54 protein-coding genes and 1 pseudogene are annotated in these 52,326 nt (G+C 66.1%); 17 read left to right on the forward strand and 38 right to left on the reverse strand.

Annotated elements, in window-relative coordinates:
• On the forward strand, positions 1 to 358 hold a 358-nt coding region (locus VJV41_RS26245; RefSeq protein WP_325338739.1), incomplete at its 5' end, for an adenylate/guanylate cyclase domain-containing protein.
• Here the strand turns inward: VJV41_RS26245 and VJV41_RS26250 are convergent.
• From VJV41_RS26250 to VJV41_RS26260, 3 genes are read right to left on the reverse strand one after another with little or no spacing between them, the layout of a single operon-like run.
• Entirely contained in the window at positions 355 to 750 is a 396-nt protein-coding gene (locus tag VJV41_RS26250; RefSeq protein WP_325338822.1) for an SRPBCC family protein, read from the reverse strand. The genes VJV41_RS26245 and VJV41_RS26250 overlap by 4 nt on opposite strands.
• Positions 751 to 797: 47 nt before the next feature.
• Positions 798 to 995: an alpha/beta hydrolase gene (locus VJV41_RS26255; protein WP_325338741.1), complete on the reverse strand. Its 198-nt coding sequence runs from the start codon at positions 993 to 995 to the stop codon at positions 798 to 800.
• A gap of 51 nt (positions 996 to 1,046) precedes the next feature.
• Positions 1,047 to 1,403 (reverse strand): alpha/beta fold hydrolase, encoded by a 357-nt coding sequence (locus VJV41_RS26260; protein ID WP_325338824.1) that lies wholly within the window; start codon positions 1,401 to 1,403, stop codon positions 1,047 to 1,049.
• On the opposite strand from VJV41_RS26260, the gene VJV41_RS26265 reads away from it, so the two are divergent.
• Both VJV41_RS26265 and VJV41_RS26270 read left to right on the forward strand, forming a co-directional pair.
• A complete protein-coding gene (locus VJV41_RS26265) occupies positions 1,293 to 1,535 on the forward strand; it encodes a hypothetical protein (RefSeq protein ID WP_325338839.1) in 243 nt (80 codons plus the stop codon). The genes VJV41_RS26260 and VJV41_RS26265 overlap by 111 nt on opposite strands.
• Positions 1,532 to 2,137, forward strand: coding sequence for a TetR/AcrR family transcriptional regulator (locus VJV41_RS26270; RefSeq protein WP_325338743.1), 606 nt, complete (start codon positions 1,532 to 1,534; stop codon positions 2,135 to 2,137). The genes VJV41_RS26265 and VJV41_RS26270 overlap by 4 nt, the downstream gene beginning before the upstream one ends.
• On the opposite strand, the gene VJV41_RS26275 is transcribed toward VJV41_RS26270, so the two are convergent.
• The 8 genes from VJV41_RS26275 to VJV41_RS26310 form a co-directional block, all read right to left on the reverse strand.
• Positions 2,134 to 2,625 carry a DNA starvation/stationary phase protection protein gene (locus VJV41_RS26275; protein WP_325338745.1) on the reverse strand — a complete coding sequence of 164 codons (492 nt, stop codon included), beginning with the start codon at positions 2,623 to 2,625 and terminating at the stop codon, positions 2,134 to 2,136. The genes VJV41_RS26270 and VJV41_RS26275 overlap by 4 nt on opposite strands.
• Positions 2,626 to 2,654: 29 nt before the next feature.
• Positions 2,655 to 4,448: a DUF2339 domain-containing protein gene (locus tag VJV41_RS26280; protein ID WP_325338747.1), complete on the reverse strand. Its 1,794-nt coding sequence runs from the start codon at positions 4,446 to 4,448 to the stop codon at positions 2,655 to 2,657.
• A 45-nt stretch (positions 4,449 to 4,493) separates the two neighbouring features.
• Positions 4,494 to 5,150 carry a response regulator transcription factor gene (locus VJV41_RS26285; RefSeq protein WP_325338749.1) on the reverse strand — a complete coding sequence of 219 codons (657 nt, stop codon included), beginning with the start codon at positions 5,148 to 5,150 and terminating at the stop codon, positions 4,494 to 4,496.
• A complete protein-coding gene (gene macS, locus VJV41_RS26290) occupies positions 5,123 to 6,244 on the reverse strand; it encodes a MacS family sensor histidine kinase (protein WP_414685061.1) in 1,122 nt (373 codons plus the stop codon). Before macS ends, VJV41_RS26285 begins: the two co-directional genes overlap by 28 nt.
• A gap of 65 nt (positions 6,245 to 6,309) precedes the next feature.
• Complete coding sequence (locus VJV41_RS26295) at positions 6,310 to 7,062, reverse strand: amino acid ABC transporter ATP-binding protein (protein WP_325338828.1); 753 nt, start codon at positions 7,060 to 7,062, stop codon at positions 6,310 to 6,312.
• A 5-nt stretch (positions 7,063 to 7,067) separates the two neighbouring features.
• On the reverse strand, positions 7,068 to 7,994 hold the full coding sequence (locus VJV41_RS26300; RefSeq protein ID WP_325338751.1) for an amino acid ABC transporter permease: 927 nt from the start codon (positions 7,992 to 7,994) through the stop codon (positions 7,068 to 7,070).
• Positions 7,995 to 8,011: 17 nt separating this feature from the next.
• Positions 8,012 to 8,857 (reverse strand): ABC transporter substrate-binding protein, encoded by an 846-nt coding sequence (locus VJV41_RS26305; protein ID WP_414685062.1) that lies wholly within the window; start codon positions 8,855 to 8,857, stop codon positions 8,012 to 8,014.
• Between the two features lie 171 nt (positions 8,858 to 9,028).
• A complete protein-coding gene (locus VJV41_RS26310; protein ID WP_325338756.1) occupies positions 9,029 to 9,364 on the reverse strand; it encodes a DUF732 domain-containing protein in 336 nt (111 codons plus the stop codon).
• Positions 9,365 to 9,578: 214 nt separating this feature from the next.
• On the opposite strand from VJV41_RS26310, the gene VJV41_RS26315 reads away from it, so the two are divergent.
• From VJV41_RS26315 to VJV41_RS26340, 6 genes are all read left to right on the forward strand, one after another.
• Entirely contained in the window at positions 9,579 to 10,184 is a 606-nt protein-coding gene (locus VJV41_RS26315) for an HdeD family acid-resistance protein (RefSeq protein WP_325338758.1), read from the forward strand.
• A 100-nt stretch (positions 10,185 to 10,284) separates the two neighbouring features.
• Positions 10,285 to 11,754 carry a cytochrome ubiquinol oxidase subunit I gene (locus VJV41_RS26320; protein WP_325338760.1) on the forward strand — a complete coding sequence of 490 codons (1,470 nt, stop codon included), beginning with the start codon at positions 10,285 to 10,287 and terminating at the stop codon, positions 11,752 to 11,754.
• A gap of 13 nt (positions 11,755 to 11,767) precedes the next feature.
• The gene (gene cydB / locus VJV41_RS26325) at positions 11,768 to 12,808 is read left to right on the forward strand and encodes a cytochrome d ubiquinol oxidase subunit II (RefSeq protein WP_325338829.1); all 1,041 of its coding nucleotides are present in this window, start codon (positions 11,768 to 11,770) and stop codon (positions 12,806 to 12,808) included.
• Between the two features lie 23 nt (positions 12,809 to 12,831).
• The gene (gene cydD / locus VJV41_RS26330; protein ID WP_325338762.1) at positions 12,832 to 14,385 is read left to right on the forward strand and encodes a thiol reductant ABC exporter subunit CydD; all 1,554 of its coding nucleotides are present in this window, start codon (positions 12,832 to 12,834) and stop codon (positions 14,383 to 14,385) included.
• The gene (locus tag VJV41_RS26335; RefSeq protein WP_325338764.1) at positions 14,378 to 15,850 is read left to right on the forward strand and encodes an ATP-binding cassette domain-containing protein; all 1,473 of its coding nucleotides are present in this window, start codon (positions 14,378 to 14,380) and stop codon (positions 15,848 to 15,850) included. The genes cydD and VJV41_RS26335 overlap by 8 nt, the downstream gene beginning before the upstream one ends.
• A 10-nt stretch (positions 15,851 to 15,860) precedes the next feature.
• The gene (locus VJV41_RS26340; RefSeq protein WP_325338765.1) at positions 15,861 to 16,385 is read left to right on the forward strand and encodes a DUF4190 domain-containing protein; all 525 of its coding nucleotides are present in this window, start codon (positions 15,861 to 15,863) and stop codon (positions 16,383 to 16,385) included.
• On the opposite strand, the gene VJV41_RS26345 is transcribed toward VJV41_RS26340, so the two are convergent.
• From VJV41_RS26345 to VJV41_RS26410, 14 genes are all read right to left on the reverse strand, one after another.
• A complete protein-coding gene (locus VJV41_RS26345; protein WP_325338767.1) occupies positions 16,382 to 17,779 on the reverse strand; it encodes a bifunctional lysylphosphatidylglycerol flippase/synthetase MprF in 1,398 nt (465 codons plus the stop codon). The two genes, VJV41_RS26340 and VJV41_RS26345, sit on opposite strands and share 4 nt — an antisense overlap.
• A 19-nt stretch (positions 17,780 to 17,798) precedes the next feature.
• Positions 17,799 to 18,668, reverse strand: a complete 870-nt coding sequence (locus VJV41_RS26350) for an acyl-CoA thioesterase II (protein ID WP_325338769.1) — start codon at positions 18,666 to 18,668, stop codon at positions 17,799 to 17,801.
• Between the two features lie 27 nt (positions 18,669 to 18,695).
• A complete protein-coding gene (gene pyk / locus VJV41_RS26355) occupies positions 18,696 to 20,114 on the reverse strand; it encodes a pyruvate kinase (protein WP_325338771.1) in 1,419 nt (472 codons plus the stop codon).
• A gap of 27 nt (positions 20,115 to 20,141) precedes the next feature.
• Positions 20,142 to 21,650, reverse strand: a complete 1,509-nt coding sequence (locus tag VJV41_RS26360; RefSeq protein ID WP_325338772.1) for a glutamate synthase subunit beta — start codon at positions 21,648 to 21,650, stop codon at positions 20,142 to 20,144.
• The gene (gene gltB, locus VJV41_RS26365; RefSeq protein ID WP_325338774.1) at positions 21,643 to 26,169 is read right to left on the reverse strand and encodes a glutamate synthase large subunit; all 4,527 of its coding nucleotides are present in this window, start codon (positions 26,167 to 26,169) and stop codon (positions 21,643 to 21,645) included. Before gltB ends, VJV41_RS26360 begins: the two co-directional genes overlap by 8 nt.
• Positions 26,170 to 26,252: 83 nt before the next feature.
• Positions 26,253 to 26,663, reverse strand: coding sequence for a DUF2752 domain-containing protein (locus VJV41_RS26370; protein WP_325338776.1), 411 nt, complete (start codon positions 26,661 to 26,663; stop codon positions 26,253 to 26,255).
• Positions 26,653 to 27,081: an NINE protein gene (locus VJV41_RS26375; protein WP_325338778.1), complete on the reverse strand. Its 429-nt coding sequence runs from the start codon at positions 27,079 to 27,081 to the stop codon at positions 26,653 to 26,655. Before VJV41_RS26375 ends, VJV41_RS26370 begins: the two co-directional genes overlap by 11 nt.
• An 81-nt stretch (positions 27,082 to 27,162) precedes the next feature.
• Positions 27,163 to 28,626, reverse strand: a complete 1,464-nt coding sequence (locus tag VJV41_RS26380) for an HNH endonuclease signature motif containing protein (protein ID WP_325338780.1) — start codon at positions 28,624 to 28,626, stop codon at positions 27,163 to 27,165.
• 65 nt (positions 28,627 to 28,691) lie between these two features.
• Positions 28,692 to 30,698 carry a prolipoprotein diacylglyceryl transferase gene (lgt, locus tag VJV41_RS26385; protein WP_325338782.1) on the reverse strand — a complete coding sequence of 669 codons (2,007 nt, stop codon included), beginning with the start codon at positions 30,696 to 30,698 and terminating at the stop codon, positions 28,692 to 28,694.
• Positions 30,695 to 31,483, reverse strand: coding sequence for a tryptophan synthase subunit alpha (trpA, locus tag VJV41_RS26390; protein WP_325338783.1), 789 nt, complete (start codon positions 31,481 to 31,483; stop codon positions 30,695 to 30,697). The genes lgt and trpA overlap by 4 nt, the downstream gene beginning before the upstream one ends.
• Positions 31,480 to 32,739, reverse strand: coding sequence for a tryptophan synthase subunit beta (gene trpB, locus VJV41_RS26395; protein WP_325338785.1), 1,260 nt, complete (start codon positions 32,737 to 32,739; stop codon positions 31,480 to 31,482). The genes trpA and trpB overlap by 4 nt, the downstream gene beginning before the upstream one ends.
• Positions 32,740 to 32,774: 35 nt before the next feature.
• Complete coding sequence (trpC, locus tag VJV41_RS26400; RefSeq protein WP_325338787.1) at positions 32,775 to 33,590, reverse strand: indole-3-glycerol phosphate synthase TrpC; 816 nt, start codon at positions 33,588 to 33,590, stop codon at positions 32,775 to 32,777.
• A 71-nt stretch (positions 33,591 to 33,661) separates the two neighbouring features.
• On the reverse strand, positions 33,662 to 34,249 hold the full coding sequence (locus VJV41_RS26405; RefSeq protein WP_325338789.1) for a TIGR02234 family membrane protein: 588 nt from the start codon (positions 34,247 to 34,249) through the stop codon (positions 33,662 to 33,664).
• On the reverse strand, positions 34,246 to 35,778 hold the full coding sequence (locus tag VJV41_RS26410; RefSeq protein ID WP_325338831.1) for an anthranilate synthase component I: 1,533 nt from the start codon (positions 35,776 to 35,778) through the stop codon (positions 34,246 to 34,248). The genes VJV41_RS26405 and VJV41_RS26410 overlap by 4 nt, the downstream gene beginning before the upstream one ends.
• 95 nt (positions 35,779 to 35,873) lie before the next feature.
• Between VJV41_RS26410 and VJV41_RS29020 the strand changes: the two genes are divergently transcribed.
• The 3 genes from VJV41_RS29020 (at position 35,874) to VJV41_RS26425 (ending at position 37,633) form a co-directional block, all read left to right on the forward strand.
• Positions 35,874 to 36,077 (forward strand): hypothetical protein, encoded by a 204-nt coding sequence (locus tag VJV41_RS29020; protein ID WP_414685060.1) that lies wholly within the window; start codon positions 35,874 to 35,876, stop codon positions 36,075 to 36,077.
• A 294-nt stretch (positions 36,078 to 36,371) separates the two neighbouring features.
• The gene (locus VJV41_RS26420; RefSeq protein WP_325338791.1) at positions 36,372 to 36,836 is read left to right on the forward strand and encodes a peroxiredoxin; all 465 of its coding nucleotides are present in this window, start codon (positions 36,372 to 36,374) and stop codon (positions 36,834 to 36,836) included.
• Entirely contained in the window at positions 36,833 to 37,633 is an 801-nt protein-coding gene (locus tag VJV41_RS26425; protein WP_325338793.1) for an ABC transporter ATP-binding protein, read from the forward strand. Before VJV41_RS26420 ends, VJV41_RS26425 begins: the two co-directional genes overlap by 4 nt.
• Here VJV41_RS26425 and VJV41_RS26430 read toward each other — a convergent pair.
• The 9 genes from VJV41_RS26430 to hisD all read right to left on the reverse strand — a co-directional run bounded on the left by VJV41_RS26430 (position 37,630) and on the right by hisD (position 44,928).
• Entirely contained in the window at positions 37,630 to 38,418 is a 789-nt protein-coding gene (locus VJV41_RS26430; protein WP_325338795.1) for an SDR family NAD(P)-dependent oxidoreductase, read from the reverse strand. The genes VJV41_RS26425 and VJV41_RS26430 overlap by 4 nt on opposite strands.
• A 105-nt stretch (positions 38,419 to 38,523) precedes the next feature.
• Entirely contained in the window at positions 38,524 to 38,871 is a 348-nt protein-coding gene (hisI, locus tag VJV41_RS26435) for a phosphoribosyl-AMP cyclohydrolase (RefSeq protein WP_325338797.1), read from the reverse strand.
• On the reverse strand, positions 38,871 to 39,644 hold the full coding sequence (gene hisF / locus VJV41_RS26440) for an imidazole glycerol phosphate synthase subunit HisF (RefSeq protein ID WP_325338799.1): 774 nt from the start codon (positions 39,642 to 39,644) through the stop codon (positions 38,871 to 38,873). Before hisF ends, hisI begins: the two co-directional genes overlap by 1 nt.
• Positions 39,644 to 40,459, reverse strand: coding sequence for an inositol monophosphatase (locus VJV41_RS26445; RefSeq protein ID WP_325338801.1), 816 nt, complete (start codon positions 40,457 to 40,459; stop codon positions 39,644 to 39,646). Before VJV41_RS26445 ends, hisF begins: the two co-directional genes overlap by 1 nt.
• A complete protein-coding gene (gene priA / locus VJV41_RS26450; RefSeq protein ID WP_325338803.1) occupies positions 40,459 to 41,193 on the reverse strand; it encodes a bifunctional 1-(5-phosphoribosyl)-5-((5-phosphoribosylamino)methylideneamino)imidazole-4-carboxamide isomerase/phosphoribosylanthranilate isomerase PriA in 735 nt (244 codons plus the stop codon). The genes VJV41_RS26445 and priA overlap by 1 nt, the downstream gene beginning before the upstream one ends.
• 9 nt (positions 41,194 to 41,202) lie before the next feature.
• Entirely contained in the window at positions 41,203 to 41,832 is a 630-nt protein-coding gene (gene hisH, locus VJV41_RS26455) for an imidazole glycerol phosphate synthase subunit HisH (RefSeq protein WP_325338833.1), read from the reverse strand.
• A gap of 8 nt (positions 41,833 to 41,840) precedes the next feature.
• Positions 41,841 to 42,449, reverse strand: coding sequence for an imidazoleglycerol-phosphate dehydratase HisB (gene hisB / locus VJV41_RS26460; protein ID WP_325338805.1), 609 nt, complete (start codon positions 42,447 to 42,449; stop codon positions 41,841 to 41,843).
• Entirely contained in the window at positions 42,446 to 43,588 is a 1,143-nt protein-coding gene (locus VJV41_RS26465; protein ID WP_325338835.1) for a histidinol-phosphate transaminase, read from the reverse strand. The genes hisB and VJV41_RS26465 overlap by 4 nt, the downstream gene beginning before the upstream one ends.
• Positions 43,589 to 43,614: 26 nt before the next feature.
• The gene (hisD, locus tag VJV41_RS26470; protein ID WP_325338837.1) at positions 43,615 to 44,928 is read right to left on the reverse strand and encodes a histidinol dehydrogenase; all 1,314 of its coding nucleotides are present in this window, start codon (positions 44,926 to 44,928) and stop codon (positions 43,615 to 43,617) included.
• 116 nt (positions 44,929 to 45,044) lie between these two features.
• Between hisD and VJV41_RS26475 the strand changes: the two genes are divergently transcribed.
• Positions 45,045 to 45,455, forward strand: coding sequence for a nitroreductase family deazaflavin-dependent oxidoreductase (locus VJV41_RS26475; RefSeq protein WP_325338807.1), 411 nt, complete (start codon positions 45,045 to 45,047; stop codon positions 45,453 to 45,455).
• A 21-nt stretch (positions 45,456 to 45,476) separates the two neighbouring features.
• Positions 45,477 to 46,115 carry a LysE family transporter gene (locus VJV41_RS26480; protein WP_325338809.1) on the forward strand — a complete coding sequence of 213 codons (639 nt, stop codon included), beginning with the start codon at positions 45,477 to 45,479 and terminating at the stop codon, positions 46,113 to 46,115.
• On the opposite strand, the gene VJV41_RS26485 is transcribed toward VJV41_RS26480, so the two are convergent.
• Positions 46,105 to 47,709 (reverse strand): CocE/NonD family hydrolase, encoded by a 1,605-nt coding sequence (locus VJV41_RS26485; protein ID WP_325338810.1) that lies wholly within the window; start codon positions 47,707 to 47,709, stop codon positions 46,105 to 46,107. The genes VJV41_RS26480 and VJV41_RS26485 overlap by 11 nt on opposite strands.
• A gap of 71 nt (positions 47,710 to 47,780) precedes the next feature.
• Positions 47,781 to 48,413, reverse strand: a complete 633-nt coding sequence (locus VJV41_RS26490; RefSeq protein WP_325338811.1) for a maleylpyruvate isomerase family mycothiol-dependent enzyme — start codon at positions 48,411 to 48,413, stop codon at positions 47,781 to 47,783.
• Between the two features lie 31 nt (positions 48,414 to 48,444).
• Between VJV41_RS26490 and VJV41_RS26495 the strand changes: the two genes are divergently transcribed.
• Positions 48,445 to 48,894 (forward strand): MarR family winged helix-turn-helix transcriptional regulator, encoded by a 450-nt coding sequence (locus VJV41_RS26495; RefSeq protein ID WP_325338814.1) that lies wholly within the window; start codon positions 48,445 to 48,447, stop codon positions 48,892 to 48,894.
• On the opposite strand, the gene VJV41_RS26500 is transcribed toward VJV41_RS26495, so the two are convergent.
• Positions 48,881 to 49,909 (reverse strand): zinc-dependent alcohol dehydrogenase, encoded by a 1,029-nt coding sequence (locus VJV41_RS26500; protein WP_325338816.1) that lies wholly within the window; start codon positions 49,907 to 49,909, stop codon positions 48,881 to 48,883. The genes VJV41_RS26495 and VJV41_RS26500 overlap by 14 nt on opposite strands.
• Before the next feature lie 64 nt (positions 49,910 to 49,973).
• On the opposite strand from VJV41_RS26500, the gene VJV41_RS26505 reads away from it, so the two are divergent.
• Positions 49,974 to 50,564: a TetR/AcrR family transcriptional regulator gene (locus tag VJV41_RS26505; protein WP_325338818.1), complete on the forward strand. Its 591-nt coding sequence runs from the start codon at positions 49,974 to 49,976 to the stop codon at positions 50,562 to 50,564.
• Between the two features lie 111 nt (positions 50,565 to 50,675).
• On the opposite strand, the gene VJV41_RS26510 is transcribed toward VJV41_RS26505, so the two are convergent.
• Entirely contained in the window at positions 50,676 to 51,125 is a 450-nt protein-coding gene (locus VJV41_RS26510; protein WP_325338820.1) for a hypothetical protein, read from the reverse strand.
• Positions 51,126 to 51,413: 288 nt separating this feature from the next.
• Here VJV41_RS26510 and VJV41_RS26515 point away from each other — a divergent pair.
• Positions 51,414 to 52,326 (forward strand): annotated as a pseudogene (locus VJV41_RS26515) (hypothetical protein); the annotation flags it as partial.

A 52,326-nucleotide genomic window follows, 5' to 3' on the forward strand; every position in this document is an offset into this window, starting at 1 on the left:
CATGGCGGAAACTGTTGCGGATCTCAAGGATCCGCAGGGGCGAGAGGTGCCGCTGCGGATCGGGCTTGCCGCCGGGCCGGTAGTCGCCGGGGTCGTCGGCGCGCGCAAGTTCTTCTACGACGTCTGGGGTGACGCCGTCAACGTCGCGTCCCGGATGGAAACCACGGACATCGAGGGCCGGATCCAGGTGCCGCAGAACGTTTATGAACGGATCAACCACGCGTTCCTGCTCGAGGAGCGCGGCACGGTCTACGTCAAGGGCAAGGGAGCGATGCACACCTGGTACCTGGTCGGGCGCCGCGACGACGATGCGGTGCGACGTGCCGTCGAGCAGAGCGCCCCGGCCGCCACTTCTTAGTCCAGATCGCTGGGCTTGAGCCGTGCGGCCAGCGCGCCAAGGCGCCAGAGTGCTTCGCGGTTGCGCGGCCACAGACCGAGCGCCTGCACCGGGTATGGCACCAAGCTCATCGGCGGGCGTACCGCGACCTCGTCCATCTCGACACGACAGCCGTTAGGAATATCGCTGAGCCGCAACGTCACTCGGGCTGCACCGAGCGGGCCAATCTTGGCCAGTAGCACCAGCTTCTCGAGCGGCATACAAACTTCCGCGACCGTTTCGTCATTGATCACCGCCGGCCAGACACCGATCGAATGCCGGATCGTCGAGCCAGGTGCGGGCCAGTTGGGGTCGACCGCGCGCATCCGAGTGTTGCCGACCACCCACTGCGAATATGTCCATCCGTCGGCCATCACGTCCCACACCTGTCGGCGGGACGCGGCTATATCTCGTTGCACGCTCACGCCAGAGGATTACCCACCCCGCCGGAAATAACGCAGGGCCGCGATAACAGTTCCAGCAGCGCGCCGGTCACCTCGGCGGGTCGCTCCTCCATGATGTAGTGGTCGCCGCCGGTCAGCTGGGTCAACGTCGCGCCAGGGATCCGCTCGGCCAACTCGCGTGGCGGTCGCGAACGGGATATAGCGGTCGCGGTCACCCCAGATGATTGCGGTCGGACAGCCGATGCCGGCCCAGCCCTGCCGAGAGTTCAGGCAGGGCGGGCAGGTGATAGTGCGTGAAGAACTCGGCGAACGTGTTGCGACCGCGTGGGGTGTCCATCCAGCCGAGGCATTCGTCTTCGAGCGCATGGATCGCGGCCCACCGCTGGCCCCACGAGAAGCGGTAGAACCACGGCCGAAAGATGCTGTGTGCACGCGTATTCAGCAGGGCCAGGCGCATCACCCGGTCGGGGCCGGCGTAGCGCATAGCCCAGGCCGAGGAAGCCGCCGTAGTCGTGCGCGACCAGATTGAAGCGGTCCAGGCCAAGCGCATCGGCAAGCCGGTCGATTCGATCGACTTCGGCGTCGTAGGTGGCCGGCGCGATGACGCGGTATCGCTGTGCCAACGCAGGTATCTGATGGCGCCAGCACGACGCGCTCTGCGGATACCCGTGCAGAAGAAGCACCGGCTCCCCTTGGCCGGCCCCTACGTGGAACACAATTATTTTGTACAGATTAGTATAAAATTGCATCTGTGACCAGACGCCGTGGGCGGCCACGTGCATACGAACCGGAAGTCGCCCTCCGCCGCGCCAGAGACACGTTTTGGCGGGCCGGTTATTCGGGCACCTCGCTGGAGGACCTGGCCGCGGGCATGGGCATGAATCGGCCCAGCATCTACGCGGCGTTCGGCGACAAGCGCGCGCTGTATTTGCGAGCGGCCACTGACTATGGGCAGATTAGCCGTACGTGGCTGACGACCGCACTGGCCAGGCCACGGCCATTGCGCGACGCGCTGAGCGCGGTCTACCGCTATGCCCGCGACTACTACCTCACGGGCGGTGACGCCCCGCGCGGCTGCTTCCTGCTCGGCACCGCCGTCACCGAAGCGCACGGCGACCCTGCGGTACAGGCCATGGTGGAGTCGACGTTGAAAGCGTTCACCGCAACGTTCGCAGAACGGTTCGAACGCGCCAGAGGCCACGGGGAACTGGCCCCGCATGCGCCCGAAGCGCTCGCCCAGATCGCAACGGCGGCGCTCAACACCATCTCGGTGCGCGCCAGGACCGGCGCGGATCCCACCACGCTCGACGCGATCATCGACGCCACGGTCGGCGTGATCTGCGCCCCGCCGGACTAGACCTTGCGGTTCTCCGACTTGATCAGCCAGGCCAGCTTCTCCAGACCGTCGATCAACTGATGCAGGATGTCGGCGGTGCTGGGATCCCCGGCGTCGACGGCGTCGTGAACTGTGCGAATGGTCTCGACCGCGGCATAGACGCGACCGGTGATCAGTTCGACGACCTCGCCAGTGTTGTGCTCGTAGCCGGGAAACTGCGGCAGCGTCGTCGTGCCCGCGACCGTGTCGGACCGGCCGTCCGGAACCGCGTCCAGCGCCCGCATCCGTTCGGCAATCGTGTCGCTGGCCTCGCGGGCGAAATCAACGAGCTCGTCGAGCTGAAGATGGAGGTCACGGAAATTGGTCCCGACTACGTTCCAGTGCGCCTGCTTGCCCTGCAAGTGGAGTTCGATCAGATCGACCAACACTCGCTGCAGATTGGTGCTGAGCTCCGGTGACGCGTGGAAACCCTGTATGTCTTCTTCGCTACGGCGTGTTGTGGTACCCATATGCCTTCCAACGTCCAGCTACTTTGGAATCATTCCAGATTAGCAAGATCTTGTTTCTCCAGCAGCCGGGCATAACCGGCTCCCATGCCCAGCAGGACAAGCCCTACCACGATGAACACGACGACGCGGAAGATGCCGTCGAGCGTGCCGAGGTCGAACAGGAACAACTTGGCCATCGCCGCGGCGACCAGCGCCAAACCACCGCTGATCGGCAGCGAACGCTCGGCGCGCGGCCGTCGCGCCGCGTAGATGAACAGCCCGGCCGCCATGGCGATCCAGCAGATGGTCGCGGCCATGTGACCTGCGAAGAAGCCGCCGCCCGGGCCGCCGATCTGCACCCCGGCCGTCACCGTGAACGTGGTGGCCGCATAGACGATCACCACTGCCGAACCGGCCCACATCACGCGGACGGCTTCGTCGTCGACGTCCTCGCCGGCCCACGACCATACGAGTGTGACCGCGCACGCCATCAGGAGCAGACTGGCCGCCAACGTGGAAACCGCTGCCGCGGTGCTGAGCTCGGTCGCCCGAACCAGTGCCCTCGGCGGCGCGTAGCTCAGATACAGCCCACCGCCGACGACCGCGAACCCGAATGCCGCCCACCGCGCGACATCGTCGCGTCGGCCGGCAACTGCGACCACGACGGCCATCGCCAACAGGATCGGGCCGGCGACGTGCCCGTCGAACGCCACAGTGACCGCGATCAGTGCCGCGATCGCCGACAGCGCCGACCAGATCTGCCGAACGACGCCGTCGACCCCGGGCAGCCGGTCGCCGACGAGGACGATCGCCAGCAGCGCCGCCGCCAGGGCGGCCGCCATCAGGGCCGCGACCACGCGGTCGACGGCGAGCGACACGCACAGCACCGGCAGCACACCTGCGGCCGTCAACAACGCCATCGCGACCCGATTACCCGTGTGGCGCAATAGGATCAGCGCGGCGGCGACGGCCAGCGGCGCGGCAATCCCGCACGCGCCAGCCAGCCACAGATCATGTCGAGAGTCGAAGTATGAGACGGCCAGCGCCACCAGCAGTGGATAGGCGCTGGCGCCGATGCGGGCCGCGTGCAACCAGATCCAGTCCTTGCCGAGCTGCACCGGCAGCGATGCCGCAGATAGCGCCAGCATGAAGCCGACCAGCAACAGCGTGATGCCGTCGGTGATCACCGGTGCGAGCCCGATGAGCGGCACCAGTACCAGCAGGCCCAGATGCTGGGAGTCCCAGCGCCTTGCCAACGTCAGGCCGCCACCTCCGATGAGCGCGGCGATCGCAAGTCCGATGGGTGCGGACACCCAGTCGTAGATGGTCGTGACGGCGATGACGTCCATGTATGCCGCCGCGATGCCCGTCGCGGCCAACGCAATCGCTCCCACCCGGCCGCCGGGCCGCGGGTAGAGGCATCCGGCCGCACCCACCAGCGCGGCGGCCAGGACCGCGCCGGCGCCGACGCGGATCTCGGGACGCAGAATCCCGGCCTGCGCCGCAAGCACCAGCAGCAGCACCACCCCGATGAGCGTGACCGCGACGCCTGCGACCGCCAGGACCTTGCCGATCCAGCCTTCATCCCGGGGCGGCTTCGGCGCCCGGCGTGCAGCAGGCACCACGGGCATGCGCGGCAGAGGCGGCGGCGCATACTGCACCGGGTGCTGCGGCCAGTACGGCACCGCCGGCGGCATGTAGGGCTGCGGCTGTGGTGGCGCCGGCCGTTCCGAGAGCACACGATCCAGTTCGGCCAGGTCTACCGAAACCCGCTGCAGCTGGGCCGAGATCGCGGCGAACTCGGCGGAAAGCCGGGAGATGACGACATTGTGCGGCTCGGTCATAAGAGCCGATGTTGGCAGTCAGCGGCCCGTTGCGGATGAGTAGGACTACTCGTCCAGGCCATGTTCGATCGCGTATCGCGCCAGCTCGACGCGGTTCGCGACCTGAAGCTTGCGAAACGTGGCCTGTACGTGGTTTTCGACGGTGCGGTGGCTCAACGACAACCGGGCGGCGATCTGCTTGGCCGTCAACCCCTTGGCGACGTGGCGCAGAATCTCGGTCTCACGTTCGGTGAGGCTCGGCGTCACGGGGCCGGCCCCGGGACGCTGCGCGATGCGCCGGAACTCCCCCAGCACCAGGCCTGCCAGGCCCGGGGTGAACACCGCCCGGCCCTCCGCCGTCGCGCGCACGGCGTCGCCGAGTTCCTGCTTCGACGCGCTCTTGACGAGATAGCCTGTGGCGCCTGCCTTTACCGCCTCGAGCACGTCGTCACGCTCGTCGGACGCCGACAGCACCAGGATCCGCGACGACGCGGACACCGCCAACACCTCCGTGGTCGCCTGGGCACCGTCGCCATCGGACAGCCGCATGTCCATCACCACCACATCGGGCTTGACGACCGCCGCACGCCGACGGGCCGATGCCACCCCGTCCGCCGTCGCGACCACTGAAAAGCCGTCTTCGGCAAGGTCGCGTGCCACCGCGTCGCGCCAGATCGGATGGTCGTCGACCACCATCACCGTCGGGGTACCGTCAACTCCCATTCCGTCCCACTCCCTGGTCCGGTGTTCAGCTTCGCGCTGCCGCCAAGCCAGTTCATCCGTCCCACAATCGATTTCGCCACACCGACACGACCCTCGGCGACCGCTTCCTCCAGCCGGCCGTCTGCGATGCCGACACCGTCGTCGCGAATGCTCACCGTCACGGAGTCGCCGAGATCTTCTAGCAGCACGTAGGCGCGTGCGTCGGGGCCTGCGTGCGCGGCGACGTTGTCGAGTGCATTGACAGCGGCGGCGCACAGCTCGTCGGCGACGTTCGCTTCCAGCAGCACCGGGTCCGCGGGCACGCTCACCGATACCCGATCCGACGCTCGACCCCGCAGCAGGGCACCGACGTCGGTCATCTCCCCCACACGCGGCTCGGCGTCGGCCGAGCTCACCAGCCGTCGCAGCGCGCGTTCCTGTTCACCGGCTAGCTCCGCCAATTCTGCTGTTTCTCCACCTATTTCGCGTCCCCGCCGCGATACGAGCGCGAGCACCTGGATCGCGCCGTCGTGCACTTGGCGGGACAACCGCTCCCGTTCCTGATGCGACGCCGCCAGTCTGGCCGCCCGCTCCAGCTCGGCGTGCGCGCTGCGCGCCGTCTGCGCGGCCATACCGACCGCAAGGCCCACCGCTACTTCGATGACGATCGTGGCGTTGCGGCCGAGGTCGAAGTTCACGTAGCCCTTCAGCGTGGCAGCCGCGCCCATCACCACGACCCCGGTGAGCATTCCCGCGATCGGACCCAAAAGGACCGCGGCCGAGATCGTCGCGTTGGTGGCCCAGAGCGTCGTCGGCCATGACTGGTTGTCCAGCGCCCACTGGTCGGACGCGACGAACTCCGTCGACAACATCAGCGCCACCACTACGACAATCTCAGCGAGCACCCATACAGGCCGGCGGCCAAAGCCTTGCAGATAGGCGACCGCACACGCCGCGCTCCAGGCGATCAGCAGAGCGAACAGAAGCCACCCGATCGCAGGGCGCTCCAGGTCGCGATTGATCGCGATCTGAAAGCCAAGCGCGTAAATGCAACTCAGCAGCCGGAAAACCTGCGCCGCCCGCCACAGCGGCGTGGCCGGGTCAGCGGTGTAAATCCCCGGGTCGTCCCCCTGCCCTCCGGGCGGGCGGTGCCCCCAGCGCTCCTGCCCGCCGGACCGCACTACAGCACCTTGGACAGAAAGGCCTTCGTCCGTTCGTGTTTCGGGTTGGCGAGCACCTCACGGGGAGGCCCGCTCTCCACGACGACACCGCCGTCCATGAACACCAGCTGGTTGGCGACCTCGCGGGCGAACCCCATCTCGTGGGTCACCACGACCATCGTCATGCCTTCGGCGGCAAGCTTTTTCATCACTTCGAGGACCTCGCCGACCAGCTCGGGGTCCAGCGCGGAGGTGGGCTCGTCGAACAGCATCAGTTTGGGGTTCATCGCCAGGGCTCGTGCAATCGCGACGCGCTGCTGCTGGCCGCCGGACAGTTGCGCCGGATAGGCGTCGGCCTTTTCCGACAGCCCGACCTGCCTGAGCAGGTCCTTGCCGCGCGCCACGGCCTCGTCTTTCTTGACGCGCTTGACGTGAATCGGCGCCTCGACGACGTTCTCCAGCGCCGTGCGATGCGGGAACAGATTGAAGTGCTGAAACACCATGCCGATGTCGCGGCGCTGCTTGGCGGCGTCACGGGGCGACATCTCGTGCAGCTTGCTGCCCCGGTCGCGGTAGCCGATCAATTCGCCGTCGACATAGAGCCGGCCCGCGTTGACCTGCTCCAGGTGGTTGATACAACGCAGGAACGTCGACTTGCCCGAGCCAGACGGGCCGACCATCACCAGCACCTGGCCCTTGCCCACCTCGAGCGTGATGCCCTTGAGCACCTCGAGTGCACCGAAGCTCTTGCAAACGCTTTCGGCCTTCACCATCGCTGTCATGGGTGCGGCTCTCCCATCTGGGCCTTGGCCAACGCCTCCAGCTGCTTGGTGGTCAGCTTGCGCGTTGCCCCACGCGAGAAGTATCGCTCCAGGTAGTACTGGCCGACCATCAGGAGGCTCGTGACCGCCAGGTACCAGGTGGCGGCCACCAGCAGCAGCGGGACGGGTTCGAAAATCCGCGAGGCGATCTCGCGGGAGGTGATGCCATACAAGTCCAGCGTGAAGGGCACCGCGGTGACCAGCGACGTGGTCTTCAGCATGCTGATGACCTCGTTGCCGGTCGGCGGGATGATCACTCGCATCGCCTGCGGCAGCACCGTGCGCCGCATGGTCATCCCCCACGACATGCCGAGCGCGGTCGACGCCTCCGATTGGCCCTCGGGCACGGAACTGATTCCGGCGCGGATGATTTCAGCCATGTAGGCGGCCTCGTTGAGCGCCAGCCCGATGATCGCCAGCAGAAAGGGAATCGAAAGACCTTGCAGGTTGAGATGGAAGAACGACGGCCCGAAAGGCACTCCGAGCTGAATGTTCTTGTAGATCGTCGGCATCAGGCCCCAGAACACCAACTGCACGTACACCGGCGTGCCGCGGAAGATCCACAGATACACCCACGACACCGACCGGAACACCGGGTTGGGCGACAGCCGCATCACCGCCAGGATCACGCCCAGCACGATCGCCAGCACCATCGCGTAGATGGTCAGCTGCAGCGTGTTCCAGGCACCCTGCGTGACGCGCTTATCGAATAGGTACTTCGCAAAGGTGCCCCAGCCGAAGGCCTTGTTGGTGGCCGCGCCATACAAGAAAAGCACGACCAGGATGACGATGACGATCGCCGCCACCCACCGCCACGGATGACGCAGTGGAACGGCATCGATTGCGGCTGGTGTGGCAGACGGCGGCGAGTCGACATCAGTCATTGTTCGAATCCCTGGGACTAGCTGATCGCACCGTTGATAACGGGCTTGTCGATCATGCCCTTCTCGACGCCCCAGTTGGTGGCGATCTGCTTGTAGGCGCCGGTCTCGATCAGATGCTCGAGTGCCTTCTGCAGTGACTGCGCCAACGGCGAGCCCTTCTGCACCGGCCAGCCGTACGGTGCGGCGTCCGCGATCTCACCGGCCTGCACCAATTTGCCGTTGCTCTGCTTGATCGCATACAGCGTGACGGGCGAGTCGGCCGACATCGCATCCGTCTGACCGAGCACCACAGCGTTGGTCGCCGCATCCTGCCCGTCGAACGGAACAATCTGGATCGGTGGCTTACCGGCGTCCGTGCAGGCCTTGCTCTTGGCCGGCAGCTCGTCGGTTTCCTCCGTCGTGGTGGCCTGCACGGCGACCTTCTTGCCGCAGGCATTGTTCGGATCGATCGGATTGTCGGGGCGCTGCGCCCACAGAATGCCTGCAGAGAAATATGTCACGAAGTCGACCGACTGCTCGCGTTCCTTCGTATCGGTGAACGACGACATACCGACGTCGTAGGTGCCGCCCTGAATCGACGGGATGATTTTGGCGAAGTCCGATTCGCGGTAATCCGCGGTGAGTCCCAGCGTCGACGCCATCGCATTCATCAGATCGACGTCGAAGCCGACGATCTTTCCGCTTGGATCCTTGAATTCGTTGGGCGTATAGGGGATGTTCACCCCGACGACGAGCTTGCCGCTCGACTTGATCTTGTCCGGCACGGTGTTCGCAATTTCGTCGACCTTCCCGGCGGTCGCCGCCGTGGTGGAGGTCGTAGGCCCGCTCGACTCGGTATTGCTCGTGCATCCCGACAGCGCCATGGCACCGGTCGCAGCAAACACCGCCGCAATGCGCCAGATCTTCGTCCGTCGGCCTTCACATCCAGCTGACACGATTAGCCTCTACTTTCTGCTTCGTGGACCCGGTGCGCAACACCGGTAACGGAACAGTAGTAGAGACCTAACGCGGAAGCAGAAGAACGAAAATGAGGACTACATGCCCCACAACTTGGGGCAGTACACCGGCACGGCTCCATTCGCGAAGTCGATGGTCTCGGTCTGGGTCCAGCCCTGGTTGTGCTGAAGGTTGTAACCGGCGAGCCAGGACGGATTGCCCTGCCTGGTCGCGTCGAGGCAGTACTCCTTGGCGAGCCGGATGATTTCGGTGCGGCTCGTGTAGGGCACGCCCTTCTTGTTGAGATAATCGATGAAAATCTGATCCTTCTCGGGATCAGCGTGCGCCGGCGCGACGGCCACGGCTGCGCCCGCCGCCATCAGAAGACCTGCAATCACCGCGCTGGCGGACCGGCGAATCGCCGTATTTGTCATCGTTACTCCTTGTTTGCCCCAGTGGATCGTCGAGCTGTGCTCAGGCGGGACCTTCGACTACTCATCGTAGCGAACAAATCAACTGTTACACAGAAACTGAGCCGGCTTGCCGCTCGTCCGGGTATTTGCGCCGAGGCAGTACATGGGTTTGCGCCGGAATCAAACAATGGCGAAATGCGCGTCAATTATCGCGCCTTTATGCCACACTTCGCGCATGGAAAGCCCTGCACCCCCGACCATGTTGCAACATCTGTGGAAGTCCACGCTGCTCTCCGGGATTCTCGCGGTCATCCTTGGCGCTGCGGTGCTGGCCTGGCCGCAGATCACGATCGTTGTCGCCGCGATTTTCTTCGGCGCCTATCTTCTGGTCACAGGTATCTATCAGGTGATCTTCGCATTCAGCTTGCACGTCTCGGCGGGCGGTCGGGTGCTGCTGTTCATCAGCGGTGCCGCCGCGCTGATTCTGGCTGTGCTGTGTTTCCGCAGCCTCGCCGAGTCGATCTTGCTGCTCGCGATCTGGGTAGGCATCGGATTCATCTTCCGCGGCGTGGCCACGGCCGTCTCGGCGATCAGCGACCCGACGCTGCCCGGCCGCGCCTGGGAAATCTTCGTCGGCGTGATCACCTTGGTGGCCGGCGTGGTCATCCTGGCCGAGCCGTTCGAATCGATCGCTACGCTGACCATCGTGGTCGGCATTTGGCTGATTGTCATCGGGGTGTTCGAGGTGGTGTCGGCGTTCGGCATCCGCAAGGCCAGCAAGGACCTGGCCGGAGTGCGGGACGAGCCGGCCGCGCCGACAGCCGCCGAACCCGCCGAATAGGTCCAAACGATCGAATAACAGGGTCCAAAAGCCCCTACCGCTTTCAGCCACGATCACTACTACAATCTGTCGTAGATAGGTCGAGGCCTGGGAGTGGCGCATGGATGTCGTGGACGTTTCGCGGTGGCAATTCGGAATCACCACCGTCTACCACTTCATATTCGTGCCGCTCACCATCGGCCTCGCCCCGCTCATCGCGGCGATGCAGACGGCGTGGGTGGTCACCGGCAACACCGGCTGGTACCGGCTGACGCGGTTCTTCGGGAAGCTGTTCCTGATCAACTTCGCCATCGGCGTGGCCACCGGCATCGTTCAGGAATTCCAGTTCGGCATGAACTGGAGCGAGTACTCGCGCTTCGTCGGTGACATCTTCGGCGCACCGCTCGCCTTCGAAGGCTTGATCGCGTTCTTCTTCGAGTCGACGTTCATCGGGCTGTGGATCTTCGGCTGGAGCCGGCTGCCGCGGCTGGTCCACCTCGCATGCATCTGGATCGTCGCGTTCGCGGTCAACGCCTCGGCCTTCTTCATCATCGCGGCCAACTCGTTCATGCAGCATCCCGTCGGCACCCACTTCAACCCTCAGACGGGGCGCGCGGAGCTGATCGACTTCGGCGCGTTGCTGTCCAACAACACCGCGATCTGGGCGTTCCTGCATACGGTTACGGCGTCGTTGCTCACTGCCGGTGCGTTCGTCGCGGGTATCTCCGCATGGCTGATGGTGCGGTCGCACAAACGAATAGACGAGGCCAGCAACGACACTGACGCCACGAGCATGTATCGCCCAGCCACCATCGCGGGCAGCCTGGTCGCACTGGCAGCCGCGGTCGGGCTGTTCTTAACCGGTGACACTCAGGGCAAGCTGATGTTCGTTCAGCAGCCGATGAAGATGGCGTCGGCGGAGTCGTTGTGCCACACCGAAACCGATCCGGACTTCTCGATTCTGACGGTCGGCACGCACAACAACTGTGACAGCGTCACACACGTCCTCGAGGTGCCCTACGTGCTGCCCTATCTCGCCGAGGGCAAGCTCGACGGCGTCACGCTGAAGGGCGTCAAGGACCTCCAGCAGGAGTATCAACAGAAATTCGGTCCTGGCGATTACCGGCCCAACCTGTTCGTCACCTACTGGGCGTTTCGCGCCATGATCGGATTATTGCTGGTGCCAGTGGCTTTCGCGCTATTGGCACTGTGGCTGACGCGTCGCGGTCGGATTCCTGATCAGCGTTGGTTCGGCTGGTTCGGCATCCTCACGATTCCGACCCCGTTCCTAGCCTGCTCGGCCGGTTGGGTGTTCACCGAAATGGGCAGACAGCCATGGGTTGTCGTGCCGAATCCGACCGGCGACCAGATGGTGCGGCTGACCGTGCAACAGGGTGTGTCCGACCATTCGGCCGGCATGGTGTTGTTCTCACTGGCCGTATTCACCCTCTTGTACGGGGCGCTGGCCGTGGTCTGGTTCTACCTGATGCGCCGCTATGTGGTTGAGGGGCCGCTGGAACACGACTCCGAACCCGCCCCGCCGGCGCCGCCGGATGCGGACGACGTGGCGCCCTTGTCCTTCGCCTACTGAAAGTGATGTGACCGTGGGACTCCAAGAACTGTGGTTCATACTCATCGCCGCGCTGTTTCTCGGCTTCCTGATCCTGGAAGGCTTCGACTTCGGAGTCGGCATGCTGATGGTGCCGTTAGGGATGGTCGGTGAAGGTGATTCCGAAACCCGAAGGCGCGCAGCGCTGAACACGATCGGACCGGTGTGGGACGCCAACGAGGTCTGGTTGATCACCGCCGGCGCCGCGATGTTCGCGGCGTTCCCGAACTGGTATGCGACGTTGTTCTCGGCGCTGTACCTGCCGCTCTTGGCGATTCTGTTCGGGATGATCCTGCGCATCGTCGGGATCGAATGGCGCGGCAAGATCGACGATCCGCGCTGGCGGGCATGGGCGGACGCCGGCGTCGCGATCGGGTCGTGGCTGCCTGCGATCCTGTGGGGCGTGGCGTTCGCAATCCTGGTTCGCGGCTTGCCGATTGACGCGGACCACCGCGTACACCTGGCCATCGGCGACGTGCTGAATGCCTACACGTTGCTGGGTGGGCTGGCCACCGCGTCGCTGTTCGCGTTCTACGGCGCGGTGTTCGTCGCACTGAAGACCGCGGGGCCGGTGCGCGACGACGCGTTCCGGTTCGCCCGGGTGCTGACGGTTCCGGTCATCGTGCTGGCCGGCGGCTTCGGGTTGTGGACGCAGCTGGCCCACGGCAATAGTTGGACGTGGCTTGCGCTGGGAGTCGCGGTGGTCGCCCTCCTGGTGGCGGTCGGCCTGATGTGGGCTCGGCGCCGTGAGGGCTGGGCGTTCGTGTCGATGGTGATCGTGATTGCCGCCGTTGCCTTGCTGCTGTTCGGGTCGCTGTATCCAAACCTGTTGCCCTCCACGCTCAACCCGGAATGGAGCGTGACGATCTACAACGGCTCGTCGACTCCCTACACGCTGAAGATCATGTCGTGGGCATCGCTGACCCTGCTGCCGCTGGTCATCATGTACCAAGGCTGGACGTACTGGGTGTTTCGTCGCCGGATCACGGCGGACGCGATACCCGCATCCATCGGGCTATCGAGGCGGCCGACCTGAACCGCTGGCAGCCTTCTCCCGCGATGCGGCGCTTTCTCGCCGCATCGGTGGCGTGTGGCGTCGTCATCAGCGGCACGACGATCGCATCGGCCGTGGTGCTCGCTCAGATCGTGGCCGGTGTCATCACCGATCCCGCGACCCGCAGTGTCGCACATTGGGCAGGTCCGCTGTGGATTCTGGTGTCGCTGTGGACGATTCGCACGCTGGCGCACTGGGTGCAGGGCCGGCTTTCCCAGCGCGGGGCCACCGCGGTGATTGCAGAGCTCGCGGGGCAGGTGCTGCGCACAGTTACCGCGTTGCCCCCACGCCGACTCGCCGCCGAACGCGATTCCGCCGCGACGGTGATCACCCGCGGCCTCGACGGCCTGCGACCGTATTTCACCTCATACCTGCCGTCGCTGTTTCTGGCCGGCATCTTGACTCCGGCCGCGGTCGTGGTGATCGCGGTTTACGACTGGGAGTCGGCCGTGATCGTGCTGGTCGCCTTGCCGCTCATCCCGGTGTTCATGGTGCTGATTGGAGTGCTCACCCGCGAACGGTCGGCGGCGTCACTGGAGGCGATGACGACGCTGCAGTCACGACTACTCGACCTGGTGGCCGGCATTCCCACGCTGCGGGCGCTGGGCCGGATCGGCGGTTCGGCGCAGCGGATCGCCGAATTGGGCGCGGCGCATCGCCGTTCGGCCATGGCCACGCTGCGAATCGCCTTCCTGTCGGCGCTTGTGCTCGAACTGCTGGCTACCCTCGGTGTCGCGCTCGTCGCGGTCGGCATCGGAATGCGGCTGGTGTACGGCGACATGACGCTCTCTGCAGGACTGACCGCGCTGCTGCTGGCGCCGGAGGTGTTCTGGCCGCTGCGTCGCGTCGGGGTCGAGTTCCACGCCGCACAGGACGGAAAGACCGCCGCCGACAAGGCCTTCCGCCTGCTCGACGCACTGCCGGCACGGACCACCGGAACGCGGACCGTGCCCGCGGCAGGAGCCACCATTCACCTCGACGCGCTGAACGCCGACGTCGAACCGGGCGCGGTGACCGTGCTGACAGGGCCGAACGGGTCTGGCAAGACCACGCTGATGCAGTCCATTCTGGGGCTGGCGGAGGGCCGCCGGGTTCGGGTCGACGGCATCGACGTCGCCGACCTCGATCCGCAGGCGTGGTGGCGCCAGGTGGCTTGGCTCTCCCATCGGCCGGTGCTGGTGCCAGGCACCGTCCGGGACAACCTCGAACTGTTGGGCCCGCTGACTGACATCGAGAGCGCCTGCCGCGCGGCAGGTTTCGACGACGTCATCGCTACACTGCCCGACGGTCTCGAGACGATGATCGGCCGAGACGGCGTCGGCCTTTCACTGGGCCAGCGCCAACGGCTCGGCCTGGCCAGGGTGTTGGGTTCTGCTGCGCCGGTGCTCCTGCTCGACGAGCCCACGTCGCACCTGGACGCACTCATGGAGGCTCGTGTCCTCGAAGCGATCCTGGACAGGGCGCGCCGCGGGTCGACCGTGCTCGTCGTCGGTCACCGCGACCCCGTGCTGGCGATCGGCGACCGGCTGTTGCACATGGGGAGCCTCGTCGATGCGTGAGCTGCTGCGCCCCCGGTTGCCCCGGCTGCTTCTGGCCATTGTGCTGGGCGTGTTGTCATTGTCCAGCGCGCTTGCCTTGGCCGGCATCTCGGCATGGCTGATCACTCGGGCGTGGCAGATGCCGCCGGTGCTGGACCTGTCGGTGGCGGTCGTGGCGGTGCGCGCACTGGGCATCTCGCGCGGTGTTCTCGGGTATTGCCAACGGCTGGCGTCCCACGACACCGCTCTGCGGGCCGCCGCGGACACCCGTGAGCGGCTGTTTCGCCGGTTGGCGGGCGCACCGGCCGAAGCCGCGATGCGGCTGGGAAGCGGCGAACTCGTGGCCCGCGTCGGCGCTTCCGTCGACGACCTGTCCGACGTGCTGGTCCGCGCTGTGCTGCCGATCGCGGTCGCTGCCGTACTTTCGGTGGCCGCCGTTGCGGCGATCGCCGTGATTTCCCCCGTCGCGGCCGTCGTGCTGGCCGTGTGCCTTGCCATCTCGGGCGTCGTCGCGCCATGGCTGGCGGCCACGGCCGCTGTCGATGCTGAAGTCATTGCAGCCCGGCATCATTCGGGACGTGACGTGGCGACGATGCTCGCTCTCGAGCACGCACCCGAGTTGCGCGTCGCCGGCCGGCTTGACGCTGTGATCGCCGAATCCGAACGCCGGCACCGTGAATGGGGACGAGCCGCCGACCGAGCCGCGGCACCGGCTGCACTTGCCGCGGCGGCACCCACTGCCGCGGTCGGTATCAGTGTGCTCGGCGCTGTCGTCGCCGCGATCGGCATCGCAGACGCCGTCGCACCGATGACCTTGGCGATCCTGATGTTGTTGCCGCTGTCAGCGTTCGAGGCAACCGGCGCGTTGCCTGCCGCCGCCGTACAGCTCACCCGGTCGCGGGTCGCGGCACGCCGGCTCGCAGACCTCACCGCGCCGAAGGACATGCGCAGCCGTCCTCCGATCGCGCCGGTCGAACTGGAACCCGGCGCCCGCCTGGCCATCACCGGGCCCAGCGGTGCAGGCAAGACAACGCTGCTGATGACGATGGCCGAAAACCGTTCGAACACTGTCTTTTTCGCTGAGGATGCGCATCTGTTCGCCACCACGGTGCGGGACAACCTGCTGGTCGCTCGCGGGGACGCAACCGATGATGAGCTGCGAACCGCGCTGTGGCGGGTGGGCCTTGGCGGCTGGCTCGAGGCATTGCCCGAAGGGCTGTCGACGGTGATGGTGGGTGGCGCAGCGGCTGTTTCGGCGGGGCAGCGCAGACGGCTGCTGCTGGCAAGGGCTTTGATATCGACGGCGCCGACGGTACTGCTCGACGAACCGACCGAGCACCTCGACGCCGACGCCGGTCAGCGGATCCTGGCCGAACTCCTCACCCCGGGTGCGCTTTTCCCATCCGAACGCACCGTCGTCGTGGCCACCCACCACCTGGCCGACCACATTGACTGTCGGCGACTCAACCTCGCTCCCAGCGGGTAACCTCACCGGCATGAGCGAACCGGACAAACCTGAGACACCGTTGCCATCTCAGCCGGCGCCACCGCCGCCGCCACCACCTCAATACGGGGCATATCCGGGCGGCTATCCCCCGCCGCCACCGCAGCCCTATTCCGGGTTCACTCCGCCGCCGACCGGGCCGAGAAACGGACTGGGTGTCGCCGCGTTGGTGATCGCGATCATCGGGCTGGTGTTCTGCTGGTCCGTGTTCGGCGGCGTCATCCTCGGCGTATGCGCGGTGATCATCGGGTTCGTCGCGCGCGGCCGCGTCAAACGCGGGCAGGCCACCAACGGCGGCGTCGCGATCGCCGGGATCGTGTTGGGATTCCTGGCGATCATCGTCTCGCTCATCTTCATCCCGATCTGGATCGGGATGTTCGACGAAGTCGGCGGCACGGACTATGTCGACTGCCTGTCCAAGGCTGGATCAGACGAGCAGGCGATCCAGCGGTGTGCCGATCAGTTCCGCGACCGCGTCCAGAACGAGTTCTCCGTACAGATCACGCCGCACGACTAAGCCAGGCGGCGACGCCTTGGCATGAATTCCAGCGACAGCAGCACGAACAGCAACGGAAGCGTCTGGGTGAGCGACAGCATCACGTAACGCCGGTCGCCGAGAGCGTGGAATTTCCGCAAGTAGCGATACAACGATTCCAAGGCGATCAACGCGTCGCCGAGGTGGATGGCGGTGTAGATCAGGCTGGCGATCTTGCCGCGGTTCTTGTCGTTGAAGATCTCGGGGAACGCCGCGAACGCCAGCGACAGCCGCTCGGCCCCCTGCTCGCGCGCCCACACGATCATGTCGACGGACAACCGCTCGTCGATGCCGTTCGGTGCGCCCCGGCGGCGCCACGGCACGTCGAGCGACACCTCACTGCCCTGCCCCGCGGTGGCATAACGGTGGAAACCCTGCACCCGCCCGTGCTGGTCGCGGGCGACGATCAATAGAACGCCCGGGTAGCGGCCCTCCAGCGCACCGTCGAGGCACATCGAGAAACCACGCTCGGTGCGGGATCCTTTCGGCGAGGAGAGCAGCACGTCCATCAGTTCCGCCAGCAGGTCACCGTCGAGCCCCTGCTCGGAAACGACCTCGGTGGTGACGCCGAAGTTCTGCGTGCGCTGCACCGCCTGGCGCAGGTTGCGGTACTTGCGGCCCACCATGTCGAACATGGGGACGTCGATGACCACGTCGCGGCCGATCGGCACGGCCCGCATCGACTGGCCGAGCACGGTCGCGTCGGCCCACAGGTCCAGCCGGCGCTGACTGCAACCGAGGACGACGATGCGCCAGCCACGGGTGTGGCACATGGAGGCGAAGTCGGCGATCAGTTCACCGAAGCGGTTTTCGTCGCCGATCGGATCGCCGCTGACCACCGCGTAGCCCACCCGGGTGCGGTATGCAATGGCCGCTGTCCCGTCGGCACTGAAGTGGTAACACTTGAGCGGCTGCATGGCGAACGGCGCCAGCGGATCACCCGTCGTCGCATTCACCAATGCCCAAATGCGGGGCAGATCAGCGGGATTCGGCCGCGCCGCGGTTGGCCACATCAACACCGCACCCGCGGCGACGATCAGCATATTGCCGACAAAATCGAATACCAGCACGTGCAGCCCGAGGCCTGCCAGCACTGCCACCATCGCGAGCGAGGCGTGCGCCGCGGTCACCGGCCGGCCCAGGAAAATGCCGCGGGCGATCAATGCCACGGCGGTCAGAATGGTCAGCGACCACGCCAGCCTGCCCGCGGCCTGCCAGTCGCGCTCGTGGTCGCGCGCGACGAGGACGACCAGCCAGCAGAACAGGGTCAAAACTGCCAGGGCGCCGACCCACCGCGCGGCAGGCGAGTCCACGTGCACGACGACGCGCTCGCGGGCCCGCAGCCTTGGAGCAAAATTGACGCGCGATTCGCTCACGGGGCAAACAATACGCTCGCTAAGCCTTGCGACCGGGGAAGTACTTCACAATTCCTTCTTGCACGACGGTAGCCAGCAACTGACCGGACCGGTCGAAGAAGTGTCCCGTCCCGAGGCCGCGCGAATCCGCGGCCACCGGTGAAGTCGTCGAGTACAACACCCACTCGTCGAACCGCACGGGACGGTGAAACCACACCGAGTGGTTCGTGGTCACCGCGAAGATGCGGTCGAAGCCCCACGACAGTCCGTGGGTGGAGATGATCGAGTCGAGCACGGTCGTGTCCGACGAGTAGACCAGCGCAGCGCAGTGCAGCACCGGGTCGTCGGGCATCGCGCCTTCGGCCTTCATCCAGACCCGGTTGTAGGTGAGCTTCTCCCCCTTGTCGCGCATCACCCAGGTCGGGTCATTGGTGTAGCGCCAGTCGATCGGGCGCAAGGCGTTGACGAAATGCGGGACGACGTCTTCGTATCCCTGCAGCAGCTCGTCGACGGGAGGAACGGATTCCGGATCCGCCAGCTCAGGCGGTTCGATGCCGTGCTCGATGCCGCGGCCGCCGGACAGGTAGGAGATCATCGCCGTGGTCAGCAGTTCCCCACCCTGCCGCACGTCGACACGGCGGTTGGCGAAACGGCGCTCGTCACGCAGCCGCACCACGTGGTATTCGAGGTCCTTTTCGGGGTCGCCACCTGCGATGAAGTGCACCGAGATGGCGCTGGGCGGGAGCTTCTCAGACACCGTGCGGCTGGCCGCCACGAACGACTGGGCCATCATCTGGCCACCGAAGGTGCGCACCGGGTTTTTGCTCGGGTGCGAGCCGATGAACGTGTCGTCGTCCAGTTGATTGAGGTCCAGTACCGCCAGCAGTTCTTCGAAATCTGCTTGCGACACTACGAGCCTCCCCTGATCGTCGTCGGACTAGACGTCTTCCTCCCCGATCCGGTGCACGTGGATCAGATTCGTGGAGCCTACTGTCCCAGGCGGAGCACCTGCGACGATGACCACGAGCTCACCGCGCTTGTAGCGGCCGAGTTCCAGCAGCGACTTGTCCACCTGCCGGATCATGTGGTCGGTGCTTTTCATGTTCGGCACGATGAACGTCTCGGTGCCCCAGGTCAGCGCGAGCTGGCTGCGCACCTCAGGCAGCGCCGTGAACGCCAGGACCGGCAGCGGCGTGTGCAGCCGGGCCAGCCGGCGCACCGTGTCACCGGATTGCGTAAACGCGACCAGCGCCTTGGCGTCGAGCCGTTCGCCGATGTCGCGGGCCGCATACGAGATGACGCCGCGTTTGGTGCGCGGGACATGGGCCAGCGGAGGGGCGGCCACCGAATTCTCCTCAACCGCGGAGATGATGCGGGCCATGGTCTTTACCGCCTCGAACGGGAACTTGCCCACCGACGTCTCGCCGGAGAGCATCACCGCGTCGGCGCCGTCGAGCACCGCATTGGCGACGTCGGACGCCTCGGCCCGTGTGGGCCGGGAGCTTTCGATCATCGACTCCAGCATCTGGGTGGCGACGATAACGGGTTTGGCGTTCTCCCTTGCCATTTGGATGGCACGCTTCTGAACCAGCGGCACCTCTTCGAGCGGCAGCTCCACGCCGAGGTCGCCGCGCGCGACCATGATCGCGTCGAACGCCAGCACGATCGCCTCGAGGTTGTCGATGGCTTCGGGCTTTTCGAGCTTGGCGATGACGGGCACCCGCCTGCCGACGCGGTCCATCACCTCGTGCACGAGTTCGATGTCGGCCGGTGAGCGGACGAACGACAGCGCGATCAGGTCGACGCCGAGGTTTACCGCGAACTCCAGGTCGTCGATGTCCTTCTCGGACAGCGCCGGGGCCGAGACGTTCATGCCGGGCAGCGACATGCCCTTGTTGTTGCTGACCGCACCCCCCTCGGTGACCCTGCAGACGACGTCGTTGCCGTCGATCGACTCGACGACCAGACCGACGTTGCCGTCGTCGACGAGCACTCTGTCGCCCGGAGTGGCATCCTCGGCCAGCCGCTTATAGGTGGTCGAAACGCGGTCGTGGGTGCCTTCGCAGTCGTCGACGGTGATGCGCACGATTTCGTCGTTGGCCCAGTAGGTCGGGCCGGCGGCGAATCGGCCGAGGCGGATCTTGGGGCCCTGCAGGTCGGCGAGGATACCGACGGCGCGCCCGGTCAGGTCGGAGGCGGCGCGGACGCGCTTGTAGTTGGCCTCGTGGTCGCTGTACTCGCCGTGGCTGCAGTTCAGGCGTGCGACGTCCATTCCGGCCTCGACCAGTGCCTTGACAGCCTCGTCAGATGCGGTGGCCGGGCCCAGGGTACAGACGATCTTTCCGCGTCTATTCACGTCTGCTGAGCATAGTCGTTGATCGATTCAGACGACGGCCAGAGGTAGGGCGCCCGGCCTCACCGGCTCTGGTAAATCAGACTCGCCCATCAAGTAAGCATCGACGGCGTGCGCGGCGCTGCGGCCTTCGGCGATGGCCCAAACGATCAGCGATGCACCGCGGTGCGCGTCGCCGCACACAAACACTCCGGGTGCCTCTGTCTGCCAATCCGATCCGCATGGCAACGCGCCGCGCGCGTTGAGTTTGAGGCCGAGTCCGTCGAGCAGCGCCATGTGCTCGACACCGTCGAATCCGATGGCCAGCAGCGCCAATTCACAGGGAACTTCCAGCGACTCCCCGACCGGCGTGATGCGCCTGCGGCCGTCGGAGTCACGCTCGACACGCACCTCGGCGATCTCCACGGCCCGCACATGGCCGTTTTCGTCGGCAAGAAAACGCTGTACCGCCACTTCGTACCGGCGGTGGCCGCCCTCGGCGTGGGCGGGTGACAGCCGGGTGCGCAGCACGATCGGCCACATCGGCCACGGCGAGCGGGATTCGTCCCGGTACTCCGGCGGTTCCGGGTTGTAATCCAATTGGGTCACCGACGTGGCGCCCTGGCGGTGCGCGGTGCCCAGGCAGTCGGCGCCGGTATCGCCGCCGCCGATGATCACCACGTGTTTGCCCTCGGCCGATATTGGGCTCAGGCCGTCGCCCTCGCATTCCTTGTTGGCCGGCACCAGATGCTCCATCGCCAGGTGCACACCCTTGAGGTGGCGACCTTCGACCTCGTTGTCGCGGGCCCTCAGCGCGCCCACCGCGAGAACGATCGCGTCGTACTGGGCTCGCAGCTGTTCGACGGTGACATCGACGCCGACTTCTGTTTCGGTGACGAAACGTGTTCCCTCCGCGCGCATTTGCGCCAGTCGCTGGTTCAGCGTCGCTTTCTCCAGCTTGTACTCGGGGATGCCGTAGCGCATCAGCCCACCGATGCGGTCGTCGCGTTCGTAGACAGTGACGTCGTGGCCTGCTCGTGTGAGTTGTTGTGCGGCAGCCAACCCCGCGGGCCCAGAGCCGACGATGGCGACGCGCTTGCCCGTCGAGATGGCCGCGGGCTGCGGTTCGACGATGCCGTACATCCATGCATGGTCGGCGATCGTCTGCTCGATGCGCTTGATCGTGACGCTGCCGCCGGTGTTCTCCTCGTCGATGGACAGCACACACGCGGCCTCGCACGGCGCCGGGCACAGCCGCCCGGTGAACTCCGGGAAGTTGTTGGTGGCGTGCAGGCGATCGCTGGCGGCATCCCACCGGCCCCGCCGGACGAGGTCGTTCCACTCGGGGATCAGGTTGCCGAGCGGGCAGCCGGCGGTCCCGGAGTGGCAGAACGGGATCCCGCAGTCCATGCAACGGCCGGCCTGCTGGGACACCTCGCCCGCACGCTCGTGCGGATCCTGGAGTTCGTACACCTCTTTCCAGTCGCCGACCCGCTCATCGACCGGGCGCTTGGCCGCCTCGACCTTCGGGATCTTGAGAAAACCGGTTGGATCAGCCACGGCTGGCCTCCATGATCGCGGTGTCGACGTCACGCCCTTCCCGCTTGGCGGTCAGGGTGGCCTCTAGGACTCGCTGGTAGTCGCGGGGCATGATCTTGGTGAATTGCGCACTGCGCCTGGGCCAGTCGGACAGCACCGAGGCGGCCAGGGTGCTGCCGGTATAGGCGGCGTGCTTGGCGATGACTTCGCGCAGCCACACCAGGTCCTCGGGTTCGAGGCGCTGCAATTCGACCATTTCGGTGTTGACCTTCTTCGGGTCGAGGCCCAGCACGAACGCGATGCCGCCGGACATGCCCGCCGCCATGTTGCGGCCGGTCTTGCCGAGCACCACGACGCGGCCACCGGTCATGTATTCGCACGCGTGGTCGCCGACGCCTTCGACGACGGCCAGCGCACCGGAGTTGCGGGCACAGAAGCGTTCTCCGACACGGCCTCTGAGGTAGACCTCGCCCGAGGTGGCGCCGTAGAGCAGCGTGTTGCCGGCGATGACGTTGTCCTCGGCCAGGAACAACACGTCATCCTGGGGCTTGACGATGACGCGCCCGCCCGAAAGACCCTTGCCGACATAGTCGTTCGCGTCGCCGATCAGCTCGAGCGTGATGCCGGGAGGCAGGAAGGCGCCGATCGACTGGCCCGCGGAACCGGTCAGCGTGATGTGGATGGTGTCGTCGGGCAGGCCCTGGGCACCGTAGCGGCGGGTCACCTCGGAGCCGAGCAGGGTGCCGACGGTGCGGTTGACGTTGCGCACGGGCAGCTCGAGCCTGACGGGGTGGGCGTCTTCCAGCGCTCCCTCTGCGAGCTGGATCAGCGTACGATCGAGCGCTTGGTCGAGGCCATGATCCTGGGCCTTGACGCGGCGCCGCTGCGTCCCCGCGGGCGTCGCAAACACGGGAGTGAGGTCGAGGCCCTTGGCCTTCCAGTGGGCGATGCCCTCGGCAGTGTCGAGGAGCTCGGCGTGGCCGACGGCCTCGTCGATGCTGCGGAAGCCGAGCTCGGCCAGGTACTTTCGGATGTCTTCGGCGATGAACCGGAAGTAGTTCTCCACGAATTCGGGTTTGCCGTTGAACCGGGCCCGCAGTTCGGGGTTCTGGGTGGCCACGCCAACGGGGCAGGTGTCGAGGTGGCAGACGCGCATCATGATGCAGCCGGACACGACGAGCGGCGCGGTGGCAAAGCCGTACTCCTCGGCGCCGAGCAGGGCGGCGACGATCACGTCGCGCGCGGTGCGCATGCCGCCGTCACATTGCACGGTGATGCGGTCGCGCAGACCGTTGAGCACGAGCGTCTGCTGGGTGTCGGCCAGGCCGATTTCCCATGGCGCACCGGCGTGCTTGAGGCTGGTCAGCGGCGCGGCGCCGGTGCCGCCGTCGTAGCCGGAGATCAGCACGACGTCGGCGTGCGCCTTGGACACACCCGCGGCGACGGTGCCGACTCCGACGGAGCTGACCAGCTTGACGTGGATGCGCGCGTCGGCGTTGGCGTTCTTGAGGTCGTGGATGAGCTGTGCCAGGTCCTCGATCGAATAGATGTCGTGGTGCGGCGGCGGGCTGATGAGGCCGACGCCCGGTGTGGAATGACGGGTCTTAGCGATGTTCGGGTACACCTTGTAACCCGGAAGTTGGCCGCCCTCACCGGGTTTCGCGCCTTGGGCCATCTTGATCTGGATGTCGGAGGCGTTGACCAGGTAGTCGCTGGTGACGCCGAAGCGGCCGGACGCGACCTGCTTGACGGCGCTGCGCCGATTGGGGTCATAGAGGCGGTCGACGTCTTCACCGCCCTCGCCGGAGTTCGAGCGGCCGCCGAGGTTGTTCATCGCGATGGCCATGGTTTCGTGGGCTTCGGCGGAGATCGACCCGTAACTCATGGCGCCGGTGTTGAACCGGGTGACGATGGATTCGACGGACTCGACCTCGTCCAGCGGGACAGGCGGCCTGAGTTTCTTGAACTCGAAGAGGCCTCTGAGCGTGCCGCCTTCCATGGAGAGGCGGTTCACCTCGTCGGAATAGTTCTGGAAGATGTCGTAGCGGCCGGTGCGGGTCGAATGCTGGAGCAGGAACACCACCTCGGGAGTGAACAGGTGCAGCTCACCCTCCCGACGGAAGGCATATTCGCCGCCGACCTCGAGGCGCCGGTGCACGCGCTCGGTGGGGTTCTCGGGATAGGCGCGGCGATGTCGTTGTTTGACTTCCTCCGCGATGACGTCGAGCCCGACGCCGCCGAGTTGGCTGGGTGTGCCGGTGAAGTATTCGTCGATGACGTCCGCGTTGATGCCGATGGCTTCGAAGACCTGCGCGGCAGTGTAGGAGGCGACCGTGGAGATGCCCATCTTGCTCATCACCTTCATCACGCCCTTGCCGAGCGCCTTGAGGTAATTGCGCACGGCGGCAGCGGCTTCGATACCGGTGAGCTCACCTTCGCGGATCAGGTCCTCGATCGACTCGAACGCCAGATACGGGTTGACGGCGGCAGCGCCAAAGCCGATGAGCATCGCGATGTGGTGCACCTCGCGGGCGTCGCCGCTTTCGACGACCAGGGCCACCGTGGTGCGTTCCTTGGTGTGGACCAAGTGGTGGTGCACGGCGGAGACGGCCAGCAGCGACGGGATGGGCGCCCTGGTGTGGTCGGAGTCGCGATCCGAAATAACCAGTGTGCGCGCACCTTTGGCAATCGCGTCGCAGGCGCGGTGCCTGAGGTCTTCGAGGGCGTCAGCGAGGCCTTCTCCCCCACGTTCGACGTCGTACAGAGCTTTGAGCACAGCGGTCTTCAGGCCGGGGTGCTCGTGGTCGTCGTTGATGTGGACGATCTTGTTGAGTTCGTCGTTGTCGAGAACCGGCCACCTGAGCACGATTTGGCGGCAGGACGCCGCGGTGGGTTCGAGCAGATTCTCCTCGGGGCCCATCACGCGGGACATACTCGTGACGACTTCTTCGCGGATGGCGTCCAACGGCGGGTTGGTCACCTGGGCGAACAGTTCGACGAAGTAGTCGTAGAGCAGCCGGGACCGCTGGGACAGCACAGCGGTTGGGGTGTCGGTGCCCATGGAGCCCAGCGGCTCAGCCCCGGATGCGGCCATCGGGGTGAGGAGGATACGTAGGTCCTCCTCGGTGTAGCCGAAGGAGATCTGTCTGCGCACAACGGATTCGTGGTTGGGTTGGACGCGGACGCGCTCAGGGAGCGTCTTGAGGTCGAGCAGCCCGGAATGCAGCCATTCACCGTACGGCTCTTGTATGGACAGCTGTTCCTTGATCTCATCGTCGGAGATGATGCGGCCTTGGGCCGTGTCGATCAGAAACATCTTGCCGGGCTGCAGTCGGCCCTTGGCGACGATCTCAGCCGACGGCACGTCGAGTACGCCGCTTTCGCTGGCGAGGATGACGCGGTCGTCGATGGTGCGCCACCAGCGGCCTGGCCGTAATCCGTTGCGGTCCAACACCGCTCCCACAAGGGTGCCATCGGTGAACGTCACGCAGGCGGGACCGTCCCAAGGCTCCATCAGCGAGGCGTGGAACTGCCAGAAGGCCCGCTCGGCCGGGTCCATGGTGGTGGCGTTCTCCCAGGCTTCGGGGATCATCATCAGCACCGCGTGGGGAAGACTGCGGCCACCGAGGTGCAGAAGCTCGAGGACCTCGTCGAATGACGCGGAGTCGGAGGCCTCCGGGGTGCAGATCGGCGAAAGGCGGGACAGGTCGCCGGGGATCTTCGCGCTGGCGAGCATGGCTTCGCGGGCGTGCATGCGGTTGCGGTTGCCGCGCACGGTGTTGATCTCGCCGTTGTGGGCGACGAAGCGGAATGGGTGGGCCAGCGGCCAGGACGGGAAGGTGTTGGTGGAAAACCGGCTGTGCACGATCGCGATCGCGCTCTTGGTGCGCTCGTCGCGCAGATCCGGAAAGTATTGGGGCAGCTGCATTGTCGTGAGCATGCCCTTGTAGACCATGGTGCGGCTGGACAGCGACGGGAAGTAAACACTGTTGCGCTCGGCGCGCTTTCGCAGGGGGTACACGTGCCGGTCTAGGTCGATGCCGCTGATGTCGCGGTCGGGTGTGGAGACGAACAGCTGGGACATGTAGGGCATACAGCCGAGCGCGGTCTCACCGACCTCGGCGCCGTCGGGGTCGACGGGCAGCTCGCGCCAGCCGAGGACGTCCAGACCCTCTTCTCTGGCGATGGCTTCGACGTCCTGGCGCGCGGCGGCTCGAGCGGCGGGATCCCGTGGCAGGAAGCAGATGCCGGCGGCGAAGGTGTGTGCGCCGTCGGGTGTGGGTGCCGGGAGTTCGAAGTCGACAACCTCGGTGAGGAGTTCGACGGGCAGCTGGATGAGGATGCCCGCGCCGTCACCGCTGTTGGGTTCGGCGCCTGCGGCACCGCGGTGTTCGAGGTGCTCCAGAGCGGTCAGACCGTCGATGACGATGGCGTGCGAGCGGCGGCCCTGGATGTCGGTGATCATGGCGACGCCACAGGAGTCCGACTCGTTTTCGGGGTCGTACAGACCCTGGCGATCGGGCAATGCCGAAAACAGCATTGGAACGCACCTCCGCAGTCCTGAAAATCTTTGTCCGGGACTGCACCGGCCCGGTTGTCGAGTGTATCAGCGCGGCTGCGGAACTACCCTCCGAACAGGGTCGGGACCAGCGGGAACCCCGGGAGATTCCGTACCACCGTCCAGGTGAAGGCAGCGACGACAATCACGACCCACGCAGGCCTAGGCATCAACGATTGCCCGCGACGCCACCGCACGAGAAGCCATGCGGCCAGCAGAGGCAGGCCGACGAGCAGGAAGATGTTGTCGACGACGGCGGCCGCGAGGTCGCCGTGCAGAACGTCGTGGGTCATCCGCAGCCCGCCGCAGGCGGGGCAGTTCAACCCGGTCAGCGCCTTGAAGGGGCAGACCGGGAAGACGAAGTCCCGGCTGTGCGGATCGCCGAGCCCGACGTAGGCGAGCCCGCCCGCCAGCACAGCGCCCGTCCCGAGCGCACCGTACAGCCGTCCCCGGCTTGTGGTGGCGCTATGTGCCATCGCGGAGGGGACGCCCCTCTGGGTCGCGGACCTTGTCGGTGAGCAGCAGGACAGCGTCGACGATGCCCCAGATGATGGCGCCCAGACCACACGTGACGATCCCGACGACCAGCTGCGCGATGCCCAGCCCGGTGTAACCGAGGTAGATGCGGCCGATGCCGACGAGGCCGAATAGCCCGAGCAACTGGAGCAGCCCGGCAACGACCTTGGACTTGTCGGACAGCGGCTCACCGGTCAGTGGATGACGGCCATAGGGCGCAGCAGGATCGGTGTATGCCGGCGGATATTGGCCCACCGGTGGCGGGTACTGGTTTTGCGGCCCGTACTGCCCGGGCGGAGGCGGGTAGGGCGGCGGATAGCCAGGCTGCTGCGGAGGCGGTGTTCCACCCTCGCTGCCACTGAACTGCGGCTCGGTCATGGCACTCAGCATGCCAGAGTTGCACGTCCGGTCGTAAGTAAGGAAAACCCGCCAATTTGTTGGCGTCCGCGGGTGTTCGGACTAGAACGGCGGCGGCTCGCCGTCCGCCTCACGGGGAGGCATGGGGTCGGTGTAGAAGGCATCTCGCGCTTTTTGGCGGGCCTCCCGCGCTTCGCGGTTCTGCCGACGTTCGGCTTCGATGCGTCGCGCCCGGTTCTGCGCGCGGGTGCGCCTCCGGGTGGGCATCATCGCCGCCCGGTCGCCGCACCTGTCTTGGGTCGTCGGTGTTGGAACCTCGAGCTCCCCGGTGGGGACGCACAAATTCGGGAACAGCAGCGCACTACCTGGTGTGGTCACGTAGGTCTGGCCATCGGGAAGTGTCCAAATCAGCGTGCCGTCGGGCAACTGTCGATCGCGCCAACCCCAAAACGTCTTGGCCAGATGGTGTTTCCTGCATTTGCACGACATATTCGATGCATGAGTGAGGCCGCCCTCGGCGTACGGAATCACATGATCGATGTCGCACTCGCTGGCCGGCACGTCGCAACCAGGTGCCCGGCACGTCAAGTCTCGGCAGCGGATGAACTCGGCCAGCTTGGCTGAGGGCACGTAGCCGGGCTCTGGCGGAGCGTCGGCCGGGTTGAACAGCGGCCGCACCTTCGCCGACGCCGCCAGCGCCGCAACCAGATCAGCCGGAATCAGATCGTCGCCGCCGACGAGGTAGCCGGGAGCATCGGACCGGCCCTCGACCGTGGCTTGATCGGCGATCACGTGCACTACGACGTTCGAAGCCCGCTTCTTCCCAGCAGGGCAATCGCTGTTGCCGCACTGACAGCCCAGACTGTCGGCCCGCGCCGCGAGCGCGCCCATCGCATCCGAACGTCGTTGGTTCACCGTCCGCGGATCGTCCGCGCACACCGTGGCAGCCAGCGCATCCAACCGTTGCGCGAGCAAATGCCCATCGGTGGCGAATACGGTGCCGTAGATCGAGGCAATTCCGTCGCCGGAATCCGTCACCGAAACGTCGCGTTCCTCGACGCGCTCCTTGCGTCGACGCACTGCGTCCTGGTCGGCCTTCGCGACGATGCGATCGACCTCGCGGGCCAACTTTCCTTGACTGAGCGACGTCCACCGGCCTGCGCGCGACGCGAGCTGGCCATCCACGACGGCCAGCGTGTCGGGGTCGGTGATCAGATCGGTCCGGTACACGACGGTCTGGAACAGTCGATAATCAACGTCGCCGGCGGACAACACCATTCCCAACAGCGGCAGCCGTTCGTGCATGGCCCGCGCGAAGCGCACATAGCTGTTTGCCAAACCCAGGCTTATCGCCTGCGCAGCAGCCACCTCGGCGGCCACCTCGTCGAGAGTGTCGATAGCCCAGGTTTCGGCGGCGCCATGCTGGCGCAGACGGACTCGGTAGAGCCGCCAGATCGCACCGAGGCGCTGTGCCACCGCTTTCGTCTCGGCGCGAGCGGCCACCCGCACCTCATCGAGGAGCGCGGCGGGCTGCGCCGTCATGGGTGGTTCCAGCAACTCGAACATACGTACGAGTCTAGTGCAGCCGGCCGACCACCTAGCTCCAATTTTTCGGCCTGTGGATAACTCCGTCAGCGATTGCGGCGCAGCCAGCGGCCGAGGCGTCGGCGGGACTCCGGGGCCGGCTCGGTCGAGACCGTTTCAATCGTGACCGTGGCTTGGTCCTGGGTTTCGAGCACGCCCGTGCTGGGCTCCTCATCGGCGGCCGCATCGGCTTCCTCGACCACCGCTTCTTCTGCCTCGGCGGCTTCTTCCTCGGATGGCTCGGCTTCGACGGCCTCTCCTACCGCGGCTTCGGCGTCTTCCGTGTCCGGTTCGTCGGGCTCGTCGGCTGGCTCGGCTTCGACAGCCTCATCAACCGCGGCTTCGGCGTCCTGGGTCTCCGACTCATCGGGCTCGGACTCTTCAGCCTCGGAAGCGACCTCCTCCGCCACGGCCTCGGCCTCTTCAGTGGCTTCTACCGCCGCCTCGTGCGCCTCTGGTGCGGCTTCCTGGGCGTCTTCCGCGTCCTCGCCCTCGACCGCGCCGACACCGGCAACGGGCTCAGCTTCGTCAGATCCCGCAGGCTGATCGGCGCCATCTGCTTCGGCCATCTTCATGGTCATGCGATAGAGGTGCCCCTCGACGGTGCGCAGCGACACAGTCAGTCGCTCGGCAATCTCCTGATTCGACAGCCCTTCCTCGACCAGCTTCGCGATCTCCGCTTCCCGGGAGGTCAATGCCGGACTGACATCCTCAGCCGGCTCATCAGGTTTGTCTTGCTCTTCGGCTGCCTCGGCGGCCGCTTCCTGGGCGTCTTCGGCAGCCTCGACAGCAGCCTCGTGAGCCTCGGGCGCGGCGGCCTCAGCTTCAGCAGCCTCCTCCGGCTCGATGGCGCCCACGCCACCCTCGTCCGACGGCGTTTCCGGCGCGGCGGCCTCAGCTTCAGCAGCCTCGGATTCGGGCTCAGCTTCTTCATCGCCTTCTGCCGCGAACTCCTCGGCCTCTTCGATGTCCTCCGACGGCGGCTCGGCGACGTCATACGCAAGCTCTTCGGCTTTTCCTGCCGCCTCGGACTTCGTCTCGGTCTCGTCGCCCGCAACGGCCTTGGCGTCTTCGTCCTCCGCTTCGCCAGCCGCCTTGGCAGCCGCGACTACTCCGCTCGTCGCGCCGACCGTCGTCAGCTCCTTGACGAACTCCTCGACAGCCGTGTCTTCCCGTTCTTCAGCTTCCTTCGGCGTACCACGCAGCGACGCCGGGTCCTCCCGACCCTTGGGCGCCACCATGACGTACACCACCGCGCCGATGAACACGAACGTCGACGTGAACGAGTTGATCCGAATACCCGCGATGTGTGTGGCCACATCGCTGCGCATCAACTCGATCCAGAAACGGCCAAGGCAGTAGCCCGCCACGTAGATCGCGAACAGCCGACCATGGCCAATCTTGAATCGCCGGTCGAGATAGATCAGCGCCGCGAAAACCAGGAGATTCCAGAGTAATTCATACAGGAACGTCGGGTGGTAGACGTCTACCACCTGCCCCGTCGACACGCCGTTCAGATTGTCGAGCACACCGCTGGCATCGCGCCGCTCATATATCTGCAGGCCCCACGGCAGCGTCGTCGGGCGCCCGAACAGCTCCTGGTTGAAGTAGTTGCCTATCCGGCCGATCGCCTGGGCCAAAATGATTCCCGGTGCGATCGCGTCGCCGAACGCGGGCAGCGGAATCCCCTTGCTGCGACAGCCAATCCACGCACCGACGCCGCCCAGTGCGACCGCACCCCAGATGCCGAGGCCGCCGTCCCAGATCCGGAACGCTCCGGCAAGACCCGCGCCATCCTCACCGAAATATGTTCGCCAGTCGGTGATCACGTGGTACAGCCGGCCGCCGATCAGCCCGAACGGCACCGCCCACAACGCGATGTCGTAGATGACGCCCGGCTCGCCGCCCCTGGCCGCCCAGCGCCGGTCGCCGAGCACCAGCGCGACGACGATGCCGACGATGATGAAAAGCGCGTACGCACGGATCGGCACCACTCCGATATGCCAAACACCCTGAGACGGGCTCGGAATGTAGGCAAGAACTGTCGTTGTCACGCGGTAATCCTCTGCCGCACACCGTCGGCGAGCTCCTCGGTCAGCGCCCGCACCGCTCCGATTCCATCCTTCAACGCCGAGACCAACGCCGAACCCACAATCACCCCGTCCGCGTAAGCGCCGATCTGCGCCGCTTGTTCGCGCGACCGCACACCCAACCCGACACCGACTGGAATGTCCGATAGCGCCTTTACCCGGCTCACCAATTCTGGCGCGGCCACCGACACCGCGTCACGCGCGCCAGTGACCCCCATGGTCGATGCGGCGTAGACGAATCCGCGTGAAGCCTCAACGGTGGCCGCTAGGCGCTCGGGTGTCGAGGACGGCGCCACCAAGAAAATGCGGTCCAGGTTGTGGGCGTCGGAAACCTGCAGCCACTCGTCGGCCTCGTCCGGAATCAAGTCTGGTGTGATCATCCCGAGCCCACCGGCTGATGCGAGATCACGCGCGAACGTGTCGATGCCCTTGCGCAGCACCGGGTTCCAGTAGGTCATCACGACGGCCCGTCCGCCGGCATTGCTGATCGCCTCGACCGCCGTCAGCGCATCGCGAACCTTCACCCCGCCATGCAACGCAGCTTCTGTCGCCGCAGCGATAACGGGCCCATCCATCCCGGGATCCGAATACGCGATGCCGACTTCGATGATGTCGCAGCCGGATTTGACCATCGCCGTCATCGCCGTGATCGACGTCGGCACATCGGGAAATCCGGTCGGCAGATAGCCGATCAGCGCCGAACGCCCTTCGGCGCGGCAGGTATCGAACAAACCCGCAAGGCGGCTCATGACTTGCCGTCCAACAGCCCGAACCACTTCGCTGCCGTCTCCACGTCCTTGTCGCCACGGCCGGACATATTCACCAAGACGATCGCGCCACGACCCAGCTCCTGACCAAGCTTCAACGCCCCCGCCACCGCGTGCGCCGACTCGATCGCCGGGATGATGCCCTCGGTGCGGCACAGCAACGAGAACGCGTCCATCGCTTCGACGTCGGTGATCGGCCGGTACTCGGCTCGGCCGGTGTCCTTCAGGAACGCATGCTCAGGACCGACCCCGGGGTAATCCAAACCCGCTGAGATCGAATGGGATTCGATGGTCTGCCCGTCGTCGTCCTGCAGCAGATACGAGAATGAGCCTTGGAACGCTCCGGGTGAACCTCCGGTGAAAGTCGCTGCGTGCCGACCTGTCTCGACACCGTCGCCGGCCGCCTCGAAGCCCACCAGCCGCACGCCCGGATCGTCGATGAACGTGTGGAAGATACCGATCGCGTTCGACCCACCGCCTACACATGCGGTCACCGCATCGGGGAGACGACCGGCCTGATCGACGATCTGCACCTTCGCTTCCAGCCCGATCACCCGCTGGAAATCGCGCACCATCGTCGGGAACGGATGCGGGCCTGCCGCCGTGCCGAAGCAGTAATACGTATTGTCGGCGTTCGTCACCCAGTCGCGGAACGCCTCGTTGATCGCGTCCTTCAGAGTCTTCGAGCCTGCCTCGACCGACACCACCTCGGCGCCAAGCAGACGCATCCGTGCCACGTTCAACGCCTGTCGCGCGGTGTCGATGGCGCCCATGTAGACCACGCACTCCAGACCGAGAAGCGCGCATGCTGTCGCCGTCGCTACCCCATGCTGTCCGGCGCCGGTCTCGGCGATCACCCGGGCCTTGCCCATCTGCCGCGCGAGCAGCGCCTGGCCCAGCACGTTGTTGATCTTGTGAGATCCAGTGTGGTTGAGGTCTTCTCGCTTCAGGAAGATCCGCGCACCGCCGGCATGCTCACTGAGCCGGGAAGCTTCATACAACGGCGACGGCCGCCCGCTGTAGTGCCGTTGAAGCCGGTCCAACTCATCGAGAAACGCTTGGTCCCCGCGTGCCTTCTCATATGCCGCGGTGACCTCTTCGATGACGGCCATCAGCGCCTCGGGAACGAATCGCCCTCCGTAGACACCGAAATGGCCACGGGCGTCGGGGTCGTGCACCGTGGGCTCGGCGACGGCAGCGCTGGAACGCGGCAGCTCAGGACCGGCGAGATCGGCCATCAGTGAATCTCTTCGCGCAAGCGGCTCATCGCCAGTCAGCGTGAAGGTTTCGGACAGGACGGATGTGTGCCTGCGGTGACCAGATCGGCAACGGCGCTGCGGGGATCACCACTGGTGACCAGTCCCTCACCGACGAGTACCGCGTCGGCACCAGCGCCTGCGTAGGCGAGGAGATCTGCCGTTCCGCGCACACCGGACTCCGCGATCCGGATGACGTTGCTCGGTAGCCCAGGTGCGATGCGCGCGAAGCAATCTCGATCGACGTGCAGCGTCTTGAGATCGCGCGCGTTGACACCGATGACGGTAGCGCCGGCCTGCAGCGCGCGGTCGGCCTCCTCTTCGGTGTGCACCTCGACGAGCGCGGTCATGCCCAGCGACTCCGTGCGGTCGAGCATCGATACCAGAGCCGACTGCTCGAGTGCGGCGACGATCAGCAGCAGCATGTCTGCGCCGTGCGCGCGCGCCTCATGAATCTGATACGGCCTCACGATGAAGTCCTTGCGCAGCACCGGAATTGACACCGCGGCGCGCACGGCATCGAGATCGTCGAGCGAGCCGTTGAACCGGCGCTGTTCGGTGAGCACGCTGATGACGCGCGCGCCGCCGTCCTCGTATGCATGTGCGAGCTTGGCCGGGTCGGAGATCGACGCCAGTTCGCCGCGCGACGGGCTCGCCCGCTTCACTTCGGCGATCACCCCGATGCCCGGTTCACGCAGCGCGGCCATCACGTCCAGCGGCGCTGGCGCGTCCTTGGCCATCTGCTTGATTTCCGGCAGCGGAACGACGGCCTCGCGAGCGGCAACGTCGGCGCGGACTCCCTCGATGATGGAGTCGAGCACGGTCGCCGTCATACCCCTCGCTGTCCTTCCCGTGAGCGCGCTTGATCTTCATCGAAGGGTAGCCGCCAGCACAGCACCATCTGTCACCGACCCTTGTTGTCCGGATTGGCCGTGTCTTGGGTGGGATCGGAGCCCTCGTCAAGGGCGTCCCAGATCATCCGCTCCGACATCGCATCGCCTGCTTCTTCCGCCGGCGAACTGGCCCGTCGCTGATAGCGCACAGCGCGTCGGTTGGCCGCCGACCGCATCAGCATCACCGCACCGGCCAGCGTGGCCACCGCCGCGACCAACGTGACCACGGCACCCCAGTCGTACCGCTGCGTGCCGACCAGGTTCGCCACAGGGACGTTGGCCAGATGGCAGGCCCGCACTGCCACGTCGCGGATCACCCACAGGCTGATCGCCAGATACGCCATACCCGCGCTCGCGGCCGCGACGAGCACCGCCAGCAATCGCAGCGGCCAGCCACGCACCGCCAGCGCCGCGATCGCGGCCGCGGCCAGCAGCAGCGCAAGCGGGACCAGCGCCGTCGACCATGTTGCGCCGTTCAGCGCTGCAGTCTTCGGCTGCCCGAGCCCGTCGAACGACGTCACCTCGACCCACGTCAGCCGGGATGCCGCCCACAGCGCCGCAGCGGCGAGGACGAGGACCAGTTGGGCGATGCGAATCACGGCTCGGTCAGCGTTTCCGCAGCGGCGATCGCATTCAGCACCGCGCGGGCCTTGTTCGCCGCCTCGGTGTACTCGTAGGGGCCGTTCGAGTCGGCCACGACTCCCCCGCCTGCCTGCACATATGCGGTGCCGTTGCGCATCAGCGCGGTGCGGATCGCGATTGCGAAGTCGGCGTTGCCTGCGAAGTCCAGATAGCCCAGCACGCCGCCGTACAGGCCGCGCCGCGTCTTCTCGACCTCCTCGATGAGCTCCATCGCCCGCACCTTCGGCGCGCCGGACAGGGTGCCGGCCGGGAAGCACGCAGTGACAGCGTCAAGCGCAGTCTTGTCGTCGGCGAGCTCGCCGTGCACCGTCGACACGATGTGCATGACGTGGCTGTAGCGCTCGATGTGGCTGTAGTCCTCGACTCGCACGGTGCCGGGCCTGCAGACCCGGCCCAGGTCGTTGCGCCCCAGGTCGACGAGCATCAGGTGCTCGGCCCGCTCCTTGTCGTCGTGCAGCAGCTCCTTCTCGAGCAGCAGGTCCTCTTCCTCGGTCTGCCCGCGCCAGCGCGTGCCGGCGATCGGATGCGTCGACGCTCGGCCGTCCTTCACCGTCACCAGCGCCTCGGGGCTGGAGCCGACGATCGAAAAGTCCAGTTCGCCAGCATCATTGGGCACATTGAGCAGATACATGTACGGGCTCGGGTTGGACACCCGCAGCATCCGGTACACATCAAGAGGATCTGCGCGGGTCGTCATCTCGAAGCGCTGCGACGGCACGACCTGGAACGCCTCGCCCGCCTCGATGTCGCCGACGAGCTTCTCGACGATGCGCGTGTACTCCTCAACCGTGCGCTGTGCACGGTGCAGCGGCTCCGGTCGGCTGAACGTCGCGACCGTCGAGGGCAGGTGCTCGGACAGCGCCGCGGTCATCACATCGAGGCGCTTCACCGCGTCGTCGTAGGCCCAGTCGACGCGCTCGTCGGTGCCGTTCCAGTTCACCGCGTTGGCGATCAGCGTGATCGTGCCCTCGTGGTGGTCGACGGCGGCGATGTCGGTGGCCAGCACCAGCAGCATGTCCGGCAGCCCGAGGTCGTCAACCACCAAGGCCGGCAGCCGCTCCAGCCGTCGGACCATGTCGTATGCAAAGAACCCGACCAGGCCGCTCGACAGCGGCGGCAAGCCCGGCAATGGCTCGGTTTTCAGCAGCTCGAGCGTCGCGGCCAGCGCCTTCACCGGATCACCACCGTGAGGCGCGTCCTGTGGGGTGACACCCAGCCACACCGCCTCGCCGTCGCGGACCGTCAGCGCCGACGGGGCGCCCGCGCCAATGAACGACCACCGCGACCACGAGCGCCCGTTCTCGGCCGACTCCAGCAAGAACGTTCCGGGCCGGTTGGCGGCCAGCTTGCGGTACGCCGACAGCGGAGTCTCACTGTCGGCCAGCACCTTGCGGGTCACCGGCACCACGCGGTGCTCGGCGGCCAGCGCCCGGAAGTCCTCGCGCGAGGTGGTGATGGCGAGGTTGGCGGTCGCCCCGGCGGGCAGGAGCGAAGCGACCGGGGAATGTGGTTGCACGGGTCAATCCTCCCAGACGCGTCCCAGGGGGCGAGGACGACGCAGGCGTCAGCGGAGTGGTGAGCATGACCGGCGACTACGGCATGAACCGCGGCGTGCGGCCCCGGTGCTCGTTCGCGGCGTGGACCGTGAACGGATGGAGGACCGGATCGCGGCGTGTTGGCGTCGACGTGCCACCCCCGATCGTCGTCGAGTGGAGAACGGGAAACCGCACCGGAACGTTGCCGAGCGAACCCCGCGGCAACCACCCTCCGGTACCGCAGATCTGATCCAGAGCCGCGGCAGCGCGGGGCTTCCTACCAGCTCGCCGAAGGGACCTTCGCCGGTCATGTCGGACGCCCAGCGTACGGGCACCGACCAGCGTTCTGGATCGTCAGGCGACAGGCCCAGCTGTCGCCACAGGACTGTCCGCGCCGCATCGGCGGCACGGCGTGACGCCGCCTGCTCGACCTTGATAGAGCCGTCGGTCATGAAGGCGTCGAGATCCAGCATCGGGCCGAGGCTTTCATTCAAATGCTGCCCAGGGCCAACGATTTTCGACCTGCGGCGTAGCGTAGACGGCCATGAAGCGTGGTGACCGCGTAGCCGAATTCGAATTGCCGGACCAGACGGGCAAGGTGCGAAGCCTCACAGAGCTGCTCGCCAACGGCCCGATCGTGTTGTTCTTCTATCCTGCCGCGATGACGCCGGGCTGCACCAAGGAAGCGTGCCACTTCCGCGATCTGGCGTCGGAGTTCGCCGCCGTGGGTGCGAGCAGGGTGGGCATCAGCGCGGATCCTGTTGAGAAACAAGCGAAATTCGCCGAGCAACAGAAATTTGATTACCCGCTACTCTCGGACACCGAGGGCACCGTCGCTACGCAGTTCGGCGTCAAACGGGGGCTGCTCGGCAAGCTGATGCCGGTCAAGCGGACCACCTTCGTCATCGATACCGATCGCACGGTGCTCGACGTGATCGCGAGCGAGTTCAGCATGGACACCCACGCAGACAAGGCGCTGGAGGTGCTGCGCCAGCGGCAGTCCGCGTGACGCGGGTTCTGCGGCTGGCCGACGTCACGTTCCGCCGCGACGGCAAACAGATCATCGACGGCATCTCGCTGACCGTGCACGCCGGCGAGCACTGGGCGTTGCTCGGCCCCAACGGCGCAGGCAAGAGCACGCTGCTGGGCTTCTGTGCGGCTGTCATGTTTCCCACGTCGGGGACGGTGCACATCCTCGGAGAGCAGATGGGCCGCATCGACCTGGCGCGGCTGCGCCATTCGATCGGCCACGTGAATCCGCGGCATCGCCTGCAATACCCGCTGACCGTTCGTGAGGTGGTGCTCACCGGCATCACCGCGACCATCGACATTCCGAACCGCTGGACGCCGACCGCCGAGGAGCGTGACCGCGCCGACGCGATGATCGAAACAGTGGGCCTCTCCCGCAAAGCGGATGACGTCTGGCCGACGTTGTCGCACGGCGAACGGGGTCGGACTCTTATTGCGCGCGCATTGATTTCGGAGCCTCAGCTGTTGCTGCTCGACGAACCCACAACGGGCCTCGACGTGGCCGCGCGTGAGCAATTGTTGGAAACCATCGACACGCTCGATGAGACGCATCCCGAGGTGGCGTCGATTCTGGTCACTCATCATCTCGAGGAGCTGCCGACCACCACGACGCATGCGTTGTTGATCGCCGAAGGGCGGACGGTGGCCAGCGGTTCAGCACGTGAGACCTTGACGACCGACAACGTCACTGCCGCGTTCGCGCATCCCGTCGAAGTTCGTTACGACGACGGCCGGTGGATCGCCCGGACGAAGGCCACTCGCATCATCGACGTCTAGGGCGTGCCCAGGGTGCCTGCGGTGAAACACGATGTGCGCCCGCCGTCGACGACGAGATTCGCCCCGGTGATGTAGGCCGCCTCGTCGGACAGCAGGAACGCAACGGCCGCCGCGATGTCCCCCGGTTGCCCGATGCGGCCAAGTGGAATGGTCGACTCATTCTCGGTGCGTTCCCGTGCAGGGTCGGGCGCGGCGTCGAATTCAGCCAACAGCATTGGCGTTTCGGTGGTGCCCGGCGAGATGCTGTTGACGCGAATTCCGTGCGGTGCGAGTTCGGCGGCAAAGGCGCGCGTCATCGCGAGCACGCCGCCCTTGGTCGCGGTGTAGCCGACGTAGCCGCCTTGGCCGAGGATGCCGAGCTCCGATCCAGTGAGAACGACGGCCCCGTAACCGGCTGGGACCATCCGCCGCGCGGCCTCGCGCACAACGTAGAAACTGCCGGACAGATTGACGTGCAGCTGCCGCAGCCAGTCGTCGTCGTGCAGCGATATCGCGGGGCCGACGATCGAGATGCCGGCGTTGCTGAAGACGGCCGAGACGGGACCGAGTGTTTCGGCGTGCTCGAACGCGGCGGATACCTCGCGAGAATCCGCTACATCCGTCGGCACCGCGAGCGCGGCAGATCCGGTGGCGCGGCACTCCTCTGCGGCCGTATCCAGATCGTCGCCAGGTAGCGCGACAAGCACCACGGCCGCACCCTCCTGCGCGAGGCGAAGCGCGGTAGCGCGGCCGATTCCTGAGCTGGCGCCAGTGACAAGGGCAACGCGATCGGCGAAGCGAGACATCGTCACAGTCTGGGGTCCCCACAACACATTCGCCGAACGTTCCTTACCGCTCGAAAAAATCGCCAAATGTCGAGTGGTAAGGAACGTTCGTCGCGGCGACGGCGCTTAATCCTCCGCGCCGAGCAACAGGTCCGCGTCGAAGCAGGTGTGGTCGCCGGTGTGGCATGCCCCGCCGACCTGGTCGACTTCCAGCAGCACGGTGTCGCCGTCGCAATCCAGCCGCACCGAATGCACGTGCTGAGTGTGGCCCGAAGTCTCGCCCTTGACCCAGTGCTCTTGCCGCGACCGCGAGTAGTAGGTGGCCTTGCGCGTCTCCAGCGTGCGAGCCAGTGCGATGTCGTCCATCCACGCCACCATCAACACCTGCCCGGTGCCACGCTCCTGCACGACCGCCGTGAACAGTCCGTTCGCGTCGCGTTTGAGCCGCGACGCAATGCCTGCGTCGAGCGTCATTACCGCACCACGATCCCTTCTGCCGCCATCGCCGCCTTCACCTGGCCGATCGTCAGCTCCCGGAAGTGGAACACGCTGGCGGCCAGCACGGCGTCGGCGCCTGCAACAACTGCCGGCGCGAAATGTTCCACCGCACCGGCGCCGCCGCTCGCGATCACGGGGACGGAGACCGCGCCACGGACCGCGCGCAGCATCTTCAAGTCGAATCCGGCCTTGGTGCCGTCGTAGTCCATGGAGTTCAGCAGGATCTCGCCGACACCGAGTTCCGCGCCGCGCGTGGCCCACTCGACCGCGTCGATGCCGGTGCCGCGACGCCCGCCATGCGTGGTGACCTCCCAGCCCGACGGTGTCGGTGGCTCACCTTGCGGCACGGTACGGGCGTCGACCGACAGCACGATGCACTGCGACCCGAACTGGCGCGACAACTCGGCCAGCAGCTCCGGTCGGGCGATCGCGGCGGTGTTGACCGACACCTTGTCGGCACCGGCCCGCAGCAGCGCGTCGACGTCCGCGACGGACCTGACCCCACCGCCAACCGTCAGCGGAATGAAAACCTGCTCGGCAGTGCGCTTGACGACTTCGAGCATCGTCGCGCGGCCTGACGACGATGCCGTCACGTCCAGAAACGTCAGCTCGTCGGCGCCCTCCGAGTCATAAGTTGCGGCCAGTTCGACGGGATCGCCTGCGTCACGCAAGTTTTCAAAGTTGACACCTTTGACCACCCGGCCTGCGTCGACGTCGAGGCACGGGATGATGCGCACTGCGACATCCATCAGTAACTCCCCGGATCGCCGACGGTCTGCAGAACATCCATGATGTCGCTGTGTACGCCGGGAAGCCCCGCTAGCGCCGACTTCGACTCAGGTGTCCAATCGTTGCCTTGCAGATCGGTGACGACCCCACCTGCGGCACGGATCAGCGCAACCCCGGCCGCATGGTCCCAAACATGGTGTCCGAAACTGATTGCGCCACCGAGTATTCCAGCTGCGGTGTAGGCCAGATCGACACCGGTCGCGCCATGCATCCGCATTCTGTTGCACTGGCGGCTGAGGTGTTCCAGTAGCGCTATCCGGTAGCGGCCGGGGAACCGCCCGCGTGAGTCGACGTTGAAGGTGCCGACGCCGACCACGCATTCGTTGAGCCTGGCCGGCTTGAGCGGCGGTTGCGCAACACCGTTGAAGTGCAAGGACTTTCCCACCACAGCGGTGTAGCGCTGGTCAGTGAACGGCAGCCAGGTCAGGCCGGCGACCGGCTCGCCGTCACGCAGCAGCGCAAGCAGGATCGCCGCGGTTGGCAGGCCTGCGGCGTAATTGAACGTGCCGTCGATCGGGTCGAGCACCCACACCAATGGCGAATCGACATCCGCGCCGCCGAACTCCTCGCCGTGCACCTCGATGCCGGTTTGTTCGGTGAGAGCCGCCACGACCTGACGCTCAATGGCGAGGTCCACCTCGGTGGCGAAGTCGTTGCCTTTCTTCTGTACCGCCGAGTCGGCGCGATGACCCTCGATAAACGGCTTGGCGGCGACGTCCAGAATCTCGGCGGCGGTGGCGACCAGCGCGTCCAGGTCCGCGGCGTCGGGCGCCATTACTCGCCTACCGCAGCGAGCGCCTCTGGCAGTGTGAATCGTCCGGCGTACAACGCCTTTCCGATGATCGCCCCCTCCACCCCACGGTCGACGAGCGTGGCGATCGCGCGCAGGTCGTCGAGGCTCGACACACCGCCGGAGGCGATCACCGGGGCATCGGTGCGTTCGGTGACATTGGTGAGCAGCTCGAGGTTTGGCCCGTTCAGGGTACCGTCCTTGGTGACGTCGGTGACGACGAAGCGCGAACATCCTTCGCGGTCAAGGCGTTCCAGCACATCCCACAGGTCGCCGCCGTCGGTTTCCCAACCGCGACCCCGCAGGCGGTGCTCACCGTCGACGATCTTGACGTCCAGACCGACGGCCACCTGATCGCCATGGTCGGCGACGATCTTGGCGCACCACTGCGGGTTTTCCAGCGCAGCGGTGCCGAGGTTGACCCGTGCGCAGCCGGTGGCGAGTGCGGCTTTGAGCGACTCGTCGTCACGGATACCGCCCGAGAGTTCGACCGCGACGTCGAGTTTGCCGACGACTTCGGCAAGCAGTTCGCGGTTGCTGCCGCGGCCGAATGCGGCGTCCAGGTCGACGAGGTGGATCCACTCGGCGCCGTCGCGCTGCCAGGTCATGGCGGCGTCGAGTGCCGAGCCGTATTCGGTTTCGCTGCCGGCCCGGCCCTGCACGAGGCGCACGGCGCGACCCTCGACCACATCGACAGCGGGAAGAAGTACTAGTGACACGGGCTCAACCTAAAGGTCTCGGACCCAATTGCCCAAAAGCGCGGCGCCCGCGTCGCCGCTCTTCTCGGGGTGAAACTGGGTGGCGGACAGCGGCCCGTCCTCGACTGCGGCCAGGAACGGCACGTGGTGTGTGGCCCAGGTCAGCAGCGCGTCGGGATTGCCCTCCCACTGCTGAGCGGCATACGAGTGCACGAAGTAGAACCGAGTGTCGGGGTCGATGCCCTTGAACAGCCGAGTGCCCTCCGGAGCGTCGACGACGTTCCACCCCATATGCGGGATCACCGGGGCATCCAACCGGACCACGGCGCCCGGCCATTGACCGCAGCCCGTCGTCTGTTGGCCGAACTCCACGCCGCGCTCGAACAGGATCTGCATCCCGACGCACACGCCGAGAACGGGACGGCCCGCGGAGACGCGATCGGCGATGATCTTGTCGCCACTGATCTTTCGCAGCCCCGTCATACACGCCTCGAACGCGCCGACGCCGGGCACCACCAGACCGTCGGCGTTCATCGCGGCATCGACGTCGGCGGTCACCTCGACGTCGGCGCCGACGCGCTGCAGCGCCCGCTGTGCCGAGCGCAGGTTCCCCGAGCCATAGTCGAGGACGACGACACCGCGGCGGCGCCGCGAATGCACACTGCCTGTCACAGCGTGCCTTTGGTCGACGGCACGCCGCTGACGCGCGGGTCGTACTCGACAGCCTGGCGCAGCGCACGGGCGACCGCTTTGTACTGCGCCTCAGTGATGTGGTGCGGATCGCGGCCGTAGATCGTCCGCACATGCAGCGCGATGCGGGCGTTCATCGCGATGGTCTCGAAGACGTGCCGGTTGACCACCGTGTGGTAGGGCACCTCGGACCCGGCGATCGTGGTGTGCAGGAGGTGTTCCGGCTCGCCGGTGTGCACACAGTACGGCCTGCCGGAGACGTCGACGGCCGCGTGCGCGAGCGTCTCGTCCATCGGGATCCAGGCGTCGCCGAAACGGCGGATACCCTTCTTGTCGCCGAGCGCCTGCCCCAACGCCTGACCCAGCACGATCGCGGTGTCCTCGATGGTGTGGTGGCCCTCGATGTCGACGTCGCCCGCGGCTTTGATGCTCAGGTCGAAGCTGGCGTGGCTGCCCAGCGAGGTGAGCATGTGGTCGTAGAACGGGACGCCGGTGTCGACGGCGACGACGCCGGTGCCGTCGAGGTCGAGCTCGACGACGATGTCGGATTCCTTGGTCTTGCGTTCGATTTTCGCGCTACGGGTCACGGTGCTCCTACTGGTACGAGTTCGGTGGCGGCCAGGCGAGCGCTGGCGGCCAGCAGCGCGTCGTTCTCCTCGGCCAGGCCGGTGGTGGCACGCAGATATCCGGGGATGCCGACATCGCGGATCAAGATGCCCGCGTCCAGGTAGCGCTGCCAGGTTGCGGGTGCGTCGGCGAATTCGCCGAACAGCACGAAGTTCGCGTCGCTGGGGATCACGCGAAAGCCCATGCCGGTCAACGCTTCTGTGACACGTTCGCGCTCGGCGATCAGTTTCGCGACGCTGCCGAGCGTGTCGTCGGCGTGCCGCAGTGCAGCACGTGCGGCGGCCTGGGTGACACTCGACAGGTGATAGGGCAGCCGCACCAGCAGCATCGCGTCGATCACCGCAGGCGCGGCGATGAGGTAGCCGAGCCGGCCGCCGGCGAACGCGAACGCCTTGCTCATGGTGCGGGTGACGACGAGTTTGGTCGGATACTCGTCGATCAGCTTGACCGCACTGGGTTGTGACGAGAACTCGCCGTAAGCCTCGTCGAGGATCAAGATGCCGGTGCCCTGAGAAGACAGAGCGTCGAGCAGGCGGCGCAGCTCGTCGAGCGAAACGCTTTGTCCCGACGGGTTATTCGGGCTGGCGACGAACACGATGTCGGGAGCATGTTCCTTGATGGCCTGCACCGCGACGTCAGCATCGAGGCTGAAGTCGTCCGCCCGGTTGGCCACCAGCCACGCAGTCTGGGTGCCGTCGGAGATGATGGGGTGCATCGAGTACGACGGCACAAAGCCGATGGCACTGCGGCCTGGCCCGCCGAATGCCTGTAACAGCTGCTGCAGGATCTCATTGGAACCGTTCGCAGCCCACAGGTTTTCAACCGTCAACGGCGTGCCGGTCTGTGCGCTGAGGTACGCGGCCAGGTCGGCGCGTAAGGCCACCGCGTCGCGGTCGGGATAGCGGTGCAGGTCGCCTGCTACCGCCTGGACGGAGGCCGTCACATCATCGACGAGGGCCTTCGTCGGCGGATGCGGGTTCTCGTTGGTGTTGAGCCGCACCGGAACCTGAAGTTGCGGTGCGCCGTATGGCGATTTGCCGCGGAGGTCCTCGCGCAGCGGCAGATCGGCCAACGATACGGATTGTCCTACGGGCCCCATCTTCTGTTCTTCGCGCAAGCGGCTCATCACGCCTCGAACCTCCGACGGACCGCTTCGCCATGGGCGGGCAGATTCTCGGCCTGCGACAGCGTGATGACGTATCCGGATACATCTTTGAGAGCGGCCTCGTCGTACTCGACGACATGGATGCCCTTGAGGAACGTCTGAACGGACAGCCCGCTGGAATGGCGGGCACAGCCGGCCGTCGGCAGCACGTGGTTGGAGCCGGCGCAGTAGTCGCCGAGGCTCACCGGAGCGTAGGGGCCGACGAATATCGCGCCGGCAGAACGGATGCGGGACGCAACCCCTGCCGCGTCGGCCGTCTGGATTTCGAGATGCTCTGCGGCATAGGCGTTGACGACGCGGACGCCGGCGTCGATGTCGTCGACGAGCACAATCGCGGACTGCTTGCCGCTCAGCGCAGCGGTGACCCGTTCCCGATGCACCGTGGTCTCCAACTGATTGGCGAGTTCGCGATCGGTGAGGTCGGCGAGCCGCTCGTTGTCGGTGACCAACACGCTGGCGGCCATCTCGTCGTGCTCGGCTTGGCTGATCAAATCGGCGGCAACGTGCGCCGGATCGGCGGTGTGGTCGGCGAGGATCGCGATCTCGGTGGGGCCCGCCTCCGCGTCGATACCGACCTGCGAACGGCAGATCCGCTTGGCTGCGGTGACGTAGATGTTGCCAGGACCGGTGATCATGTCGACCGGGGCCAATTCGGAGCCGTCGGTGTCGGTGCCGCCATATGCCAGCAGCGCGATCGATTGCGCGCCGCCCACTGCCCACACCTCGTCGACACCCAGCAGCCGGGCTGCGGCGAGGATCGTCGGGTGCGGCAGTCCGCCGAACGCGGCTTGCGGCGGGCTGGCGATCACCAGAGAATCCACCCCCGCGGTCTGTGCGGGCACCACGTTCATCACCACGCTCGACGGGTAGACGGCGTTGCCGCCCGGCACGTAGAGGCCGACCCGCTCGACGGGCACCCAGCGCTCGGTGACCGTCGCGCCCGGTGCGAGCGTCGTCGTGGTATCGATGCGCCGCTGATCAGCATGGACGGTGCGAGCCCGCTCGATGGCGACCTCCAGCGCGGCGCGCACGTCGGACGGCAGAGCTTCGAGTGCGGCGTCCAACTCGCCGACTGGCACTCGGACGGCGGCCGGACGCACCCGATCGAACGATTCGCCGTACTCGAGCGCGGCCTGCGCACCCCGTTCAGCGACCGCGTCGACGATCGGCCGGACCCTGGGTACCACCGCGTCGACGTCGACCCCGCCCCGCGGCAGCGCGGCGCGCAACTGGGCGGCAGACAACGAGCTGCCACGCAGGTCGATTCGGGACATCTGAAAGGCGGCCATCTAGCCGATTGTCCCTGATCGGCGCAATCGAACAAAAATCGATTACCGCGGCCGTCCAGCAGGCGTTGCATGTACGGCCGACCCGGCTAGATTCATGAGTCATGAAGGCCAAAGATCACCCCAACAACGCGCCTGGCGTGCCCATGATCTTCCCGCCGGCGGTGGAGAACTTTCAGATCAAATACTTCAACCCGATGATCAAGCCAATCGCGCGTTTTCTACCTGGGATGGCGACGATCAAACACCGCGGTCGCAAGTCGGGTAAGCAATACGAGACCGTTGTGACCGCCTACCGGAAAGGCAACAGGGTGGCGATCGCGCTCGGCCACGGGAAAACCGACTGGGTCAAGAACGTGCTGGCCGCCGGCGAGGCCGATCTGCACTTCATCCGGCGAGACGTCCATCTCGTCAACCCCCGCATCGTGCCCGCCGGCGGCGAAGCAGAGGGGCTGCCTTTCATGGCTCGGCTGCAGGCGAATCGGGTCGGGACGTTCGTCGCCGATATCGCTTGACCGCGCTGACAGACTGACGCAATGGCGTGGGAAGTCTGGCTGACGTTCTTCGGCGCGGCGATCGCGATCAGCGTGTCACCGGGCGCGGGTGCGGTTCAATCGATGGCGACGGGCCTGACGCAAGGGGTGCGGCGCGGCTATTGGAGCATCCTGGGCCTGGAGATCGGGTTGATGCTGCAGCTTGCGCTGGTCGCAATCGGGCTGGGCGCGGCCGTCGCCAACTCGATTCTGGCGTTCAACATCATCAAGTGGATCGGGGTGGTCTACCTGGTCTACCTGGCCGTGCGCCAATGGCGCACCGCGACCGTCGACCTGCGGGACCAGCTCAGCAAGTCGATGGACGGCGGCCGGCTGTCGTTGGTGGTGCGGGGGTTTCTGGTCAATGCCACCAATCCCAAGGGGCTGGTCTTTTTCCTCGCGGTGCTGCCGCAGTTCGTTCTGCCGACGGCGCCGCTGCTCCCCCAATACGTCGCAATCGGCGCGACGATGGTTGCGGTCGATCTCGTCGTGATGGGTCTGTACACCGGCCTGTCCGCGCGGCTGCTGCGATGGCTGCACACACCGCGCAAGCAAACGCTCCTGAACCGGGTGTTCTCGGGACTGTTCGCCGCCGCGGCAGTGGTGCTCTCCCTGGTGCGCCGCGGCCCCGCTACCGCGTAGGCAGTATCACGGCCGACGGATGGGCCGGGTCGCGGTAGACGGCCTGGTCGGCGGCCTTGAGTGTGGCGGCTGTGACGAGAGGCTCGCCGGTGCCCGGGTTGCGGGCGTAGCGCGGGAACGCACCGCTGGAGACCTGGACGCGGATGCGGTGGCCAGCTTTGAAGCGATATGCGGTTGGCCACAGTCGCACAGTGGCGCAAGTGATTTCGTCGGCACCGGAGAGGCTGACCAGCCCGTCGCAGACGTTGTACGAATGGCCGCGCGGCTCGACATCGCAGAGCCTGACGAACACGTCCGCGTGGCGCAGGCTGGATCGGAACCAGATCTCGGCGGTGACGTCACCGATGATCTCAACGTCTCTATCCAGCACATCGGTGGTGAAGGTGAGCACATCCGGTCGCGCCTCCAGACGCCGGTTGTCGACACGGCCGGCGCCCCGCATCCGCATCAGCACACCGCCGACCGCAGGTGTGGGGTCAGATGGGTCATAGCGGTACCCGCAGGGCTCCGATTCGTCGGGCAACACAGTCGACAGAGACCCGTCGGGCTGAAGGTAGAAATGTTGTGGCGCATACCCTTTCGGCGGCCAGGCATCGAAGTCGCGCCACGCTTCCTCGCCCATCACGTACAGCCGCACCGGTGCGCGGGGTGGCGGCTCTTCGCCGCGCGCATGGGCCAGCCCGAACTCGAGGGACTCCCGGGTGATGAGCGGGTCCAGGGACATGTGCGTCCATGGGCCGACGGTGAGCCGCGCCGAGCGTCCCGCGTCCTGCAGGATCCGGAAGTCGCGCAGCTGGCCGGGCAGGAAGATGTCGTACCAGCCGCCGATCGAGCTCACCGGCACGGTGACGCCGGCAACCCGTTCGCGGTGGTCGATGCCCGACCACCGCGGGGAATCGGCGTCATGATTGAGGATGTCTTGGACGTAGCCGACACGGTGTCCGGTGGCGGCCACATCGGCCTCACGCAGCGGAAGCGTGGACATGGCTCGATCATTCTTCCGGCCGGAGAAAGGCTGCCGCAGTAGCGCGCCGCGACGCTCCTGGCCGTCGGTCATGATGCCCCACCTGAACGGTGTCTCCAGCGACATGCCGTCCTTGCGTAAGAATTCCAGCGTCAACGCGGATTCCGTCACCTGCGGGACCATCGCCTTGACCTGCGGCGGCAGTCGGTCAGCGACCGCCCATTGCACGTAACCGAGGTAGCTTCCGCCCAACAAGACCATCGACTCGCCGAACCATGGCTGCTTCACCACCCATTCGAGGGTCGCCAGGCCGTCGTCGCGCTCCTGTCGCATCGGATCAAAGGTCCCACCGGAGCCGAACGTGCCGCGGGTGCTGACGATCAGCACCTGGAATCCGCGCTCGGCCATCACTCGGCCCAAGGTCAGGCCGAACATTGCGGCCCTGCCATACGGCGACCGGTACAACGCGGTCGGCATCCCGTTGCCGCCGTCTCTCGGTGCCCACCGGTCGGCCAGGAGTTCGACGCCATCGGGCATGGGAACGCGAAGATCGCGTTGTCTCAATACGCTTCGCGTTATCGGCGGCGGCAGTTTCAGCAGGCGCTGGACGAGTCGGCTGGTGAGGTTCACGCCTCCACGGTAGGAGCCACGACCGATATGGCTTAGATGAGGCAACGGGACCTCGACCAACGGCACTGGGCCTAGAACCGACGGGCCAGTTCGTCGAGACCTCGTCCTCCGAGTTGTGCCAGCGCAGCAGGGCGTCCGGTCAAGACAAGCAAGAGCGCGGCGACGGGTCCAGCCACCTCGGGTCCGTCGCCTGCCGTCCAATCGATATCCGTTGCAACATAATGGAATTGCTTACGGTGACGTTTGACACCAAACGGCCAGCCCATTGTCCATACCCGCTCGACACCGGCACGGGCGGCGTCTTTGGGCATCGCTCTAGGGATTCCGAGCGGGATCGCGATGTCCTGGCCGTGCACGAGAATGTCGAAAAGAATGTTGCGGACGTTGGTCACTTTGGGCAGGCGTCGTGACGCTGCATGGGTGCGCAGTTCGGCCACCAGATCGGTGCCTGGCCGCTCCGCGTGACGCACCGAGAAATCGCGGTTGAGCTTGTGAAACCGGCCACCCGACCGCACACCCTCGACGACCATCGTCAACGGGCTCGGCGGCTGCGGTGCGAGCGCGACATGCGCAGCGACGTCCTTGACGCGCCAGCCCTCACACAGCGACGACGTATTCCACTCGTCATCGCTCAGCCCCTCCAGCATGGCCGCCAGGCTGAGGCGTTCCTGTTCGATGACCCGCCAACTCGTTTCGGCGTCCATGGTCCGGATAGTAGTCAGGTATCCTGACTATATGCAAGAGCCGGTGATCAACTTCGGGGTGCTGCTGTTCATTCCGTACCGGCATATGGAGAACCGCATTCTGCAGGCGATCAAGGACGCAGGATACGACGATGTGACCCTTGCACAGGCCCGGGTGTTCCAGCGCATCGCGCCCGGCGGTTCGAGGCTGACCGACCTGGCCGAGCAAGCCCAGATGACTAAGCAAAGTGTCGCCGGCCTGATCGATGAGCTGGAACGCATGCGCTACGTCCGCCGAGTCCCGGATCCAAATGACCGGCGGGCCAGGCTGATTCAAATCGACCGGCGCGGACGCGAGGCGGCGAAGGTGGCACAGGCCACGCACGACGATATCCAGGCCGAGTGGCGAGCTCACCTCGGCGCACGGCGCTTCCGTGAACTCAGTGACACGCTCGGACGGTTGCGAGCCCTCACGGATCCGTACGCCACTAACTCCGAATGAAGACGGTCTTTCCGATCATCGCCGGCCACGCCGTAGGAGCGTCCTCCCATGGCACGATCCGATCCACCGCGGGCATCAGATCGCAACCCGCAGCCAGTAATTCGAGAATGTCGGGAATGACGGCGCGCGCGTTGACGCGACCGGTTACGAAGTGCACGCCGCGGGTGTACATGGACAGGAGCGGCATGTCGACCTTGCCCTGGTAGTAGATCCCGGTGTCGGTGCAGACGCCGTCCGGCCATGTGGCGCGCAGTGCGGCCGACAGCAGATCGGGCTGGGCCGAGGTGTGCACAGTTATCGCGTAGGGGTCCCACGACTTGTCGGGCTTGAGCCGGTCATGCACTGTGGCGCCGAGCTTTTCGGCCGCGGCCAGGCGTTGTGGGTCGGTATCGACGTAGTCGACCCGCGCGCCATACGCGGCCGCGAACGCCGCAGCGTACAAACCGATCGATAGTCTGCCGGCCACCAGCACACGGCGGTCGGCCGGCTGGAGCGCGGCCAGATCGTCGCGGTAAGGACCGACCCCGCGCCAGCCGTCGGGAATGTTGTCCGACAACGACGCGATCGCAATCGGGTCGACGGTCTCGGGGACCGGCAGCAGCATCGCGTCGGCGTACGGCACCAGCACCATGTCCGCCATGAACCCACCGCCGTCCAGCCCCGCCAAGGGCGCCATCCCATACATCGCCATCAGGGGCAACGAATCGCATGACCCCGTGACGCCACGCCGGCACGCTCGACACGTTCCGCAGTTGATCTGAAACGGAACCACGACCCGATCCCCGGGCTGCACATCGCGGACCGCCTCGCCGACTGCGACGACTTCGGCGACACACTCGTGCCCGACGGCGTGTCCCGGTGGCATCGGCAGGCGTCCTTCGGCCACAGCCACGTCAAGGTCGCAACATGCGACCGCGAGTGGCCTGACGATGGCCTGCTCAGGCGCTGCGATTACCGGGTCGGGCGCCTCACGCCAGGCATAGTCACCGGCCGCCTCGAACATCAACTGCTGCATGACTGCACCTTTCTTTAGCGACCTTTCAACTATTCTTGAGTGACCATTCAAGTAAAGTCAAGGGATGCCCCGTCCCGATCGCAGTCGCGCCGCGTTAATCGACACTGCGGCCCTGCTGTTCCGCAGGCAGGGCTATGCCGCCACCGGGGTCAACCAAATCCTGGAGGCGGCCGACGTCAAGGCGGGCTCGCTGTATCACCACTTCCCCAATGGCAAGCAGGAACTCGCCGCCGCCGTAGTGGACACAGTCGGCGGCGGCATTGAGCGGCGGCTACGCACATTCCTCGACACCGGAGCTCCGGTCGCCGATATCGTCGACGGCTGGATCGACCTACTTGCCTCGGGCCTCGCCTCTGACCATCGCGACGGCTGCCCCGTCGAGCCGATCGCCACGGAGTCGGTGAATGCCAGCCCCCAGGCGCGCGACGCGTCCGCACGCGCCTTCGCAGGCTGGTGCGGTGCCGTCGCGGACCGGCTGCGCGCTGACGGCTGGCCGGAGGGGGACGCGACACAGACCGCCCTCGCGGTCATCGCTCTCATCGAGGGCGCGCTGATTCTGTCGCGGATTGCCGGCGACGCAACCGCGCTCGACGCCGCCAGGGCAGCGTCGCGCACCCTGCTCAGCCCGGCGACCGGAAGCCACGGCGCGAGCTAACTGCTCGCGCCGGCCATCCCGTCGCTCAATCGGACCACAATAAAATTTGCTCTGGCGTAAATATATGGTCCGATAGCACGTGGCGACGGAAGTTTGCTGATATCGGCTCGGCTATTTGCACATCTCCGTGATGGTGGCATTCGCTGAGTCCGCTTCTTTCAGTCGCGCGGCTTGAGCGGGCTCAGAGTTTTGCGCGCCGGATGTGGCGGCGGCACCGATGTCCAACAAGTTGTTGGCGAACTTGCGAATGGCGTCAGACAAGTCCGTCGGCGTTGCCGGATCAAGCCGGGCCAGCAGATACTCGCCGCCGTTGAACAGCGCCAGCCGGGCGTTGGCAGCGACCGCTAGCGAACCCGTCACATCATTCGGTCCGCCTTCGGGCTGCAAATTTGTGTTCAGGGAGACTCCTCGGCGAACAGTATCCATCGCGCCACATACCTTGACCTTTGCTTCTACACGCTGTGTATCGCTATACGACGGCGCCGCCGAGCCGCTATCCATCGAACGAAATAGTGCCCATCCCGCCAATGCGACAGCGACGACAGCAATGAGCAAAGTCATGAGGGATAGCGCTCGACCCCTGCCATTCGAGTCGGGGTAACGGTGGCCTTGGGAGGGTTCGCTCGATGATGAGTCCGGCATGGGGCGATAGTAACGGCGAGGCCCTCGACCCCAGTCATCCGCCCAGGCGAGTCCGCTATCTCGGTAGCGGGCCAAACGCTGCGAAATGTTTTCTTTGCAAATTCTTCTGAGTTGCTGTGATTTGCGACACTTTGGTGACAAGATGTTGCTCACCTGATGCAGTTGATTCGCTAGCAACAGGCAAGTTACAGGGGAGAGGGTCAGGCAATGGGGATTGCCAAGCAGAAGACAACGATCATCACCGCGGCCATGGCCGCGGGCGTTCTCGTCGCAGGTGGAACAACCGTCGTCGCGGAGAAGAGTGCAGACCCTGTAGCCAAACCGGCTCCGCAGGTCACGGTCGCTTCTCCGAACGTGGCGTTGATGGCCACACCGAACAGCCTTTTCGACGCCGTGGCGAGCGTGTTCTCGGGCGGTGCGTTCGGGCCGAGCGGCGGCTCGGCGGCAACTGCGGGCTCTGGAGCAAGCAGCGGCGGTGGGCCCGTCGGGCTTCCTGCTGCGGTGGCCGGGACCGGCGGCAGTTCCAGCGGCGGTAGTAGCGGTTCGGTGTCCCTGTTCGCCGCACCCACGATCCATCCCACATCCTCAGGTGCCTCGACCGGTGGCGGCGGACCGGTCACATCGCGCGTCGCGTCCCTCGCAGCACCGACCTCTGGTGGTCCGTCGCTTTTCGGGGCGAGTGACCCCTCGGCGTCCAGCCTGGCGTTCACTCCGACCGCAGCCACCCTGGTCGGCCCCTCTGATCTCGGCAGCCTGATCGGGGCCATCGTCGGGATCTTCATCAGCAACGGCACCGCTGAGCACCCTGACGCTGGGCTGTTGATCGGCAATGGCTTCGACGGCGCACCAGGTCAGAACGGTGGCAACGCCGGCTTCCTGTTCGGCAACGGCGGCGCGGGCGGCGCCGGCGTGGCCGGCATCAACGGCGGTGCAGGCGGTAACGGCGGCAATGGCGGCTTCCTAGGCAACGGCGGCGCAGGCGGCGCAGGCGCGTCCGCCGTCACCACCGACACGACCGCGCAAGCCGGCAATGGCGGCAAAGGCGGCAGCTCATTTGGTTTCGGCAACGGCGGCGCGGGCGGCGCCGGCGGCACCGCGACGAGCACGACCGGCGCCGCCA

Source organism: Mycobacterium sp. (genome assembly GCF_035274705.1).
GTDB lineage: Bacteria > Actinomycetota > Actinomycetes > Mycobacteriales > Mycobacteriaceae > Mycobacterium.

Excerpts from the sequence above, each read along its gene's own strand:
- VJV41_RS26250 (WP_325338822.1), bottom strand. The coding sequence starts at position 750 with ATGGCCGACGGATGGACATATTCGCAGTGGGTGGTCGGCAACACTCGG.
- VJV41_RS26275 (WP_325338745.1), bottom strand. The coding sequence starts at position 2,625 with ATGGGTACCACAACACGCCGTAGCGAAGAAGACATACAGGGTTTCCAC.
- VJV41_RS26280 (WP_325338747.1), bottom strand. The coding sequence starts at position 4,448 with ATGACCGAGCCGCACAATGTCGTCATCTCCCGGCTTTCCGCCGAGTTC.
- VJV41_RS26285 (WP_325338749.1), bottom strand. The coding sequence starts at position 5,150 with ATGGGAGTTGACGGTACCCCGACGGTGATGGTGGTCGACGACCATCCG.
- VJV41_RS26295 (WP_325338828.1), bottom strand. The coding sequence starts at position 7,062 with ATGGTGAAGGCCGAAAGCGTTTGCAAGAGCTTCGGTGCACTCGAGGTG.
- VJV41_RS26300 (WP_325338751.1), bottom strand. The coding sequence starts at position 7,994 with ATGACTGATGTCGACTCGCCGCCGTCTGCCACACCAGCCGCAATCGAT.
- VJV41_RS26305 (WP_414685062.1), bottom strand. The coding sequence starts at position 8,857 with ATGGCGCTGTCGGGATGCACGAGCAATACCGAGTCGAGCGGGCCTACG.
- VJV41_RS26310 (WP_325338756.1), bottom strand. The coding sequence starts at position 9,364 with ATGACAAATACGGCGATTCGCCGGTCCGCCAGCGCGGTGATTGCAGGT.
- VJV41_RS26315 (WP_325338758.1), top strand. The coding sequence starts at position 9,579 with ATGGAAAGCCCTGCACCCCCGACCATGTTGCAACATCTGTGGAAGTCC.
- VJV41_RS26320 (WP_325338760.1), top strand. The coding sequence starts at position 10,285 with ATGGATGTCGTGGACGTTTCGCGGTGGCAATTCGGAATCACCACCGTC.
- cydD (WP_325338762.1), top strand. The coding sequence starts at position 12,832 with ATGCGGCGCTTTCTCGCCGCATCGGTGGCGTGTGGCGTCGTCATCAGC.
- VJV41_RS26335 (WP_325338764.1), top strand. The coding sequence starts at position 14,378 with ATGCGTGAGCTGCTGCGCCCCCGGTTGCCCCGGCTGCTTCTGGCCATT.
- VJV41_RS26340 (WP_325338765.1), top strand. The coding sequence starts at position 15,861 with ATGAGCGAACCGGACAAACCTGAGACACCGTTGCCATCTCAGCCGGCG.
- gltB (WP_325338774.1), bottom strand. The coding sequence starts at position 26,169 with ATGCTGTTTTCGGCATTGCCCGATCGCCAGGGTCTGTACGACCCCGAA.
- VJV41_RS26370 (WP_325338776.1), bottom strand. The coding sequence starts at position 26,663 with ATGGCACATAGCGCCACCACAAGCCGGGGACGGCTGTACGGTGCGCTC.
- VJV41_RS26375 (WP_325338778.1), bottom strand. The coding sequence starts at position 27,081 with ATGACCGAGCCGCAGTTCAGTGGCAGCGAGGGTGGAACACCGCCTCCG.
- VJV41_RS26380 (WP_325338780.1), bottom strand. The coding sequence starts at position 28,626 with ATGTTCGAGTTGCTGGAACCACCCATGACGGCGCAGCCCGCCGCGCTC.
- trpA (WP_325338783.1), bottom strand. The coding sequence starts at position 31,483 with ATGAGCCGCCTTGCGGGTTTGTTCGATACCTGCCGCGCCGAAGGGCGT.
- trpB (WP_325338785.1), bottom strand. The coding sequence starts at position 32,739 with ATGGCCGATCTCGCCGGTCCTGAGCTGCCGCGTTCCAGCGCTGCCGTC.
- trpC (WP_325338787.1), bottom strand. The coding sequence starts at position 33,590 with ATGACGGCGACCGTGCTCGACTCCATCATCGAGGGAGTCCGCGCCGAC.
- VJV41_RS29020 (WP_414685060.1), top strand. The coding sequence starts at position 35,874 with ATGACCGGCGACTACGGCATGAACCGCGGCGTGCGGCCCCGGTGCTCG.
- VJV41_RS26420 (WP_325338791.1), top strand. The coding sequence starts at position 36,372 with ATGAAGCGTGGTGACCGCGTAGCCGAATTCGAATTGCCGGACCAGACG.
- VJV41_RS26430 (WP_325338795.1), bottom strand. The coding sequence starts at position 38,418 with ATGTCTCGCTTCGCCGATCGCGTTGCCCTTGTCACTGGCGCCAGCTCA.
- hisI (WP_325338797.1), bottom strand. The coding sequence starts at position 38,871 with ATGACGCTCGACGCAGGCATTGCGTCGCGGCTCAAACGCGACGCGAAC.
- hisF (WP_325338799.1), bottom strand. The coding sequence starts at position 39,644 with ATGGATGTCGCAGTGCGCATCATCCCGTGCCTCGACGTCGACGCAGGC.
- VJV41_RS26445 (WP_325338801.1), bottom strand. The coding sequence starts at position 40,459 with ATGGCGCCCGACGCCGCGGACCTGGACGCGCTGGTCGCCACCGCCGCC.
- VJV41_RS26465 (WP_325338835.1), bottom strand. The coding sequence starts at position 43,588 with ATGGGGCCCGTAGGACAATCCGTATCGTTGGCCGATCTGCCGCTGCGC.
- hisD (WP_325338837.1), bottom strand. The coding sequence starts at position 44,928 with ATGTCCCGAATCGACCTGCGTGGCAGCTCGTTGTCTGCCGCCCAGTTG.
- VJV41_RS26475 (WP_325338807.1), top strand. The coding sequence starts at position 45,045 with ATGAAGGCCAAAGATCACCCCAACAACGCGCCTGGCGTGCCCATGATC.
- VJV41_RS26480 (WP_325338809.1), top strand. The coding sequence starts at position 45,477 with ATGGCGTGGGAAGTCTGGCTGACGTTCTTCGGCGCGGCGATCGCGATC.
- VJV41_RS26490 (WP_325338811.1), bottom strand. The coding sequence starts at position 48,413 with ATGGACGCCGAAACGAGTTGGCGGGTCATCGAACAGGAACGCCTCAGC.
- VJV41_RS26495 (WP_325338814.1), top strand. The coding sequence starts at position 48,445 with ATGCAAGAGCCGGTGATCAACTTCGGGGTGCTGCTGTTCATTCCGTAC.
- VJV41_RS26500 (WP_325338816.1), bottom strand. The coding sequence starts at position 49,909 with ATGCAGCAGTTGATGTTCGAGGCGGCCGGTGACTATGCCTGGCGTGAG.
- VJV41_RS26505 (WP_325338818.1), top strand. The coding sequence starts at position 49,974 with ATGCCCCGTCCCGATCGCAGTCGCGCCGCGTTAATCGACACTGCGGCC.
- VJV41_RS26510 (WP_325338820.1), bottom strand. The coding sequence starts at position 51,125 with ATGACTTTGCTCATTGCTGTCGTCGCTGTCGCATTGGCGGGATGGGCA.